The 57,671-nt window shown below is 60.4% G+C and carries 51 protein-coding genes and 1 pseudogene (2 of these 52 only partly in view); 35 read left to right on the plus strand and 17 right to left on the minus strand.

Going from position 1 to position 57,671, the window contains the following annotated elements; all coding sequences use genetic code 11:
- From obgE to modC, 8 genes are all read left to right on the plus strand, one after another.
- Window positions 1-39: the final stretch of a GTPase ObgE gene (gene obgE / locus RTCIAT899_RS18310; RefSeq protein WP_015341721.1), read on the plus strand. Its footprint begins 1,065 nt before the window's first position; only the last 39 of its 1,104 coding nucleotides appear in the window; its start codon lies beyond the left edge, outside the window; its stop codon occupies window positions 37-39.
- Window positions 36-1,205 carry a glutamate 5-kinase gene (gene proB, locus RTCIAT899_RS18315; RefSeq protein ID WP_015341722.1) on the plus strand — a complete coding sequence of 390 codons (1,170 nt, stop codon included), beginning with the start codon at window positions 36-38 and terminating at the stop codon, window positions 1,203-1,205. The genes obgE and proB overlap by 4 nt, the downstream gene beginning before the upstream one ends.
- The gene (locus RTCIAT899_RS18320; protein ID WP_015341723.1) at window positions 1,198-2,481 is read left to right on the plus strand and encodes a glutamate-5-semialdehyde dehydrogenase; all 1,284 of its coding nucleotides are present in this window, start codon (window positions 1,198-1,200) and stop codon (window positions 2,479-2,481) included. The genes proB and RTCIAT899_RS18320 overlap by 8 nt, the downstream gene beginning before the upstream one ends.
- Window positions 2,482-2,518: 37 nt before the next feature.
- Complete coding sequence (locus tag RTCIAT899_RS18325; protein WP_244441482.1) at window positions 2,519-3,100, plus strand: nicotinate-nucleotide adenylyltransferase; 582 nt, start codon at window positions 2,519-2,521, stop codon at window positions 3,098-3,100.
- Window positions 3,101-3,113: 13 nt separating this feature from the next.
- Window positions 3,114-3,398, plus strand: a complete 285-nt coding sequence (locus RTCIAT899_RS18330) for a hypothetical protein (protein ID WP_015341725.1) — start codon at window positions 3,114-3,116, stop codon at window positions 3,396-3,398.
- A gap of 263 nt (window positions 3,399-3,661) precedes the next feature.
- Window positions 3,662-4,459, plus strand: a complete 798-nt coding sequence (gene modA / locus RTCIAT899_RS18335) for a molybdate ABC transporter substrate-binding protein (RefSeq protein WP_015341726.1) — start codon at window positions 3,662-3,664, stop codon at window positions 4,457-4,459.
- Between the two features lie 84 nt (window positions 4,460-4,543).
- A complete protein-coding gene (modB, locus tag RTCIAT899_RS18340; RefSeq protein WP_041678026.1) occupies window positions 4,544-5,245 on the plus strand; it encodes a molybdate ABC transporter permease subunit in 702 nt (233 codons plus the stop codon).
- On the plus strand, window positions 5,242-6,315 hold the full coding sequence (gene modC / locus RTCIAT899_RS18345) for a molybdenum ABC transporter ATP-binding protein (RefSeq protein ID WP_015341728.1): 1,074 nt from the start codon (window positions 5,242-5,244) through the stop codon (window positions 6,313-6,315). Before modB ends, modC begins: the two co-directional genes overlap by 4 nt.
- Here modC and RTCIAT899_RS18350 read toward each other — a convergent pair whose 3' ends face one another.
- Window positions 6,316-6,699: a winged helix-turn-helix domain-containing protein gene (locus RTCIAT899_RS18350; protein ID WP_015341729.1), complete on the minus strand. Its 384-nt coding sequence runs from the start codon at window positions 6,697-6,699 to the stop codon at window positions 6,316-6,318.
- A gap of 171 nt (window positions 6,700-6,870) precedes the next feature.
- On the opposite strand from RTCIAT899_RS18350, the gene RTCIAT899_RS18355 reads away from it, so the two are divergent.
- The 7 genes and pseudogenes from RTCIAT899_RS18355 (at window position 6,871) to RTCIAT899_RS18385 (ending at window position 13,376) form a co-directional block, all read left to right on the plus strand.
- On the plus strand, window positions 6,871-7,170 hold the full coding sequence (locus RTCIAT899_RS18355; protein WP_015341730.1) for a DUF1330 domain-containing protein: 300 nt from the start codon (window positions 6,871-6,873) through the stop codon (window positions 7,168-7,170).
- Window positions 7,171-7,332: 162 nt separating this feature from the next.
- Window positions 7,333-7,775: pseudogene (gene rsfS / locus RTCIAT899_RS18360) on the plus strand (ribosome silencing factor).
- A gap of 115 nt (window positions 7,776-7,890) precedes the next feature.
- Complete coding sequence (gene rlmH, locus RTCIAT899_RS18365; protein ID WP_015341732.1) at window positions 7,891-8,373, plus strand: 23S rRNA (pseudouridine(1915)-N(3))-methyltransferase RlmH; 483 nt, start codon at window positions 7,891-7,893, stop codon at window positions 8,371-8,373.
- Between the two features lie 289 nt (window positions 8,374-8,662).
- Window positions 8,663-10,093 carry a murein hydrolase activator EnvC family protein gene (locus RTCIAT899_RS18370; protein ID WP_244441429.1) on the plus strand — a complete coding sequence of 477 codons (1,431 nt, stop codon included), beginning with the start codon at window positions 8,663-8,665 and terminating at the stop codon, window positions 10,091-10,093.
- A complete protein-coding gene (locus tag RTCIAT899_RS18375) occupies window positions 10,083-11,411 on the plus strand; it encodes a S41 family peptidase (protein WP_015341735.1) in 1,329 nt (442 codons plus the stop codon). Before RTCIAT899_RS18370 ends, RTCIAT899_RS18375 begins: the two co-directional genes overlap by 11 nt.
- Window positions 11,412-11,629: 218 nt before the next feature.
- Window positions 11,630-12,823: a divergent polysaccharide deacetylase family protein gene (locus tag RTCIAT899_RS18380; RefSeq protein WP_041677740.1), complete on the plus strand. Its 1,194-nt coding sequence runs from the start codon at window positions 11,630-11,632 to the stop codon at window positions 12,821-12,823.
- Between the two features lie 13 nt (window positions 12,824-12,836).
- The gene (locus RTCIAT899_RS18385; RefSeq protein ID WP_015341737.1) at window positions 12,837-13,376 is read left to right on the plus strand and encodes an RNA pyrophosphohydrolase; all 540 of its coding nucleotides are present in this window, start codon (window positions 12,837-12,839) and stop codon (window positions 13,374-13,376) included.
- Window positions 13,377-13,513: 137 nt separating this feature from the next.
- On the opposite strand, the gene bfr is transcribed toward RTCIAT899_RS18385, so the two are convergent.
- The 5 genes from bfr to RTCIAT899_RS34065 all read right to left on the minus strand — a co-directional run bounded on the left by bfr (window position 13,514) and on the right by RTCIAT899_RS34065 (window position 20,328).
- Window positions 13,514-13,999, minus strand: coding sequence for a bacterioferritin (bfr, locus tag RTCIAT899_RS18390; RefSeq protein WP_041678027.1), 486 nt, complete (start codon window positions 13,997-13,999; stop codon window positions 13,514-13,516).
- Window positions 13,965-14,276, minus strand: coding sequence for a (2Fe-2S)-binding protein (locus RTCIAT899_RS32005; RefSeq protein WP_081598395.1), 312 nt, complete (start codon window positions 14,274-14,276; stop codon window positions 13,965-13,967). The genes bfr and RTCIAT899_RS32005 overlap by 35 nt, the downstream gene beginning before the upstream one ends.
- Window positions 14,277-14,415: 139 nt before the next feature.
- The gene (locus tag RTCIAT899_RS18400) at window positions 14,416-17,883 is read right to left on the minus strand and encodes an error-prone DNA polymerase (protein ID WP_041677741.1); all 3,468 of its coding nucleotides are present in this window, start codon (window positions 17,881-17,883) and stop codon (window positions 14,416-14,418) included.
- A complete protein-coding gene (locus RTCIAT899_RS18405; protein WP_041678029.1) occupies window positions 17,880-19,307 on the minus strand; it encodes a Y-family DNA polymerase in 1,428 nt (475 codons plus the stop codon). The genes RTCIAT899_RS18400 and RTCIAT899_RS18405 overlap by 4 nt, the downstream gene beginning before the upstream one ends.
- 40 nt (window positions 19,308-19,347) lie before the next feature.
- Window positions 19,348-20,328 carry an ImuA family protein gene (locus RTCIAT899_RS34065; protein WP_015341741.1) on the minus strand — a complete coding sequence of 327 codons (981 nt, stop codon included), beginning with the start codon at window positions 20,326-20,328 and terminating at the stop codon, window positions 19,348-19,350.
- Between the two features lie 274 nt (window positions 20,329-20,602).
- On the opposite strand from RTCIAT899_RS34065, the gene RTCIAT899_RS18415 reads away from it, so the two are divergent.
- Window positions 20,603-21,040, plus strand: a complete 438-nt coding sequence (locus tag RTCIAT899_RS18415) for a metallopeptidase family protein (RefSeq protein ID WP_015341742.1) — start codon at window positions 20,603-20,605, stop codon at window positions 21,038-21,040.
- 423 nt (window positions 21,041-21,463) lie between these two features.
- Here the strand turns inward: RTCIAT899_RS18415 and RTCIAT899_RS18425 are convergent, their stop codons facing one another.
- Window positions 21,464-21,670 carry a DUF1737 domain-containing protein gene (locus RTCIAT899_RS18425; protein WP_015341743.1) on the minus strand — a complete coding sequence of 69 codons (207 nt, stop codon included), beginning with the start codon at window positions 21,668-21,670 and terminating at the stop codon, window positions 21,464-21,466.
- A 37-nt stretch (window positions 21,671-21,707) separates the two neighbouring features.
- Window positions 21,708-22,652: an HpcH/HpaI aldolase/citrate lyase family protein gene (locus RTCIAT899_RS18430; RefSeq protein ID WP_015341744.1), complete on the minus strand. Its 945-nt coding sequence runs from the start codon at window positions 22,650-22,652 to the stop codon at window positions 21,708-21,710.
- A gap of 111 nt (window positions 22,653-22,763) precedes the next feature.
- Between RTCIAT899_RS18430 and RTCIAT899_RS18435 the strand changes: the two genes are divergently transcribed.
- Window positions 22,764-23,000, plus strand: coding sequence for a hypothetical protein (locus tag RTCIAT899_RS18435; protein ID WP_041677743.1), 237 nt, complete (start codon window positions 22,764-22,766; stop codon window positions 22,998-23,000).
- A gap of 174 nt (window positions 23,001-23,174) precedes the next feature.
- Window positions 23,175-23,783, plus strand: a complete 609-nt coding sequence (gene leuD / locus RTCIAT899_RS18440) for a 3-isopropylmalate dehydratase small subunit (protein ID WP_015341746.1) — start codon at window positions 23,175-23,177, stop codon at window positions 23,781-23,783.
- A 95-nt stretch (window positions 23,784-23,878) separates the two neighbouring features.
- Here leuD and RTCIAT899_RS18445 read toward each other — a convergent pair whose 3' ends face one another.
- Window positions 23,879-24,949: an ISAs1 family transposase gene (locus RTCIAT899_RS18445; protein ID WP_015341663.1), complete on the minus strand. Its 1,071-nt coding sequence runs from the start codon at window positions 24,947-24,949 to the stop codon at window positions 23,879-23,881.
- Window positions 24,950-25,234: 285 nt separating this feature from the next.
- Here RTCIAT899_RS18445 and RTCIAT899_RS18450 point away from each other — a divergent pair, with 285 nt between their 5' ends.
- The 8 genes from RTCIAT899_RS18450 (at window position 25,235) to RTCIAT899_RS18485 (ending at window position 32,909) form a co-directional block, all read left to right on the plus strand.
- Window positions 25,235-26,053 (plus strand): sugar phosphate isomerase/epimerase family protein, encoded by an 819-nt coding sequence (locus RTCIAT899_RS18450; protein WP_015341747.1) that lies wholly within the window; start codon window positions 25,235-25,237, stop codon window positions 26,051-26,053.
- A 155-nt stretch (window positions 26,054-26,208) separates the two neighbouring features.
- Window positions 26,209-27,321, plus strand: coding sequence for a 3-isopropylmalate dehydrogenase (gene leuB, locus RTCIAT899_RS18455; protein ID WP_015341748.1), 1,113 nt, complete (start codon window positions 26,209-26,211; stop codon window positions 27,319-27,321).
- A 200-nt stretch (window positions 27,322-27,521) separates the two neighbouring features.
- Window positions 27,522-28,286 carry a lipid A 1-phosphatase LpxE gene (gene lpxE / locus RTCIAT899_RS18460; RefSeq protein ID WP_015341749.1) on the plus strand — a complete coding sequence of 255 codons (765 nt, stop codon included), beginning with the start codon at window positions 27,522-27,524 and terminating at the stop codon, window positions 28,284-28,286.
- Window positions 28,287-28,438: 152 nt separating this feature from the next.
- Entirely contained in the window at window positions 28,439-28,693 is a 255-nt protein-coding gene (locus RTCIAT899_RS18465) for an ArsR/SmtB family transcription factor (protein ID WP_081598396.1), read from the plus strand.
- Between the two features lie 150 nt (window positions 28,694-28,843).
- Complete coding sequence (locus RTCIAT899_RS18470) at window positions 28,844-29,593, plus strand: SDR family NAD(P)-dependent oxidoreductase (protein ID WP_015341751.1); 750 nt, start codon at window positions 28,844-28,846, stop codon at window positions 29,591-29,593.
- Window positions 29,594-29,890: 297 nt separating this feature from the next.
- Window positions 29,891-30,400, plus strand: coding sequence for a Dps family protein (locus tag RTCIAT899_RS18475; RefSeq protein WP_015341752.1), 510 nt, complete (start codon window positions 29,891-29,893; stop codon window positions 30,398-30,400).
- A gap of 369 nt (window positions 30,401-30,769) precedes the next feature.
- The gene (locus RTCIAT899_RS18480) at window positions 30,770-31,804 is read left to right on the plus strand and encodes an aspartate-semialdehyde dehydrogenase (RefSeq protein WP_015341753.1); all 1,035 of its coding nucleotides are present in this window, start codon (window positions 30,770-30,772) and stop codon (window positions 31,802-31,804) included.
- 283 nt (window positions 31,805-32,087) lie between these two features.
- The gene (locus RTCIAT899_RS18485; protein WP_041677745.1) at window positions 32,088-32,909 is read left to right on the plus strand and encodes a lytic murein transglycosylase; all 822 of its coding nucleotides are present in this window, start codon (window positions 32,088-32,090) and stop codon (window positions 32,907-32,909) included.
- Window positions 32,910-33,021: 112 nt separating this feature from the next.
- Here RTCIAT899_RS18485 and RTCIAT899_RS18490 read toward each other — a convergent pair whose 3' ends face one another.
- Together RTCIAT899_RS18490 and RTCIAT899_RS18495 are read right to left on the minus strand one after the other, a co-directional pair.
- A complete protein-coding gene (locus RTCIAT899_RS18490; RefSeq protein ID WP_015341755.1) occupies window positions 33,022-33,663 on the minus strand; it encodes a carbonic anhydrase in 642 nt (213 codons plus the stop codon).
- A gap of 97 nt (window positions 33,664-33,760) precedes the next feature.
- The gene (locus tag RTCIAT899_RS18495; RefSeq protein ID WP_015341756.1) at window positions 33,761-34,468 is read right to left on the minus strand and encodes a DUF1013 domain-containing protein; all 708 of its coding nucleotides are present in this window, start codon (window positions 34,466-34,468) and stop codon (window positions 33,761-33,763) included.
- Window positions 34,469-34,692: 224 nt separating this feature from the next.
- Between RTCIAT899_RS18495 and acs the strand changes: the two genes are divergently transcribed.
- Window positions 34,693-36,651: an acetate--CoA ligase gene (gene acs, locus RTCIAT899_RS18500; protein ID WP_015341757.1), complete on the plus strand. Its 1,959-nt coding sequence runs from the start codon at window positions 34,693-34,695 to the stop codon at window positions 36,649-36,651.
- 199 nt (window positions 36,652-36,850) lie between these two features.
- On the opposite strand, the gene RTCIAT899_RS18505 is transcribed toward acs, so the two are convergent.
- Window positions 36,851-37,069: a DUF1674 domain-containing protein gene (locus RTCIAT899_RS18505; RefSeq protein WP_015341758.1), complete on the minus strand. Its 219-nt coding sequence runs from the start codon at window positions 37,067-37,069 to the stop codon at window positions 36,851-36,853.
- 222 nt (window positions 37,070-37,291) lie between these two features.
- Between RTCIAT899_RS18505 and htpX the strand changes: the two genes are divergently transcribed.
- The 4 genes from htpX (at window position 37,292) to purH (ending at window position 43,282) form a co-directional block, all read left to right on the plus strand.
- Complete coding sequence (gene htpX, locus RTCIAT899_RS18510) at window positions 37,292-38,290, plus strand: zinc metalloprotease HtpX (protein WP_015341759.1); 999 nt, start codon at window positions 37,292-37,294, stop codon at window positions 38,288-38,290.
- Window positions 38,287-39,696, plus strand: coding sequence for an RsmB/NOP family class I SAM-dependent RNA methyltransferase (locus RTCIAT899_RS18515; RefSeq protein ID WP_015341760.1), 1,410 nt, complete (start codon window positions 38,287-38,289; stop codon window positions 39,694-39,696). The genes htpX and RTCIAT899_RS18515 overlap by 4 nt, the downstream gene beginning before the upstream one ends.
- A gap of 150 nt (window positions 39,697-39,846) precedes the next feature.
- Window positions 39,847-41,493, plus strand: coding sequence for a heparinase II/III family protein (locus RTCIAT899_RS18520; protein ID WP_041677746.1), 1,647 nt, complete (start codon window positions 39,847-39,849; stop codon window positions 41,491-41,493).
- Window positions 41,494-41,665: 172 nt separating this feature from the next.
- Window positions 41,666-43,282, plus strand: coding sequence for a bifunctional phosphoribosylaminoimidazolecarboxamide formyltransferase/IMP cyclohydrolase (gene purH, locus RTCIAT899_RS18525; protein WP_015341762.1), 1,617 nt, complete (start codon window positions 41,666-41,668; stop codon window positions 43,280-43,282).
- 156 nt (window positions 43,283-43,438) lie between these two features.
- Here the strand turns inward: purH and RTCIAT899_RS18530 are convergent, their stop codons facing one another.
- Window positions 43,439-44,827: an MFS transporter gene (locus RTCIAT899_RS18530; protein WP_041677747.1), complete on the minus strand. Its 1,389-nt coding sequence runs from the start codon at window positions 44,825-44,827 to the stop codon at window positions 43,439-43,441.
- 49 nt (window positions 44,828-44,876) lie between these two features.
- Window positions 44,877-49,667, minus strand: a complete 4,791-nt coding sequence (locus RTCIAT899_RS18535) for an NAD-glutamate dehydrogenase (RefSeq protein WP_015341764.1) — start codon at window positions 49,665-49,667, stop codon at window positions 44,877-44,879.
- A 293-nt stretch (window positions 49,668-49,960) separates the two neighbouring features.
- Between RTCIAT899_RS18535 and pdxY the strand changes: the two genes are divergently transcribed.
- Complete coding sequence (gene pdxY / locus RTCIAT899_RS18540; protein WP_015341765.1) at window positions 49,961-50,836, plus strand: pyridoxal kinase PdxY; 876 nt, start codon at window positions 49,961-49,963, stop codon at window positions 50,834-50,836.
- Window positions 50,837-50,955: 119 nt separating this feature from the next.
- Here the strand turns inward: pdxY and RTCIAT899_RS18545 are convergent, their stop codons facing one another.
- Entirely contained in the window at window positions 50,956-51,615 is a 660-nt protein-coding gene (locus tag RTCIAT899_RS18545; protein ID WP_015341766.1) for a YggS family pyridoxal phosphate-dependent enzyme, read from the minus strand.
- Window positions 51,616-51,814: 199 nt separating this feature from the next.
- Between RTCIAT899_RS18545 and leuS the strand changes: the two genes are divergently transcribed.
- From leuS to holA, 3 genes are read left to right on the plus strand one after another with little or no spacing between them, the layout of a single operon-like run.
- On the plus strand, window positions 51,815-54,445 hold the full coding sequence (leuS, locus tag RTCIAT899_RS18550) for a leucine--tRNA ligase (protein ID WP_015341767.1): 2,631 nt from the start codon (window positions 51,815-51,817) through the stop codon (window positions 54,443-54,445).
- On the plus strand, window positions 54,435-54,956 hold the full coding sequence (locus RTCIAT899_RS18555) for an LPS assembly lipoprotein LptE (protein WP_015341768.1): 522 nt from the start codon (window positions 54,435-54,437) through the stop codon (window positions 54,954-54,956). Before leuS ends, RTCIAT899_RS18555 begins: the two co-directional genes overlap by 11 nt.
- Before the next feature lie 14 nt (window positions 54,957-54,970).
- On the plus strand, window positions 54,971-56,008 hold the full coding sequence (gene holA, locus RTCIAT899_RS18560) for a DNA polymerase III subunit delta (protein ID WP_015341769.1): 1,038 nt from the start codon (window positions 54,971-54,973) through the stop codon (window positions 56,006-56,008).
- Window positions 56,009-56,092: 84 nt separating this feature from the next.
- On the opposite strand, the gene RTCIAT899_RS18565 is transcribed toward holA, so the two are convergent.
- Together RTCIAT899_RS18565 and RTCIAT899_RS18570 are read right to left on the minus strand one after the other, a co-directional pair.
- The gene (locus tag RTCIAT899_RS18565; RefSeq protein WP_015341770.1) at window positions 56,093-56,977 is read right to left on the minus strand and encodes a ParB/RepB/Spo0J family partition protein; all 885 of its coding nucleotides are present in this window, start codon (window positions 56,975-56,977) and stop codon (window positions 56,093-56,095) included.
- Between the two features lie 33 nt (window positions 56,978-57,010).
- Window positions 57,011-57,671, minus strand: partial view of a ParA family protein gene (locus tag RTCIAT899_RS18570; protein ID WP_015341771.1) — the 3' portion only. 137 nt of this gene lie beyond the right edge of the window; the window shows 661 of its 798 coding nt (coding positions 138-798); its start codon lies off the right edge, out of view; its stop codon occupies window positions 57,011-57,013.

A 57,671-nucleotide genomic window follows, 5' to 3' on the forward strand; every position in this document is an offset into this window, starting at 1 on the left:
GCTGACGAGCGTAGCGAAGACGGGGATCATCAGGGATGACTGCCCGCAAGCCGCTCGACCGCTACCGCCGCATCGTCATCAAGATCGGCTCCGCTCTCCTGGTCGATCGCAAGACCGGCTTGAAGAAATCCTGGCTCGACGGCATGTGCGCCGATATCGCCGCACTGAAGGCCAAGGGCATCGATATCCTGGTCGTCTCCTCGGGCGCAATCGCGCTTGGGCGCTCCGTGCTCGACCTGCCCTCCGGTGCGCTGAAGCTGGAAGAAAGCCAGGCTGCGGCGGCCGTCGGCCAGATCTCGCTGGCCCGCGCCTGGTCGGAAAGCCTGTCGCATGACAATATCGTCGCCGGCCAGATCCTGCTGACGCTCGGCGATACCGAAGAGCGCCGCCGTTACCTCAACGCCCGCGCCACCATCAACCAGCTCCTGAAGATCGGCGCCGTGCCGATTATCAACGAGAACGATACGGTCGCGACCAGCGAAATCCGCTATGGCGACAATGACCGCCTCGCGGCCCGCGTCGCAACCATGACCGGCGCCGACCTTCTGGTGCTGCTGTCGGATATCGACGGGCTCTATACAGCGCCGCCACATCTCGACCGCCAAGCGAAATTCCTCGATACGATCGCCGAAATCACGCCCGAGATCGAAGCCATGGCCGGCGGTGCCGCTTCCGAGCTGTCGCGTGGCGGCATGCGCACCAAGATCGATGCCGGGAAGATCGCAACCGGCGCCGGCTGTGCCATGATTATTGCATCCGGAAAGACCGACCGACCGCTGAAATCAATCGAAAGCGGCGCCCGCTCCTCCTGGTTTGCGCCATCGGGTACGCCCGTTACCGCCCGCAAGACCTGGATTGCCGGGCAGTTGCAGCCGGCCGGCGAATTGCATGTCGACGATGGCGCCGTGACGGCCCTTGGCGCCGGCAAGAGCCTGTTGCCCGCCGGTGTGCGCCGCGTCGTCGGCCATTTCGGCCGCGGTGACACAGTCGCCGTCATCGGCCCCTCCGGCCGGGAGATCGCCCGCGGCCTTGTCAGCTACGATGCCGAAGAGGCCCGCCAGATCACCGGCCGCAAATCGGCTGAGATCGAGGCGATCCTCGGCTATGCCGGCCGCGCCGCCATGGTGCATCGTGACGACCTTGTCATGACGTCATCCGTCAAGACGAAGGCCGAGAAATCGAAGAAGGATGAAGCTCATGCTTGATACAGTCGCACAAAGCCCCGACATCGACGCGCTGATGAACGATATCGGCCGCAAGGCCCGGGCTGCGTCGCGACCTCTGGCCTTTGCTTCGACTGAGAGCAAGAACAAGGCGTTGAATGCCATGGCGGATGCCATTTTGGCCCGCAATGATCATATTCTCGCTGAAAACGCTAAAGACCTGAAAGACGTCGAAGGCACCGATATGCTTGCCTCCTTCGTCGATCGCCTGACGCTGAACGACAAGCGCGTCGCCGAGATGGCCGAGGGCATTCGCGCCATCGCTGCCCTCGCCGATCCCGTCGGCGAAGTCATCGCCGCCTGGGATCGTCCGAACGGCCTGAAGATCGAGCGCGTCCGCACGCCGCTTGGCGTCATCGGCGTCATCTTCGAAAGCCGGCCAAACGTGACGGCCGATGCCGGCGCGCTGTGCCTGAAGGCCGGCAATGCCGTGATCCTGCGTTGCGGCAGTGATTCGCGCCGCTCCTCGCAGGCGATTCATGAATGCCTGGTCGAAGGGTTGAAAGCGGCAGGCCTGCCGGAACATGCTATCCAGCTCGTGCCTGTCAGCGATCGCGCTGCCGTCGGCGCCATGCTGCGCGGCCTCGAGGGCAATATCGACGTTATCGTGCCGCGCGGTGGCAAGAGTCTTGTAGGACGCGTCCAGACCGAAGCGCGCGTGCCGGTCTTTGCCCATCTTGAAGGCCTTTGCCACATCTATATCGATGCCTCGGCCAATCTGGAGATGGCGAAATCCATCGTCGTCAACGCCAAGATGCGCCGCACGGGCATCTGCGGCGCTGCCGAAACGCTGCTGGTCGACAAGAAGGTCGCCTCCACCCATCTGAAGCCACTGCTCGACGGACTTGCCGCGGCAGGCTGCGAAATTCGCGGTTCGGCCGATGTGCTGAAGCTTGCACCCGGCCTGAAGGCAGCAACGGAAGAAGACTGGACAACAGAATATCTGGCCGCGATCATCTCGGTGGCCTTGGTCGATGGCATTTCCGGCGCAATCGAGCATATCGGTAAATATTCGTCGAACCATACCGAGGCCGTGATTGCCGAGGACCCCGCTATCGTCGAGCGCTTCTTCACGGAGATCGACTCGGCGATCCTGCTGCACAATGCCTCGACGCAATTTGCCGATGGCGGCGAATTCGGCATGGGCGCGGAAATCGGCATCGCCACCGGCAAGATGCATGCGCGCGGGCCTGTTGGCGTCGAGCAGCTCACCTCATTCAAATATCGCGTTCGCGGCACCGGACAGATACGGCCCTGACGTGCTGAAAGAAGAGGTTGATCAACGCTATCTGCGCATGCCCCATGCCGAGCGCGGCATGGTGGTCGGTCTTTTCGGCGGCTCATTCAACCCGCCGCATGAAGGCCATGCACTCGTCGCCGAGATCGCCATCCGCCGGCTGGGCCTTGATCAGCTCTGGTGGATGGTAACGCCGGGCAACCCGTTGAAGAGCCGCAATCACCTGGCGCCGCTTGCCGAGCGTATCGCGCTCAGCGAGCAGATCCTCCACAATCCGCGTATCAAGGTGACAGCCTTCGAACAGACGCTGGGCATGAGCTACACGGCCAATACGCTGGCGCATGTGAAGGCGCGCAACCGCCATGTCCACTTCATCTGGATCATGGGCGCCGACAGCCTGAACACGTTCCATCGCTGGCAGAAGTGGCAGGAAATCGCGCAAACCTTCCCGATCGCCGTTATCGACCGGCCGGGATCGACGCTCTCCTACCTCTCGGCCAAGATGGCAAAGACCTTCCACTACGCACGCGTCGACGAAGATGATGCTCGCGTACTCTGGAAGAAGCGGGCGCCGGCCTGGACCTTCATCCACGGACCACGCTCAACGCTCAGCTCGACAGCGTTGCGAGCAGCACAATAATCTCGTCGATCTTTTGAAAAAGTCTGGAAAAATAAAAAGCCCGACGCGGGAGGAGGTGCGTCGGGCTTTTGAACCTGATCAGCAACTGGGAGGAGGAGAGTTGCTGATCCATATCGGACGGCATTGGGAGGAGGAGATCGCCGTCTCGATGATTATGTTTTACCAGATTTTGCCGATTGATAAATGGGCGATTGCGCAATGCAGCAATGCATATAACGCATGGCTACCGAAATTTTCTGCCCAAAAAACGCTTCTTTTGCAAATTGAGCGCCGCTTGATGTTCAGTGTCCGGACTTAATTCGGCGAAAGAATGACGCGAGATCCCACGGTTCGTAACGTTATGTCTCGCTTCGTGAGCGTTCGCCAATCCACTGGGCAAAGTCAGTCATGCATTTTTGTAATGCCCAAAGCCGTTCACATGCGCTGCGCTACGGAAAATCCATAGAATTCGTGGGGTTACGCGACCTTATCGCGATATATTTTTGCGAACATATCCCTAGCCAAGCTTCGTCCGTCGTTATATCTCTCGAAATATGTCGACATCTTTTGGGGAGAATTGAAATGACCGCCAGCCGACGCCAATGGATCAAGCTTGCAACCGCCGCAGCATCAGCTGCATGGCTCGGCCTTTCGGTCATTCCGACACCGGTGTTCGCCGCTGACAAAATCGTCGTCTTTGCCGCCGCCAGCATGAAGAACGCGCTCGACAACGCCGATGCCGCCTTCACCAGGGAAACCGGCAAAGAGGTTACCGTCTCCTATGCCGCGAGCGGTCCGCTTGCAAAACAGCTTGAGAACGGCGCGCCGGCCGATGTTTTCATCTCCGCCGACACCAACTGGATGGATTATGTCGCTGGCAAGAAGTTGATCAAGGACGACAGCCGCGTCAACCTGCTGGGTAACAAGCTCGTTCTCGTCGCCGCCAAGGACAAGGCGAAGCCGGTCGAGATCAAGCAGGGCTTCGATCTGGCTAGCCTGCTCGGCGACGGCCGCCTGGCGATGGGCCAGCCGGAATCGGTTCCGGCGGGCAAATACGGCAAGACGGCGCTGGAAAAGCTCGGTGTCTGGTCGTCGATCGAAAAGAAGGTTGCTGGCGCCGAAAGCGTGCGCGCGGCCCTTGCCTTGGTTTCGCGCGGCGAAGCGCCCTACGGCATCGTCTATCAGACCGATGTCTCCGCCGATCCGGGCGTTGCCGTCGTCGGCACCTTCCCCGCCGACAGCCATTCACCGATCGTCTACCCGATCGCCATCACCAGCGGCAGCAAGAACCCGGATGTACAAGCCTATTTCGATTTTCTGAAATCGGCTAAGGCTGTTCCCTTCTTCGAGCATGAGGGCTTCACCATCCTGAAGCCATGAGCGTCATTGCCGCTGATCGGCAAGGAAGGTTCAATCATCAGGCTCGCCGGTCGTGGCGGGCCTGAGATGTTTAAGGGGCGGGATTTGGACACATTGGGTTTGAGCAGCGACGAATGGACGGCCATAGAGCTAAGCCTGCGCGTTTCCATCGTCGCCATGCTGGTCAGCCTGCCCTTCGGCATCGGCGCAGCACTTCTGCTTGCGCGTGGCCGCTTTTGGGGCAAGTCGATCCTCAATGGCCTCATCCACCTGCCGCTGATCCTGCCGCCCGTCGTCACCGGCTTCATCCTTCTCATTCTCTTCGGCCGCAAAGGGCCGATCGGATCTTTGCTCGAGCAATACCTCGGCCTCGTCTTCTCCTTTCGCTGGACGGGTGCCGCACTTGCCTGCGGCGTCATGGGCTTTCCGCTCATGGTCCGAAGCATCCGCCTGTCGGTCGAGGCCGTCGACCGCAAGCTGGAGGAAGCCGCCGGCACATTGGGCGCCAGCCCCATCTGGACCTTCGTGACCGTGACGCTGCCGCTGATCCTGCCCGGCATCATCGCCGGCATGATCCTCTCCTTCGCCAAGGCCATGGGCGAATTCGGCGCCACCATCACCTTCGTCTCCAACATCCCCGGCGAGACACAGACGCTGTCCTCGGCGATCTATACCTTCACGCAGGTTCCAGGCGGCGATGCCGGCGCCATGCGGCTCACGATCGTCGCCATCGTCATTTCCATGGCGGCGCTACTTGCCTCGGAATTCCTTGCCTATCTCGCCGGCCGCAGGGTGGATTTCGAATGACGCTCTCGGTCGATATCCGCCACCGCCTCGGCGCCTTTTCGCTGGAGGCTGCATTCACCTCCGATGGCGGCGTGACAGCTCTTTTCGGCCGCTCCGGCTCGGGCAAGACGTCGATCGTCCGCATCATTGCCGGCCTGACGCACCCTGATCACGGCCATATCAGCTTTGACGATACCGTGCTTGCCGATACGACCACGCAGATCTTCGTGCCGCGTCACCGCCGCCGCTTCGGCTATGTCTTTCAAGAGGCACGCCTGTTTCCGCATCTATCCGTGCGGCAGAACCTCAATTACGGCCGCTGGTTCGCACCCAGGAGCGAGCGCGGCGAAAGCTTTGACGGGGTCGTCGATCTTCTCGGCATCGGCGCGTTGCTCGACCGCAGGCCGGCCAAACTTTCCGGCGGCGAGAAACAGCGCGTCGCGATCGGCCGCGCCCTGCTTTCTTCGCCGCGGCTCCTGCTGATGGACGAGCCGCTTGCGGCGCTCGATGAAGCCCGCAAGGCGGAAATTCTTCCCTATCTCGAACGGTTGCGCGACGAAACGAAGATACCGATCATCTATGTCAGCCACTCTATCGCCGAAGTGGCACGGCTTGCCAACCGCGTCGTCGTCATGCGCGACGGCAAGGTCGAGACGATCGGTGCTGCCGTCGAGATCTTCAGCCAGCTCTCCGGCCCGCTGGCAGCGGATCGCCGCGAAGCCGGCGTGCTGCTGGAAGGCCGCGTCGAGGCGATCGACGATCGCCATCATCTGACAGTCGTTGCTCTGAAGACGGCAAAGCTCTTTGTGCCGGGTCAGGCGGCGGCTGTCGGCAAGACCGTGCGCGTCCACATTCCAGCCCGTGACGTCATGCTGGCGACGGCGCGACCAGAAGGCCTGAGCGCCTTGAATATTCTCGATGGCAAAGTACTAGGGATCGATAAGGACGCAGACAGAACGGCGGAGATCAAGGTCGATTGCGGCGGCGACATCGTCACTGCCCGCATCACGCAATTCTCAGCCGAGAGACTGGGGCTGCGGATCGGGCTGTCGATCCATGCGGTCATCAAGACCGTGGCGCTCGAACATTAGTCAGGATTTCTTCGCAGAAGCGTCCGCCGAGCTCCGATTGGCTTCGAGCCAGTTCAGGTCATCGGCTATTGCCGCTCGCAGCGTCATTTCCATACCGCGAAAGCGCCTCAACAACTCCTCGCCGAATGGCGTCAGGGCAGCGCCGCCACCCTTTTGACCACCACGCTGCGATTCCACGACCGGTTCGCGAAACATGTGATTGAGTTCGCTGATGAGCAGCCAGGCCCGGCGGTAGGACATATCCATGGCACGGCCGGCGGCCGAGATCGAGCCGGTCTCCTGAATATGCTCGAGAAGCTCCATCTTGCCGCGCCCAAGCCGATCCTGGCCCGAAAAGCTGACGCGGAGAATGGGCTTCAACGGTGGCTGCGGAGCATCTGTCATGTTGTCTGTAAGCAGTTGATATCTGCATAATCTATACGTGGCCTTCGTCCGGCTGTACATGCCGACGGAAATGGACAAGCGGTTGTACCGGCCTATCTGATCTTCACGAAAAAACGCATTGGCGCGCGAGCACGGACCGCGCCAGCCTTGAGGTTTGAGAGGAGGAAACCGATGCCGGCCTATATCATTTCCGATGTCACCGTCAGGGATAGCGAAGCCTTCCAGACCTACCGGACCCGCGCGGCCGCCTCCATAGGCCTTTATGGCGGCCACTATCTGGTCCGTGGCGGCCCGATCGAACGGCTGGAGGGCGGCTGGTCGCCGCAAGCGATCGTGATCGTGGAATTTCCGGATGTGGAACGAGCGAGAGCCTGGTACGGCTCGCCGGAATATGCGCATGCTCTTGAGGTCCGCGATCAGGCCCTCAGCCGCAACCTTATTCTCGTCGATGGAGTACGCCAGGAAGGCTGATTTTCGTCTTCGGCACGAATATTCGCCCATATCTGGTGCGAAAGCGCACTATTCAGACACAAATCCTTGTCCTGAATGGACGAAGTTGCCGGCCTGCGTCTTGAAACCTTAATGCTTTGATGCCTATCTTTGTAACGTGATCGACTCAGATCATTCACGTGCATGTTCTGTTACTCAAGGAAGGAAGAGCACTGACAACAGTACACGCCAAGGGAAGAACGCCTGTCGTTATCCCGAAGAGCTCGGAACGTGGCGCCGATGCCGCTGCCCGCGCCCTGCAAGCCGTCCTCGTAAGCCTCGAGGACTCCAAGGCCGAAAATATCGTCACCATCGACATTGCTGGCAAGTCTGCGCTTGGAGACTACATGGTCGTCGTCTCCGGCCGATCGAGCCGCCATGTCCTGGCGATTGCCGACCATCTCATGACCGATCTCAAGGACGAGGGCTTCGGCAATGCCCGCGTCGAGGGTCTCGATGGCGGCGACTGGGTGTTGATCGACACCGGCGACATCATCGTTCATGTCTTCAGACCCGAGATCCGCGAGTTCTACAACATCGAAAAGATGTGGGCAGCACCCGATCTCGACGAAGGCACGCTGCACTAACCGACGCCAGGAACGTTTTCCCGGCCCTGTACGCAGCCTTACATCGCCGGAGATGAGCCTCCGGCAAGAGTTTCGTTTTGTGCCGCCATGACGGCGGATGTGCTTGGGAGCGGGAATGCGGATAGGTCTTTTTGCGGTGGGACGGCTGAAAGCCGGCCCTGAAAAGGATCTTGCGGCTCGCTATCTCAACCGTTTCGCCAAGGCCGGGCCGGCCATCGGCCTGGAAATGGCGCGCATGACCGAGGTTGCCGAAAGCCGCGCCTCCAATAGCGAGACCCGCAAGCGCGAAGAGGCGGGCCTGCTGCAGAAGGCGCACCCCGAAGGCGGCGTCCTCATCCTTCTCGACGAACGCGGCAAGGCGCTCGACAGCGAAGCCTTCGCCGCCATGCTCGGGACATACCGCGATCAGGGCAAGCGCGACCTGACGATCGCCATTGGCGGCGCCGACGGCCTTGACCCCGCCCTCTACGACAAGGCCGACCTGACCATTTGCCTGGGCAAGCTGACCTGGCCGCACCAGCTCGTGCGCATCCTGATTGCCGAACAGCTCTACCGCGCCGTGACAATCCTCTCCGGGCACCCCTACCACCGGGTGTGATTGCTCCATCCGTTTTGAAAACAGTTTGGCTTTCGCCGATTTTGCGTTAACGAAACGCTCACACAGGCGTGTTTTGATTCCCGCCCTGAAAATGACGATGCTTCCTGGAGCATTTCCAGGAAAAGTGCGCAGCGGTTTTCCGTCCGGAATGCGTAGAGAAACAAGAACATAGAGCGTTTTCGCGATTCGAAGAAAAGCGGAAATGCTCTAGATGATCGCGGCAAATCAGCTTATTTTCGCGTGATCTGAGGGACCAGGCCGAACCGACTGGATGAGAAAAGCCCCGCCTATGCTTTCGCGTATCGTGCTGCCAGCTTTGGCGGCAACTCTGGGCATGGGCGTCTATATGGCAGGCCCTTTCTCTCAAGAGAACGTCGCCCTCGCCCAGGAAGCCGGTGCCATCGCTGCGCAAGCACCCGACGATCGCTCTTCTACACCGCCGTCCGCGCAGGAGGCGCCTGACCCGGCGGCGGATCTTGCCCGCAAGCGCGACGAAACCCGCGCACAGCTCGATGCGCTTTCCAAGACAATCGGACTTTCGTCCGGCAAGACGAAGGAACTGGAAGACAGCATCGCCTCCCTCGACAAGAGCACTGCCAGCCTGCGCCAGGCGCTGATCGACAGCGCCGCCCGCCGTAAGGACCTGGATCGCAAGATCCAGCAGAGCGAGAAGACGCTGACGAACCTTGCCGTCAAGGAGGATAAGATCCGCGCCTCCCTGCACGAGCGTCGCGCCCTGCTGGCCGAAGTGCTGGGGGCTCTCGAACGCATGGGCCGCAACCCGCCGCCGGCATTGCTGGTAACGCCGGACGATGCGCTCGCCTCGGTGCGCAGCGCCATTCTTCTCGGCGCCGTCGTGCCCGGAATGCGCAAGGAGACGGACAAGCTCATCGCCGATCTGACCGATCTCGGCAAGTTGCAGGCCGACACCGCCGCCGAAAAGGCCAGCTTCACCGCCACCGTGACCAATAGTCTGGAGGAGGAACGGCGCATGGATCTGCTGATTGCGGAGAACGACAAGCACAACAAGGAAAATACGGCCCAGCTCGATGCGGAACGCAAGCGCGCGGAAGAGCTGGCGGGCCAGGCAACCAGCCTGGAAGGGCTTGTGGCCTCGCTGGAAAGTCAGATCGGCTCCGTACGCGACGCTGCCGCTGCTGCCCGCGCGGAAGAGGCGCGACGAGCGCAGATGAGCGAACAGCAGCGCGAGCAGGCGAAGGCCCTTGCCGAGAACGGCGTGCCCGATAAAAACCGCATTACGCCCGCATATCCCTTCTCGGACCTGAAGAAAAAGTTGGAGTTGCCCGTGGCGGGCGATATTCTCCGCCAATTCGGCGACGACGATGGCACCGGCCACACCGCGATGGGACTGACCGTTGCGACCGGCCCGGAAGCACTCGTCACGGCTCCCGCCGACGGCACGGTCGTCTATGCCGGCGCGTTTCGCAGCTACGGACAGATGATCATCCTGGATACGGGCGACGGCTATCACATGGTGCTGTCCGGCATGGACGCGATCAAGACGCGCCCGGGCAGATTCGTCTTCGCTGGCGAACCGCTTGCCACCATGGGCCAAAAAAGAGTCGCGAGCGCGACCGCATTGGCGCTGGAAACGGATCGGCCAACGCTTTACATTGAATTCCGAAAAGATGGAAAACCAGTCGATTCTCGGCCCTGGTGGACCTCCAAAGACACTGGAAAGGCACGCAATGATACGTAGGGCTTCTCTTGTTCTCGTCGGCGCATTGATGGGTGCGACCGCGATGGGCGTTATCTACTCGGCGGTAGCGCCGGCGGAAGCCGCTGGCACTTCCACCTACAAGGAGTTGTCGATTTTCGGCGACGTCTTTGAGCGCGTCCGCGCGCAGTATGTGACCCCTCCCCAGGAAGACAAGCTCGTCGAAGCCGCCATCAACGGCATGCTGTCTTCGCTGGACCCGCATTCGAGCTACATGAACGCCAAGGATGCGGAAGACATGCGCACCCAGACCAAGGGTGAATTCGGCGGTCTCGGCATCGAAGTGACGATGGACAACGATCTCGTCAAGGTCATCACCCCGATCGACGATACGCCTGCCGCCAAGGCCGGCGTCCTAGCCGGCGACTATATCACCGCCATCGACGGCCAGTCCGTCCGCGGCCTGAAGCTGGAAGACGCCGTCGAAAAGATGCGCGGCCCGGTCAAGACGCCGATCAAGCTGACGCTGCTGCGCAAGGGCGCCGACAAGCCGATCGAGCTCACCGTCATCCGTGACGTGATTGCCGTTGCCGCCGTCAAGTCGCGCGAGGAAGGCGGCGATGTCGGCTATATCCGCATCATCTCCTTCACCGAAAAGACCACGCCGGACCTCGAAGCCGCGATCGCCAAGATCAAGAAGGATATCCCGGCCGACAAGCTGAAGGGCTACGTCCTCGACCTGCGCCTCAATCCGGGCGGCCTGCTCGATCAGGCAATCAACGTTGCCGACGACGTGCTCGAGCGCGGCGAGATCGTTTCGACCCGCGGCCGCAACCCGGACGAAACTCGACGCTTCAACGCCACCCCAGGCGACCTGACCGACGGCAAGCCGATCATCGTGCTCACCAACGGCGGCTCGGCCTCCGCTTCGGAAATCGTCGCAGGCGCCTTGCAGGATCTGCGTCGCGCCACCGTGCTCGGCACACAGTCATTCGGCAAGGGCTCCGTCCAGACGATCATCCCGCTCGGCGACGGCAACGGCGCGCTGCGCCTGACGACGGCGCTCTACTACACGCCGTCGGGCCGCTCGATCCAGGGCACCGGCATCACGCCTGACATCAAGGTCGACCAGCCGCTTCCCGACGATCTGAAGGGCAAGCTGACGACGGAAGGCGAATCCAGCCTGCCGGGCCACATCAAGGGCCAGAGCGAGACCGACAAGGGCTCCGGCTCCTCGGCCTACGTGCCGCCGGATCCGAAGGACGATATCCAGCTCAACTATGCGCTCGACCTGCTGCGTGGCGCGAAGACGGATCCAGCCTTCCCGCCGAACCCCGAAAAGGCGGTTTCCTCCAAGTAAGGATTGGCGCCGGGCTGGAAACAGACCCGGCGCTTTCATGATGAGGGAGCGGGGCGAGGGGTATTGTCCCGCCCTTCTCGGTCAGCCTCTGAATCCGACGTCGCTCGGAACAGTCTTGTTCATGTTTTAGCACTTTGAGTGCCGCGGGCATTTTTCCGCTTCGCCGTGAGCGATATGCTCGAGGCCAATAGAGTTTTCCGCTTGGGGTGGATTGAAGCTTGGGAACGGATTTGCATGCACCGTTGGGACAGAATCGCGGCCCCGGCCGCCAGCGGCGCTCCATCCCCTTTGGACGCATTCTCGGCGGCTTCTGTCTGATCGCGATCGCCGGCTTTTCGCTCTATTCGGCGCTGATGCGCGATCCCCTGCAAAAGACTCAGCCGGCCGAAACGGCAAAGAAGGAAGATCCGGCACCTGCAGCCGAAACCAAGCCGGGGAGCACCGAGCAAACCGGTCAGGCCGGATTGACCCAAGTCGATCCGCAATCCGGCGCCAATACCACGCGCGTGGTGACCGGCGACGGTTCGGTCGTCACCATGTTCAGCCCCAGCAATCGCGATGGCAGCGGCCCGGTCTTGATCAACGCCAATCAGGTGGGGCAGGATCCGCGCATGGCGGCAACGCCGAATGACAGCCTGCTGGAAGATTCGCCCTTCGGCAGGCTGCCGATCACCTCGCCAAGCGGTCTGCGGCCGATGGATCAATATGCGCGGCCCTGGTCCGGCGCGCGGGGCACCCGTATCGCTATCGTCGTCAGCGGCCTTGGGCTGAGCCAGACTGGCACGCAGCGCGCCATCGAGAAGCTGCCGGAGGAAATCACCCTTGCCTTTGCCGCGAGCGGCAATAGCCTGCAGCGCTGGATGCAGGAAGCAAGACGCGGCGGCCACGAGATCCTCATCCAGGTGCCGTTCGAGCCCTTCGACTATCCCGGCAACAATCCCGGACCGGATACTCTGCTGACCTCGCTGCCATCAGCCAAGAACATCGAAAATTTGCATAAAGCGATGGGCAAAATCACCAATTATACCGGCGTCATGAACTATCTCGGCGGCCGCTTCCTTGCCAATTCCGGCGCCATGGAACCCGTGCTGCGCGACATCGGCAAGCGCGGCCTGCTGTTCCTCGACGACGGCTCATCCGCCCAATCGAAGTCCGGAATGCTTTCGAAAACGCTTGAAGTGCCGCACGCTTTTGCCGATATCCAGCTCGACGGAGAGCTGCAGCAGGACGCGATCCTCAGGAAACTCGACGAGCTCGAGCGCATCGCCCGCCGTAACGGCTCTGCGATCGGCGTCGCTTCCGCCTTCGATGAAAGTGTCGACGCCATCAGCAAATGGAGCGAGGAGGCCGCCATGCGCGGTATCGAAGTCGTCGCGGTCTCGGCGCTTGCCGAGGATCCCAAACACCCCTGACCTGGAGAAAAAGATGAGCACGCCCCACGCCTCCGTGAGAGCCGAAGACCTGCCCTACCGTCCCTGTGTCGGCATCATGATCCTGAACCGGGAAGGCCTGGTCTGGGCCGGACACCGCATTCCGGTCGGCAATTCCGAATATGACGGCTCGCCGCAGCTCTGGCAGATGCCGCAGGGCGGCATAGACGAGGGCGAAGACCCGCTGAAAGCGGCCTATCGCGAACTATACGAAGAAACGGGCATGAAAACCGTGACCCTGCTGGCGGAAGCCAGGGACTGGATCAATTACGATCTTCCGCCGCAGCTGATCGGCATCGGCCTCAAGGGGAAATTCCGCGGCCAGACGCAGCGCTGGTTTGCCTTCCGCTTCGACGGCGACGAAGGGGAGATTGCCATCAATCCGCCGCCGGGCGGCCACGAACCGGAATTCGATGCATGGGAATGGAAGCCCATGGCGGTACTTCCCGACCTGATCGTTCCCTTCAAACGCTCGGTCTACGAGCAGGTGGTTTCGGAATTCAGTCACCTGGCCAATCTGAAAGCCGAAGACTGAAAAAGAAGGCCAGCCGCGGAAGGGCCGATTCATAAAGCAATTCCAGGAAAAGCTTTCGCGCTCTTCCTGGAATTGGGTGAAAGCAAAGATATGGAGCGGTTCAGAGATTTAAAAACTGAGCCACTCCAGTATGTCGCTTATTCCGCGGAATCGGCGGAGTCGGCATTAAGCTGGCCGTATTTGGCTTCGCCGATCTTGTCGAGCAGTTCGAGCTGGGTCTCGAGGAAGTCGATATGGCCTTCCTCATCCGCCAGAAGCTCTTCGAACAGCTTCATGGACACGTAGTCGCCGGCATCGTGACAGATGTCGCGGGATTTCTTGTAGGCCGTGCGCGCATCATATTCGCCGGCGAGATCGGCTTCCAGCACTTCCTTGACGTTCTGACCGATGCGCAGCGGCGCCAGCGTCTGCAGGTTCGGATGACCTTCGAGGAAGATGATGCGGGCGACGAGGCGATCGGCGTGCTGCATTTCCTCGATGGATTCCGCGCGCTCCTTTTTGGCGAGCTTCGTGTAGCCCCAATCCTCAAGAAGTCGATAGTGAACCCAATACTGATTGACTGCGCCAAGCTCGAGAAACAGCGCCTCGTTAAGCCGCTCGATGACTTTTTTGTCGCCTTTCAATGTCCGCTCTCCTGTTGTCTTCATGGAATTTTTTCAGGCGGGACATGAAATCAAATATTTCGGCTTCCGTCGAGTGGCGACGGGCATGATAATCCTGGGTTGTCTGTATAATGATATCAACGACATTCGGGAAGCAGCCGCAGCAACGACCGCGCTTTTCCATCGCGTGATAAACCTTGGCGGGAACAATGAGCTGCCAACAGTCCTGATCAAGGAACTCGTTGATAACGTCCCGGATTTCTTTGTCGGTGATGTAATTACAACTGCAAACCAGCATTCTTCGCTCAGTCCGTCAAACATGACATCCGCTGTCTTGTTATCTGCTAAAGAAGACGCTCTTTGTCAAGAAAGAAACGATTCGAATCTCGTCCGCGAGCCGAGTTCCGAAGCTTTTGCCCGATACGAAGGTCGCAATCTCAATGGAAATTGCGGCCTCGCGGCATAACTTTCGCCGTTTCGGCCCCATGGCTGCGACCCTCCGCCGCTGCCCCCGCACCAGAAGAGGGCGCCAGAAAGACAGACTTCCGCTTCTCCCTGTGATCCATGGTCGGCCGCAAGGTCTCATCCGCCCGATCGCTGACGCCGAAACGCCTCGCCTCCCGCTGCAGGATCCCGAGCGCCGGTGTCATATCCTCGATATGATCGACCACCACATGGATAACGCCGCTTTCGCTCTGCAGCCGGCCGCGGATCTTGACCAGCCGCGCGCCCATGACGATGGCACGGTACTTCTCGAACTTCTTCGGCCAGACGATCGCATTGGCGACACCGGTTTCGTCCTCCAGCGTCATGAAGATCACCCCCTTGGCCGAACCCGGCCGCTGGCGCACCAGCACCAAGCCTGCGATCGTCACCATGCGGCCGCTGGCGATACCGGGCAAATCCCGGCTTTGCACGATTCCCTGGCGGGCGAAATCGGTACGCAGGAAGGAAACCGGATGCGCCTTCAAGGATAGCGACAGATAGCGATAATCCTCGATGACCTGCTCGCCAGGCAGCATTTCCGGCAGCGTAACCGCCGGCTCGATCTGCAGCTCCCCATGATCGCCGAGATCGAAGAGGGGAAGCGTTTCGGCGGCACTGCCGGCATCAAGCGCCCGCACAGCCCAAAGCGCCTCACGACGGCTGAGGCCGATGGAGCCGAACGCATCCGCATCCGCAAGGCGCTCGATCTGCGCCTTGGCAAGCCCGGAACGCAGCCAGAGATCGCGCACGGACCGATAGCCATCGCCCCGGTGCTCGACGAGCTGCTTCATCTCCTCCTCGGACAGACCCTTGACCTGCCGGAAACCGAGGCGGACGGCACATTGCGTCTTGATATCGTCGCGCATCGACGCATGGCGCCGCTCGATCGCGCCCGGATCGAAACGCGCCTTCTCCAGCAGGCAATCCCAGCTGGAGCGATTGATATCCACCGGCCGCACCTCGACGCCATGCTCGCGCGCATCGCGCACAAGCTGCGCCGGCGCATAGAAGCCCATCGGCTGGGCATTGAGGATCGCCGCACAGAAGACATCCGGATAATAGGTCTTGAGCCAGGAAGAGGCATAGACGAGCAGAGCGAAGGACGCCGCATGGCTTTCAGGGAAACCATATTCGCCGAAGCCTTCGATCTGGCTGAAACAGCGTTCGGCAAAGTCCTGAGGATAGCCATTCGCGACCATGCCCGAAACCAGATCCTTTTTGAATTCATCGACCCTCCCCGTTCGCTTGAACGTCGCCATGGACCGGCGCAGCCGATCGGCCTTGGCGGGCGAAAATCCAGCCGCAGTGATGGCGATCTGCATCGCCTGTTCCTGAAATAGCGGAACCCCCAAAGTTCGCTCCAGAACAGCCTTCAACTCCGGACGATGATATTCGATCGGGCGCTTGTGAAGAACGTCATCCCGCCGCTTGAGGTAAGGATGCACCATATTGCCCTGGATGGGACCGGGTCGGACGATCGCCACCTCTATGACCAGATCATAAAATCTGCGAGGACGGAGACGCGGCAGCATGCTCATCTGCGCCCGGCTTTCGATCTGAAAGACGCCGATCGTATCGGCGCGGCAGATCATGTCATAAACCGGCCTGCCATCCGGATATTCCTTGCTCCCAAGGTCGGCGAGCGCCTTCTTCACATCGTAATGCAGCAACAGCAGATCGAAGGCTTTGGCGAGACAGGTCAACATGCCGAGCGCAAGCACATCGATCTTCAAGATGTTGAGATTGTCGAGATCGTCCTTGTTCCACTCGATCATGTAGCGATCGTCCATCGCCGTATGCATGATCGGCACGACCTCATCCAGCCGATCCCGGGTGATGACGAAGCCGCCGACATGCTGGGTCAGGTGCCGCGGAAACCCCATCAGCGTCGAGGCATAGGAAAGGACGTTGCGGGTCGTCCTGTCCTTGAGATCGAGGCCGGCAATCTTTGCCTCACGTTCCGACAGCTCCTCAGTCGACCAGCCCCAGACGCCGCTTGCAAGGGCCGACTGAACATCCTCCGACAGACCGAAGGCTTTCGCCACTTCACGGCCGGCCGAGCGCGCCCGATAGGTGGTGACCGCCGCCGTCAGCCCGGCATGCTCCTTATGGTAATGCCTGTAGATGAACTGGATGACCTCTTCCCGCTTCTCATGCTCGAAGTCGACATCGATATCAGGCGGCTCCTCCCGCTCCGTCGAGATGAAGCGCTCGAAAAGCAGGCTTGTTAATTCGGGATTGACCTCGGTAATCCGAAGGCAATAACAGACCGTCGAATTGGCCGCCGATCCACGCCCCTGACACAGGATATTCGCACTGCGGGCAAACTCCATGATGCGGTGCACCGTCAGGAAATAAGGCTCATATTGCCGCTCTCGGATGAGCTTAAGCTCATGCTCGATCTGCATCGAGACCTTCGGCGGGATCCCTTCGGGAAAGCGCCATCTGGCACCCTCCCACGTCAGCCGCTTCAGCGTCTCCGCAACAGGCTCGCCGTCATTGCTTTCGTCGGGATAATTGTGTTTCAGCTCGTCCAGTGAAAAAGACAGCCGGCTAAAAAACTTCTGCGTATTGGCTATAGCCTTCGGATAATCCCTAAAGAGTCGTGCCATCTCGGCAGCGTCTTTCATATAGCGTTCGGCATTCGCCGCCAGCCTGAAGCCGGCCTCGGCGATCGGCACATGCTCGCGGATCGAAACGACGATATCGGCAAGCGGCTTGCGCTCGGTCGCATGATAGAGCGGCTGATTGCTGGCGATGAGCCGCACGCCATTGCGCTGCGCCAGGATGGAAAGCGTGGCGAAGACCATCCGGTCCCTCCCGTCATAGGCCGGCGACAGGACCATGTGGAACTTCCGGCCGAAGCGCATCCATAACCGCTTGAGGCATTGCTCCAGCTTTTCCTGCCCCTCCTGCGTCTCGACGCTTGTCGCATCGGGAATAAGCGCCAGCATCATCTCGTCGCCCCATTCCACGAGGTCGCTTTCATTGAGGATGCAGGTGCCCTTCTCGCCGCGCAGATTGCCAGCACTCAGCAGCCGACAGAGATGCGCCCAGCCCTTGCGGTTTTCCGGATAGGCAAGAATGTCAGGTGTACCGTCCGAAAACACGAGGCGCGCGCCAGGCTGGAAAGGGGCCGGCTTCAGAAGCGGCTTTTCTGGCTTGCCCTTCGCCTGAAGCTCCAGGTTCTTCTCAATGCCCTCCTTGTACTTCTCCCGGAGAAGCTTGGTATGCGCATGCGCCTTGACGACGCCGGCAACCGAATTGCGGTCGGCAATCCCAAATCCGGAAAGTTTCAGGATGGCGGCCTGCGCCACGATTTCCTCCGGATGCGAGGCACCTTCGAGAAAGGAGAAATTCGTTCTCACCCCGATCTCAAAGAAGGGTACGGGTTCGTGGAAACTCGGGCGCGCGTTCATGCGAAGACCCCGTGCATGTACCAATCCGGCGTCGTGCCGCCTCGGCCATAGAGCCCCTTGCGGAACAGCCAGAAACGATGGCCTTCCTCATCCTCGACCTGGAAATAATCGCGGGCAGGCTCTTCCTTTTCCTCGACCCACCATTCCACCGAAAGCCGCTCCGGCCCTTCGGCCCGGCTGACCCGATGCATGACACGTCGCCAGCGGAACTGCCGGGGAGGGCCGTCAGGCACTTCGGCAGCAATGGTTTCGACCAGCTCCGGCATGCGAAACAGCCGCAGCGGCCGCTCGCCGCGGAAGAAGCCGTGGCCGGCATCCTCCCCACTCGTGTGCCGCTTCGAGGCGAGGATAGTCATGGCCGGTAGCGGCCGCACGGCTCGTTCGGGGATATGGCTCTGCCGCAGCTCGAACCCTTGCAGACAGTCCGGCCCCAGCCGGGCGGCCACACGATCCACAAAGGCGGCAAGAGATCCTTCCTGGCGGTCTTCTCCGACAAAATCGCCTTGCATGGCATCGAAGGGCGCATGCTGAAGCACATTGAGGCGGATGATTTCGAAACCATAGCCGACATCGAGATCGTCATGAATGGCGCCGAAGCGCTCCGTGAACAGGCTGGCGATCCGGTTCGGCTCCCGCAGCGGCTGCGACGCGCCGGCGGCGATGCGGAAAACCGCCCCATCCACCCGGAAAAGCAGGAGTTCGAAGGAGCGGCCGCCGACGCCGCGCGCCTCCAGCCCCGGCTTCAGGGTTTCGGCAAGCTGGCGGGCAAGCTGAAGAATATCCTCTTCCGCCTGCACCGGCTCGGCGAGCCGGCGCTCGGCCGACAATTGCGCGACCGGGCGACGCGGCGAAATCGGTTCCTCGACGAGGCCGACGGCCTGATCGAGCCGCAACATTAGCTGCGCACCGAAACGGCGGGCAAGCGGCGCACGCGGTGCTGCCAGAAGGTCGCCGACCTGCTTCAATCCCAGTTTCTGCAACGCAGCGATGGTCTCTTCGCCGAGCCTCAGAGACGCCACGGGCAGCGGCGCCAGGGCCTCTTCCATGGCTTCCGAAGGAACGACGCGGTTTTCTTCGAAACGAGCAACCGCCCAGGATAGGCCTGGCGCGGAGGAAATGGCACCACGCACATCGAGCCCTAGCCGGGAAATCCGGATCAGGATGTCCTCGAGCAGCGCCTCTTCGCCGCCGAAGAGATGGGCGCAGCCGGTAATATCGAGAAAAAGGCCATCCTTGCCGTCGATCGCCACCAGCGGCGTATAGCGGTCGCACCAGTCGGCGATCGCTTCCAAAAGCTTGCGATCCGCGACCGGATCCTCCTCGACGACATCGAGATCAGGACAGATCGCCTTTGCCTCAGCCACGCCCTGACCCTGCTTCAGGCCGATCATTTCAGCCCGTTCATTGATGGCGGTCAGCCGCATGGCATTGTTCAGCTTGCCGGCACAGGCAAGCGGCGGCGCTTCAAGCCTGCCTGTCGAACGCCAGGATAGACCCCAGCGCTTGCGCGCGATCCGGTCGGTCGGCAGATGCGGGAAGGTCAGCGCCAGAATGCGCTGCGTGTTCGCCGGGAAAGGCAGGGTACTGAACATCGGAGACAGGGGCAAAGCGGCGGTCATGGGCATTCCACTCCAGGGTTATGGAAAGGGGCGCCGGGTTTCGGCTCTTTTCCAAGGTCAGACGAAAAGCCGGGTGACCGATGCTGCCGCCAAGCACCGATCCATCCGGCAGCGGCCGCGCCTGCGCCGGCGCGGGTTCGACGGAAAAGCGGAAGAGGGCGCTGCTTGCTTCCTCCTCGCCTCCCTGTCGCAACAGAAACAAGGGCCGGCCCGCCGCCTTGGCCCTCAGCGCCAGCCGCCGGCTCTCGGTCAGACCGAAACGGGCGGGATTGCCGCGCACTTCCAGAATGACGACGGCAAAGGCAGCACTGCCAAGGGCTGCTTCCGCCACCCAGAGCGCATCGTCGAGCTTGCGCGGCGACGCCTGCAGGAGAGCCTGAGGCTCCAGCCCGAAATCGCCGATGCCGACGGCATAGGGCAGGCCTGCCTCCATCGTTGCCACCGTATCGCCGATCCATAGGACCGGAGACCTGGCCGCGGTCTTATCCGATGCTCGCGCATGCAGTCTCGCCGCAAGCGCAAGGGCAAAGCCGCTGGCCGCCCCGGCATCGCGCAGGCCGAGCGAGCGGATTTCCGTCAGCGCATCGAGCGGCAAACCGCCTTGCAGAGCCGCATCGAGCTCATCGACGCCGATCGGAAGGAGCGACTGTTCAAGCGTGGACTCAGTAGGCAGGGATTTCGCAATACCCATCACCTCTCTCACCGGCTTGTCTGCCAAAGCCTCATGCGCCGAGGCTGCCAGTGCCGGGATCGGCCTGCCTTCCAGTCGGGCAATGGTTTCACGCAGGGCAAAAAGCGTTTCCCGCGCCACGGCAGCCTCGGCCATGACGTTCACTCCAGATCAATAATGTTCCTGTTATGTTCTTATGGATTCCAGAGCTTGGAGAAAGAGTCAACACCATTTCATAAGAAAATATTCCTGTGAACCAAGCCAGATGATTTCGGTCTGTCGCCCGAAAATCCGAATCCGCTCTAGAATCAAAAAAGTAGAGCATGATGTCGATCGAAAACCGCTCAAACACTTTTCGGTATCACGCTCTATTCCGCTCTCGTAAAAGCAGCGCAAAGTCTCTATATGACCAGCCAAGGAAGGAATATTCATGGCTCGCGTTGACCAGAGCGAAGATTGGCGGGATCGCCATTCTCCCTCCATCAGCACATTTGAATCCCTGGCAATGGAGGCTTACAGCCACTTGCCGGAAGAATTCCGCTCGCTCACCGGCAACCTCGTCATTCTCATCGAGGATTTCCCGGATGACGAAGTGTTCGAGGATATGGCGCTGGAAACACCCTTCGACCTGCTCGGCCTTTTCGAAGGTCGCGGCATCTCGGAGCGCTTTACCGCCCAGACGGGAGACATGCCCAACAAGATCCGCCTTTATCGCCGGCCGATCATCGACTATTGGGCCGAGAACGACGAAACCCTCGGCGACATCATCACCCATGTTCTGATCCACGAGATCGGCCACCATTTCGGCCTGAGCGACGAGGATATGGAGCGCATCGAGGAAAGCGCCGAAGAAGCGACGGATCGGTAATATCTTTCGTCAATAAAGTCTACTATTATCCAATGTATTATAGGCTCACTCGCAACGGATAGGATAAAGTGACTTTAAGGATAAGCCTATTATTTAGCGCTTCATTCCTTCTCCTATTGATAATAGGAGATTACTTTAAGATTGGCGCACCGGATTTTAATGAAAATCCTGTCACAAACTTCGCCAAACTCATATATTTTATTGGCATCTTCAGCTCCTTCACCTTTGGCTTAGGGAGCAGCATTCTGAGCATGTCCTTACGCTCATCCCTTAGAAAGGGCGAGGACATCACGTATGTAAAAGAAAATCCGATAATCTGGCTTTTGACATGGCGTGAAGTAAAAGACGAGATCAAACGCATTTAGGGCGATTTAGGCTCCAATGGCAGCCATGCTCGTTGAAGCCCGTTCGCTCATCAACTTATTACTGCTCCGAAAGCTTCATCTCCGGATCGTAATCCTTGCCGGCAACTTCCTTGACGACGGCCTGGCCGCACTCCATACGCCCGCTTGCAGAATTGAACCCATAGGTCGGCGAGCCGTATAGCTCCCAGCCCTTGTTCAGCGCTGCACTGACCTTGTGGCAGAAGGAAGCGTCATCGGGACCGGTGAGGAAGCGGTAGAGTTTCATCAAGGCATCTTTCGTATTTGGCCGGGCAATTCGAAGGTCAGACCTCAGTGCGGGGCGCCGCTGCCATGTCCGAGGAGCGCTGCGCGATCAGACGAGCTTTATGGACGAGTCTCTCCGCCTGGACAAGGTGCAGCCGCTCCACCATCCGCCCGCCAAGGTTCACGACATTGAGAGTGGCGACATCCGGTGCGGCGAAGGCGGCGATAATGGCTTGGGCCTCGGCGATGGCAGCCTCAGCCGGGCCGAAATGCCGGTTGGCTGCCTCGATCTGGCTCGGATGGATCAGCATCTTGCCGGCAAAGCCCATAGCAATCCCTTGGCCGCATTCTGCCTCGAATTCTTCGGCATTCCTGAAATCGTTGAAGACACTGTCGATCGCCTCAAGGCCGTAAGCGCTGACGGCCAATATCACCTGCATCAGCCAGGGCACGAGATAGGGGCGACCGGGCTGTGGCAGGACGCCCGTTTCCTTCCTGAGGTCGTTGAGACCGACGACGAAACAATCGAGCCGACTTCCTGCCGTGCGCCCGGCCTCGGCGATCGCGGCCGCATTCAGGATGCCGCGCGGCGTCTCGATCATGGCCCAGATACGCAAGTCTTCCGGTGCATCGGCTTCCGCAAGCCGGTCACTGACATCGCTTACGTCCTGCGGCTCGTCCACCTTCGGCAGCAACACCGCATCCGGCTCCAGCTCCGTAACCAGCGCCAGGTCATCGGCACCGAAATTGGAGGAGAGCGCATTGATGCGGATGATCCGCTCCTTGCCCGGCAGCGGCGAGGCCGAAAAGAAGGCCCGCAGATTCTCCCGCGCCTCGGCCTTTTTCTCCGGCGAAACCGAATCCTCGAGATCGAAGATGACGGCGTCGCATTCGAGGCTCGAAAGCTTGTCCAGCGCGCGTCGGTTGATAGCGGGAACGCTCAACACCGACCGGCGCAGACAGACGGGACGGGACGAGGGGCTTTGGCTCGCAGATTGGCTCATTGTGCCGTTTTGCCGCGCTTTTAATCGGCAGGCAAGTCAACAAAAAGCCATGCTCCTCTTGCAGATGACAGTGATGAGGGCCACATTGCTTGATGTAGAGAGGTCTTGACCATGCAGAATATCCGTTCCCTGTTCATCGCGCTTGCCGGTATCACCGTGTTTGCGGCCATGGCGCTGTTTACCGTTTCGGTCACGCTCGCCGTCGGCGCTATCCTCACCGTGCTGATGGCAGCCCGCGCGATTTCGCTGCGCATGAAACCGGCCCCGGTGCACGCCAAGGCGAAGACGAACGGCCAGCGTGAAATGCGCATCTGGAACGACGGTCGCGGCACCATCATCGATCTCTAGGATTGAAAGCGGGCAGGGCGGTCTATCCGCCGGCCGATATGCCCGATTCAGGCCATGCCCTGAAGGGCAGGGCGCTGCATTTTAGGGCATTTCCAAGATTCTCCTTCATTTCGGGCCGGATTTGCTCTATTGGCAGGATAATTCGTGCTTAGACGAGAATGAAGGCAGGACCCTATGGACAAGTTCGTGAAGTTGACCGGTGTCGCAGCACCCCTCCCGGTCGTCAATGTCGATACCGACATGATCATCCCGAAGGATTATCTGAAGACCATCAAGCGCACGGGTCTCGGCAAGGGGCTCTTCGCTGAAGCCCGCTACAATGAAGACGGTTCTCCGAACCCGGATTTCGTGCTCAACAAGCCGGCCTATCAGAACGCCAAGATCCTCGTCGCCGGCGACAATTTCGGCTGCGGCTCCTCGCGTGAGCATGCTCCCTGGGCGCTTCTCGATTTCGGCATCCGCTGCGTCATTTCGACCAGCTTCGCTGACATCTTCTACAACAACTGCTTCAAGAACGGCATTCTGCCGATCAAGGTCAGCCAGGAAGAGCTCGACAAGCTGATGGACGACGCCTCGCGCGGCTCCAACGCCATTCTGACGGTCGATCTCGAAAACCTCGAGATCACCGGCCCTGACGGCGGCTCGCTGAAGTTCGAACTCGACGAGTTCAAGCGCCACTGCCTGCTGAACGGCCTCGACGATATCGGCTTGACGCTGGAAAAATCCTCCGCGATCAGCGATTTCGAAAAGACGAACGCTGCATCGCGCCCCTGGGCTGCCTGATCGGTCTTCCATTATCGCGTGTTTCGAAGCCGGGCCTTGCGCCCGGCTTTTTTATGCCGGGCATATTAGACTCCCTCTCCCCGCCTGCGGCAGGGCTATCGCATATGGGCGATGGCGGCGATGAGGTAGTCGTCATTCCATGCACATTTGCGGATGCGGTGGCTGATGGGAACTTTGTCGTTATCCGCGTGTTGGAGGATGTTCCTGGCGATGCGATTGACCAGCGCGATGTTGGCGGGAGCGTTGTCTTTTCGGGCTCGGTTCTGATCCTCGCCCAAATGTACGTCGAGCATCCAATGCAGGCCATTTTCGATCTGCCAGTGAGCCCTGGTGAGCTCGAGGGCCTGATGAGGCGACAGCATTGTGGAGGCCATGAACAGGCGTGTTTTGGGCTTGGCGTCATCGCGCTTGCTGGTGATACGGATGAAGGCTTTGTGGCCATCCATCAGGGCTTCGTCCGCGGCCATAACTTCGGCCTGGCGCCATTCATGGCGGCCATGGCTGGTCTCTTTGCATTCGGCGCTGACAGGTGCCGTGGCGGCCAACAATTGCTTGGCGCGCCGATGCCAGGCATGGCGATTTCCCTTGAGGGCAAGAAGATAGTTGCCGCCCCGACTGGTAATTGCTGTTGCCATGCGGGTGTGGCAGTGAAGTGCATCGGCTGTGATCAATCTATCAGTCAGATCAATCAGTTCGATCACTTTGAGAGCGGTCGTGATCTCGTTGTCATCGGCCTTGGGTGTGGCGGCGGCCAGACAGAGCCGAGTGCCGGAGGCAAACGCCGACACCGTCAGCGGCGGAGCATTGGCAAGCCCGGTCTCATAGGCGCGCCGCAAAGCTTTGCCGTCAAGCGCCACCACCTCCTGGACGCCCTGGCGGGCTTGCGAGAAGCCTGCGGCAAAGGCGGCAAAGGCGCGCCCGAAGGCGTCGGGATCGAGGAGCCGCAACAGCCGCGAGAAGGTATCGTGGCTGGGTGCCACATCGTAGTCGATCAGCCGGGACAGCACCTGCCTGCGCTCCTGCGCGAAAAGCGCGAACTCGGTTGCCGAATTGGCACCACACAGGCTCGCGGCGATCATCATCACGATCAGATCGCCGAGCCGATGGCAGGCATTGGCCGCACGGGGATCTGGCACCGCACCGAAATATCCTTCAAGGCACGACATGGCAGTTTCCTTCCGAAAAACTGCCACCTCAAAGAATCCCTTTCACCACACTTCGCAACTCAAAAATCGCCATATGCGATTCCCCTGCCGCCTGCGGGGAGAGGGAACTATCCCGCAATATCACAGCCCAGGATCGGAGACCGCAAATCCCACGAAAACTGCTTGGACGCCGTCTTTCCCGGCCGCTGTAATATGATCGACAAGAAGGAGGTCCATACAGACCGCCGAGATCCTTCGGGCCGTCTCTCCCACCCTTTAATTTTCTCCATGCAATGGAGCCCCTTCATGACCTCCCTTCCCATTGTCGGCGCCGCCATGACGCTCGACGACGTCGAAATCCATCGTAACTGGTTGCTCGAAAAGCCGCGCGATCTGGAGCTGCAGAGCTTTGTCGAAGCCGAAATCCTCAACGGTGATTGGCAGCCGCTTGCTGAGCGTGCCCGCAAGCTGCTCGACGGCCATCAGGGCCGGCTTGGCATCCATGGCCCGTTCTGGGGCTTTGTCATCGCTTCACAGGACCCGGACGTTCGCGCCGTCGTCTCCAAGCGCCTGATGCAGGCGCTCGACGTCTGCGCCAAGATCGGCGCCACGCAGATGGTCATCCATAGCCCCTATACGTCGTGGTCCTACAACAACCTCGACAACAACAAGGGCGAGCGCGAAAAGATCATCGAATACACGCATCTGACGCTGAAAGAAGCCGTCAAGCGCGCCGAAGACATCGGGCTCACCATGGTCATCGAGAACATCGAGGACAAGGATCCCCATATCCGCGTCGGCCTCGCCGACAGCTTCAATTCGCCCGCCGTCGCCGTTTCGATCGACACCGGTCATGCCCATTACGCCCATGGCTATACGGACGCTCCTCCTGTTGACTACTACGTCCATGCCGCCGGCAACCGCCTGCAGCATGTCCACCTGCAGGACGCCGACGGCTATGCCGACCGCCACTGGAGCCTCGGCGAAGGCAACATCCACTGGCGCGCCGTCTTTGCCGCCCTTGCCAAGCTCAACAGCAATCCGCGTCTGATCATCGAGATCAAGGACAAGTCGAAGATCCCGGCATCATCAGCCTATCTCGCTTCGCTCGGGCTGGCTGAGTAAGGGTAAGCACGCAAACCACCCGCCCTCGTGGTTCAAGGGCGGGTGCCTGGTCTCAAAAGCCCGAAAACCGTACCGTTTCGGCCTCTTCCTCGCTTGAAAAGCCGCATTTGGAAGTCTAAAAACCCCGCAACTTTTTCTTTCGCGGAGGCTTCCTCATGACAGTTCGCAATCTTTTCCTCCTGCCGGGCGACGGCATCGGCCCCGAAGCCATGGGTGAAGTTCGCAAGATCATCGCCTACATGAACGAGGCCAAGAACGCCGGCTTCGTCACCGATGAGGGCCTTGTCGGCGGCAGCGCCTATGATGCGCATGGCGCGGCGATCTCCGATGCCGATATGGCAAAGGCAATGGCGGCTGACGCCGTGCTCTTCGGCGCTGTTGGCGGCCCGAAGTGGGACAGCGTTCCCTATGAAGTACGTCCGGAAGCCGGCCTGCTGCGCCTGCGCAAGGATCTGCAGTTGTTCGCCAACCTGCGTCCGGCCATCTGCTATCCGGCGCTGGCATCGGCCTCTTCGCTGAAGCCGGAGCTGGTCGACGGCCTCGATATCCTCATCATCCGCGAACTCACCGGCGGCGTCTATTTCGGCGAGCCGAAGGAAATCATCGACCTCGGCAACGGCCAGAAGCGCGGCATCGACACCCAGGTCTACGACACCTACGAGATCGAACGCATTGCCGGCGTCGCTTTTGAGCTGGCACGCACCCGCAACAACCGCGTCTGCTCGATGGAAAAGCGCAACGTCATGAAGTCTGGCGTGCTCTGGAACCAGGTCGTCACCGCGACGCATAAGGAAAAATATTCCGACGTGCAGCTCGAGCATATGCTGGCCGATGCCGGCGGCATGCAGCTCGTGCGCCAGCCGAAGCAGTTCGACGTCATCGTCACCGACAACCTGTTCGGTGATATGCTCTCCGACGTCGCCGCCATGCTGACCGGTTCGCTCGGCATGCTGCCGTCGGCTTCGCTCGGCGCGCCCGATGCCAAGACCGGCAAGCGCAAGGCGCTCTACGAACCCGTGCACGGCTCGGCCCCCGATATCGCCGGCAAGGGCATTGCCAACCCGATCGCCATGATCGCCTCCTTCGCCATGTGCCTGCGCTACTCCTTCGGCCTGGTTACCGAAGCCGATGCGCTGGAAAAGGCGATCGCCAACGTGCTCGACAGCGGCATCCGCACCGGCGACATCATGTCGCCCGGCAGCCGCCAGGTCGGCACCACCGAAATGGGCGATGCCATCCTGGCCGAATTCAAGGCCCTCTCGGCATAATCTCCGGCATAAGTCGCCTGATATATTTCACGTGAAACACGAAAGCCCCGTTCTGCGAAGAACGGGGTTTTTCTTGTGAACGGGATAGGCCCGTCTCAGCTCGAGACCGCCGCGCCGGCCCCCGTCACCGATTTTTAGAAAAACTGTAACAACACTCTGCTATCTGTCGGACCGATTGGAAATCGACATAGGCACTGATTATGCAGGCGATCTTGACGTCTCTCGACAGGCGTTGGCGGCGAAGCGATGCAGCTTTTGCACCATCCCATTGGAAACTCTGCCTTTTTGTGACGGCCAATATCGTCCTTCTTTCCGCTCTCCTGTTCGATGGGCCTGTCGGCGCAACCCTTAAAAGCCTATCGCCCTCCATTCGCTTCGTCGGTGGAATGCTGACCGATTTCGGCGATTCCGGATGGATCCTTCTCATCAGCGCCTTTCTGTTTTTCGAAGGTTGGGCAGGCAGCAAGCTACTGCATTCGCAGCGCTGTCGCTGCCAGGCACTGCGCATCTGTCAGATCGGCGGTTATCTCCTGACGACCGTGGCGCTTTCAGGCATCCTCGCCAATTTGCTGAAGCGCGCCATCGGCCGCGCCCGCCCGACGCATTTTGCCGATTGGGGGCCTTTTGGCTTCTCGCCTTTTAATGGCCGCGCCAGCTTCGAAAGCTTCCCCTCCGGCCATGCGACCACCATCGGCGCCCTGTTCGTGGCGCTTGCCTTCCTGTTTCCGCGCTATCGCTATATCTTCGCTGCTTGCGCCCTATGGCTGGCGATTACCCGTGTCATCGTCGGCGCGCATTATCCGAGCGACGTCATGGCCGGCCTGGCGCTCGGCGGCTGGTTTTCCTTCATGATAGCCATTGTCTATTCACGCTACGGCCTGCTCTTCCGCATCGACGCCGCCGGTTGGCCGATGCCGCGCTTGCCGCTCTTCAAAAGCAGCAGGCTGCGCCAGACCGATTCCTGAGCCCGCCGCGGCGGCATCGCAAAGGTTGCCAAGGCTCTTGCGCATTCATATATCTGGCAGGATGGGGATGATCGAAGGCGGTCAACCCGATTTCGTTTTCGTTTGCGATGAACACCATGGATGCCGGGCCAATACGTTTAAGCGAAAGGCAGATGGGATTGATCTCCCGGGCACTTGCCGAACCGCGACGTGTGCAGATCCTGAAGGAGATCGGCACGCGCAGCGAACCCACGCCCTGCAGCATCCTGAACGAATGCCACACTGTCAGCGCCGCGACGATGTCCCATCACGTCAAGGAGCTTGAAAATGCCGGCCTCATCGAGATCCAGCGAGACGGCAAATTCGCAAACCTTGTGCTGCGCCGCGACACGTTGAACGCCTATATGGCGGAACTTTCCAAGATCTGACAATTCCAGCCAACGCAATTTTTCCTGTCACTCTTGTATCAATTAGATGATTATCTAAATATCAAAGTGACGATGCGATCGATTTTCGGGTCGCACGCGCCAATGATTCGATGATTATGAAACTGTCTAAGTTTTTCGAAGGAACATGACATGAGCAAACTGACAGGCAAGGTCGCGATCGTGACCGGAGCATCCAAGGGCATCGGTGCCGGCATCGCCAAGGCAATGAGCGAGGCGGGTGCGGCCGTCGTCGTCAACTACGCCTCGAGCCGCGAAGGCGCCGACAGGGTGGTTGCGGAAATCACCGCCAAGGGCGGCAAGGCGCTCGCCGTCCATGGCGACGTTTCCAAATCCGAAGACGTCAAGCGCCTCTTCGCCGAAACCAAGCAGGCCTTCGGCCGCGTCGATATCCTCGTCAACAATGCCGGCGTCTATCAATTCGCCCCGATCGAGGAATTCACCGAGCAGGAATTCCATCGCCAGTTTAATATCAACGTGCTGGGCACGTTGCTGACCACGCAAGAGGCAGTAAAACATTTCGGCACCGAGGGCGGCAATATCATCAATATCGCTTCAGTCGCCGTCACGTCGAGCCCTCCGCAGTCTGCGATCTATACCGCAACCAAGGCAGCGGTTACCTCGATCACCAAAGTACTCGCCAAGGAGCTCGGCCCGCGCAATATTCGCGTCAACACGCTATCGCCCGGAGGCGTCGAGACTGAAGGTGTCGTCTCGGCCGGTATCCTCGGCAGCGATTTTGAAAAGCAGTTGATCGCCCAGACCCCGCTCGGTCGCTTTGGCCAACCCACCGACATCGCGCCGGTTGCCGTCTTCCTCGCTTCGCAGGATGCCGGCTGGGTGACAGGCGAAACCATCTATGTCGGCGGTGGCCTGAAGTAGCCGCTCATTCCCATGCCGCCTCCGAGAAGAGGCGGTATCGGCGGCGCGGCAGAACGGCACGCCGCGCCGATACATTAGCAAGCAATTGCCAAACCGGCTCATTTCCCTATTTAGTAGAGGCGTTCGGGTTTTCCGCCTAAGCATCGCAGCTGACCATGCCACGAAGCGACATTTCGGCTGTGACATTTCAAAACAACCCTGTCTTCAATGCGATCCCACGCAGCAAGCTGATGTCATCGAACTCCCCTAAGATCCGCCGGCGATCGCTGTCGTGAACAACAAACGGAGGACGTCTTTATGAATAGCGCCAATACCAAGTCGAAATTGGGCACTCGCACCAATCTCAGCGAAGACGCGACACGCGATATTTCCGCGGCGCTGACTGCCTTGCTGGCGGATGTCTTTGCTCTCTATCTGAAGACCAAGAATTTTCACTGGCACATGAGCGGACCGCATTTCCGCGACTATCATCTGCTACTCGACGAACAGGGCGAGCAGATTTTTGCAATGACCGATCCGATGGCCGAGCGCTGCCGGAAGATCGGCGGAACCACCCTCCACTCGATCGGCCAGATCGCCAAGCTGCAGCGCATCCCCGACAATGATTCCGAATATGTCGATCCGCAAGACATGCTTGCCGAACTGGCGGACGATAATCTGAAGCTCTCCGCCGAGATGCGCGCCGTTCACGACGTTTGCGACGAATATGGCGATGTCGCCACAGCCAGCCTTCTGGAAAACTGGATTGACGAGACCGAGCGCCGCACCTGGTTCCTGTTTGAAACCACACGCCAGTCCAACCGCTGATACTGAAACGGCGCGCCTTCGAACATAATGAAGGCCGGTTTCGACGCCTCCGATTTCCTCGCTCCGGCAACGATGCAAGCGAGGAAATCCTTGACTCCTGTGGAAAACATCTTAGAACCGGCGACGGAAAAGGAAGACTTCCATGGTTCGCTTCGAACAGCTCGATAGCTTCAGTCACCTGGCGCAATGTGCTGGGCGGGATGTCTATTTTCCGGTTTCTTCCAAAACCAAGGCCAAAACGACGACGAAAACCGTCTGACGTCTCTGGCCTGCCGCTCTCTCCCCGGCCCGGCCGGGGACAGGACCCGTCGCCGATGGCAGCGGTTCCCCCCTCGCCCAAGAGGAGAGAAGAGAAAGAGAGCTTGAGAAATGGGTTTCAAAGTTGCAGTAGCGGGCGCGACCGGGAATGTCGGCCGTGAAATGCTCAATATCCTCGCCGAACGCGGCTTTCCGGCCGATGAGGTCGTGGCACTCGCATCGGCCCGCTCGCAGGGAACCGAAGTCTCCTTCGGTGACCGGACGCTGAAGGTTTCCAACCTGGAGAATTACGATTTCTCCGATACCGACATCTGCCTGATGTCGGCCGGCGGCGACGTTTCCAAGAGGGTCTCGCCGAAGATCGGCGCACAGGGCTGCGTCGTCATCGACAATTCCTCCGCCTGGCGATACGACGCCGACGTGCCACTCATCGTTCCGGAAGTAAACCCGGATGCCGTCACGCAGTTCACCAAGCGCAACATCATCGCCAATCCGAATTGCTCGACCGCGCAACTCGTCGTCGCCCTGAAGCCGCTGCATGACTTCGCCAAGATCAAGCGCGTCGTCGTTTCGACCTACCAGTCGGTTTCCGGCGCTGGCAAGGACGGCATGGACGAGCTCTTCAACCAGACCCGCGCCGTCTTCGTCGCCGATCCGATCGAGAACAAGAAGTTCACCAAGCGCATAGCCTTCAACGTCATCCCGCACATCGATGTGTTCATGGAAGACGGCTACACCAAGGAAGAGTGGAAGGTACTGGCCGAAACCAAGAAGATGCTCGACCCGAAGATCAAGGTCACCTGCACGGCTGTCCGCGTCCCGGTCTTCATCGGCCATTCGGAATCGGTCAACATCGAGTTCGAGAACGAGATCACTGCCGATCAGGCCCGTGACATCCTTCGCGAAGCTCCGGGCTGCCTCGTCATCGACAAGCATGAGAACGGTGGCTACATCACGCCTTACGAATCCGCCGGCGAAGATGCGACCTATATTTCGCGCATCCGTGAAGACGCGACCGTCGAAAACGGCCTCAACCTGTGGGTCGTCTCCGACAACCTGCGCAAGGGCGCCGCGCTCAACGCCATTCAGATCGCCGAATTGCTCGTCAACCGTGGGCTGATCAAGCCGCGCAAGCAGGCTGCATAAGGATCCGTAAACCAATTTACGGTTTATCAACCCTCATTGGGTAAGCAGGACAGAACGGAAGCCTCGCCATTTCGATAAACGGCGGGGCTTTTTTGAACGATTTTAGCGGCGATGCTTCACATGCAACGAAAACATCACTCGCTAAAATATGATGACATGATGGCCGGATGCTGGCATGGTCCGGTGACGACTAAACGCGCGTGATCCCTTGGCTTCCAAGGGTTTGCGCGCCATTGAAAACGGTTACCGCGTTCGCATCGCGGTAAGAATTCGGGGACACTGAATGCGCTTCACAAAATCTGGAATGGCAGCTCTCGTGGCGGGCGGGTTGCTGCTCGGAATGCCGCTTGCGGCAAATGCCGCCTCTTGCGGTAACACTTCCGCCGGATTCGAGAACTGGGTGCAGGAATTCAAGCGGGAAGCGCAGGGACAGGGCGTCAGCCCCTCGACCCTCGACAGGGCCTTCGCCGACGTTCATTACAACCAGCCCACCATCCGTGCCGACCGCGGCCAGAAGAGCTTCAAGCTTTCCTTCGAGGAATTCATGAAGAAGCGCGGCGGGCAGACGATCATCAATCGTGGCAAGAGCATGAAGCAGGCCAATGCTGCACTGTTTGCCAAGATCGAGAAGCGTTTCGGCGTTCCCCCAGGCCCGATCATCGCGATCTGGGGCATGGAAACCGGCTTCGGCAGCTATATGGGCGACCAGCATACGCTTTCGGCGGTCTCAACCCTTGCGTATGATTGCCGTCGTTCCGCATTCTTTACCGAGCAGCTCTACGCCGCCCTGAAGCTCGTCGGCGAAGGCTATCTCAGCCCATCAGCCCGAGGCGCCGCCCATGGCGAAATCGGCCAGACGCAGTTCATGCCGAAGAACGTGGTCCTCTACGGCGTCGATGAAGATGGCAACGGCAGGGTCGATCTTGTGGGATCGCGAGCAGACGCACTCGCCTCGACCGCCAATTTCCTGCGCGGCCATGGCTGGCAGCCGGGTGCCGGTTACCAACCTGGCGAGTCGAATTTCTCCGCTATCGCCGGCTGGAACGACGCAAAGGTCTATCAGCAGGCAATCGCCTATATCGGCCAGCAGATCGACGGCAAGTAAGTCTGATCTCATGAATCAAAAAAGGCGCTGCGACCAGATGGTCCGCAGCGCCTTTTTCGTTTGATCCACCTGCTGCCCTGCCGGGCGGCCAGCCCCTTAAACCTCGAGCCCCTTAAATCTCGGGGCGGATGAAATCGCGCGTCGCCGGGTCCATGACCCAGAGTTCACCGGTCGAAATATCAAACCAGGCACCGTGCAGATTAAGCTTGCCTTCTTCCTCGCGCGCCCTGATCTCCGGAAAACTGCGGAGATTGTCGAGCGAATTGCGGATCGAAATGCGCTCCAGAGCAGTCTGACGCTCGGTCTGCGTCATGATGTCGTTGCTCTGGATCTGTTCGGCCGCCGGCTTCAGCAATCCCATCCATCGGCCGATAAAATCGCCCGGCGACAGTGGTTCGGCATTGGGGTCGAGCGCAGCGCGGATACCCCCGCAGCGGCCGTGACCCATGACGACGATATCCGACACTTTCAGCGACAAAACCGCGAATTCGAGCGCTGCCGAAGTCGCATGGAAATTGCTGTCCGGCTCGTAGGGCGGCACCATATTGGCGACGTTACGGATGACGAAGAGCTCGCCAGGCCCTGCGTCGAAGATGATCTCCGGCGCCGAGCGGGAGTCACTGCAGGCAATCACGAGGGTCGATGGGTTTTGGCCGAGCTCGGCGAGAGTGCGGTAGCGTTCGCGCTCATCGACGTAACGCCCGCTCATGAAGTTGCGATAACCGTTCAGAAGGGTGTCGGGAAAGCTGCTCATGATATTGGATTACAGCGCGCTTTTACCAATGGCAACCGTTGCGCTGCAAAAAGCCCCGGTCGAAGCCGGGGCTTTGCAACAATCCGATCATGGGATCTTAGAACTGGTCGTCTTCGTCGTCGTCGCGGCTGGTCGACTTCAGCGACTTCAGCTTGGCAAAAACGGCGTCGGCGTCGATTTCCTTTTCCTTCTCTTCTTCACGCTCATAGCTGAAGCCGAGCTTTTCGGTTTCCTGAGCCGGCTGCAGGGTTGCGCCGAGCTCGGCGGCGGTCGGCAGCGGACGCCCCTTCGAGGCCTTTTCGACTTCCATGTCGAGATCGATCTGGCTGCAGAGGCCGAGCGTGACCGGGTCCATCGGTGTCAGATTGGCTGCGTTCCAGTGCGTGCGGTCGCGGATCTGCTCGATGGTCGACTTGGTGGTGCCGACCAGACGGGAAATCTGCGCATCCTTCAGTTCCGGATGGTTGCGCACCAGCCACAGGATGGCGTTCGGACGGTCCTGACGCTTGGAGACCGGCGTGTAACGCGGGCCGCGGCGCTTGGATTCCGGCACGCGGACCTTCGGCTCGGAAAGCTTCAGCTTGTGGTTCGGGTTGGCTTCGGCGCGGGCGATTTCATCGCGGGTCAGCTGGCCGGTCGAGATCGGGTCGAGGCCCTTGATGCCCTGCGCTGCTTCGCCATCGGCAATGGCCTTCACTTCGAGCGGATGCAGCTTGCAGAACTGCGCGATCTGGTCGAATGACAAGGCCGTATTGTCGACAAGCCAGATGGCAGTTGCCTTCGGCATGAGCAATTGTTGAGCCATGGATATAGTCCTTCTGTCAGTCCGCGCCGGTGTCGCGGTCCGGGGTGTAACACCACATTGTCCGGGAAATACGGCCCTATATAGCGATAGTGTCGCGTAATTGCAATTCTTTGCGCATGAAATGCACTTTGTCCAATTGCTGTCGTAGTTTGACCTGCTATTTATTGCGCGGAAAGAGCACTCACAACGACAAATCGGAGTGCAAGGGAGTTGAGGAGGAAAGTATGTCGGAGAAGGTTCATCCTGTGACGAAGGCGGCCAAGGCGCATGCTTTGATCGACAAGGCGAAGTACCAGAAATGGTATGAGCAGAGTGTTCAGGATCCCGACAAGTTCTGGGGCAAGCACGGCAAGCGGATCGACTGGTTCAAGCCCTTCACCAAGGTGAAGAACACGTCGTTCACCGGCAAGGTCTCGATCAAATGGTTCGAGGATGGCGTCACCAACGTCTCTTATAATTGCATCGACCGCCATCTGAAGAAGCATGGCGATCGCGTCGCCTTCATCTGGGAAGGCGACAATCCCTATATCGACAAGAAGATCACCTATAACGAGCTCTACGAGCAGGTTTGCCGGCTGGCGAATGTCTTGAAGAAGCACGGCGTCAAGAAGGGCGACCGCGTCACCATCTACATGCCGATGATCCCGGAAGCGGCCTATGCGATGCTCGCCTGCGCCCGCATCGGCGCGGTACATTCGGTCGTCTTCGGTGGCTTCTCGCCGGAAGCGCTTGCCGGTCGTATCGTCGATTGCGTCTCGACCGTCGTCATCACCTGCGATGAAGGTGTGCGTGGCGGAAAATCGATCCCGCTGAAGGAAAACACCGATAAGGCCGTTCAGATCGCGGCCAAGCAGCAGGTTGCGGTCAAGACCGTGATCGCCGTGCGTCGCACCGGCGGCAAGGTCGGCTGGGAGCCCGGCCGCGATGTCTGGTATCACGAGGAAATCGCCAAGGTGAAGGCGGATTGCCCGCCGGCGAAGATGAAGGCGGAAGATCCGCTGTTCATCCTCTATACCTCTGGCTCGACGGGCAAGCCGAAGGGCGTGCTGCACACGACGGCCGGCTATCTCGTCTATGCGGCAATGACGCACGAATATGTATTCGACTATCATCCCGGTGATATCTACTGGTGCACGGCCGATGTCGGCTGGGTGACCGGCCATTCCTACATCGTCTACGGGCCGCTTGCGAATGCCGCGACCTCGCTGATGTTCGAAGGCGTGCCGAACTATCCCGACCAGGGCCGCTTCTGGGATGTGATCGACAAGCACAAGGTCAATATCTTCTACACCGCGCCAACGGCGATCCGCTCGCTGATGGGCGCCGGCGATCATTTCGTCAAGCGCGCCTCGCGCTCCAGCCTGCGTATCCTCGGCACGGTCGGCGAACCCATCAATCCGGAAGCCTGGGAATGGTATTACAAGGTGGTCGGCGACAGCCGCTGCCCGATCGTCGATACCTGGTGGCAGACGGAAACCGGCGGCCACATGATCACGCCGCTTCCGGGCGCAACCGATCTCAAGGCTGGTTCGGCAACGCTGCCCTTCTTCGGCGTGCAGCCTGAGCTGGTCGACAATGAGGGCAATGTGCTGGAAGGGGCGGCCGACGGCAATCTCGTCATCGCGGACAGCTGGCCCGGCCAGATGCGCACCGTCTATGGCGACCATGAGCGCTTCATCCAGACCTACTTCTCCACCTATAAGGGCAAGTATTTCACCGGCGACGGCTGCCGCCGTGACGAGGACGGCTATTACTGGATCACCGGCCGCGTCGATGACGTGCTCAACGTCTCTGGCCACCGCCTCGGCACGGCCGAAGTGGAATCGGCGCTGGTGTCGCACAAACATGTCTCGGAAGCCGCCGTTGTCGGCTATCCGCATTCCATCAAAGGCCAGGGCATTTATTGCTATGTGACGCTGATGGTCGGGATGGAAGGCACCGAAGCGCTGCGGCAGGAGCTGGTGAAGCATGTCCGCGCCGAAATCGGCCCGATCGCCTCGCCGGACAAGATCCAGTTCACCCCCGGCCTGCCGAAAACCCGCTCCGGCAAGATCATGCGCCGCATCCTGCGCAAGATCGCCGAGGATGATTTCGGCGCGCTTGGCGATACCTCGACGCTCGCCGATCCGGCTGTCGTCGATGATCTGATCGCCAATAGGCAAAACAAGGCGGACGCGGCGTAAGTTGAGCCGTCGCTCTATCCCGCCCCCAACGGGCGGGATAGCAAAATCAGCATTTAGCCGGAAGGCTAGGTGCTAGATTTTGCAAGGGAGGGGGTAGGCAGGGACGCTCTGACTTTCGCAGCGCTATCTCAGCCAGAAACGACCCACGCTCTTGCAATCGCCGGCCCACTTCAGGCGCGGTAATTATCCAAGCGAGATCTCAAAAATCGATCGCCCGGCCGTTGATTTCCCAGTCGCCGAAGCGGGCGGGATCAGAGCCGCCGCGGCCGCCGATTTCGGGGGGAAGCTCGGCTTCTGCCTGAGCCTTGCGGCGCTCCTCGGCTTCGGCAAGGGCGCGCTTCGCAGCGGGCGAAAGCGGCTTGCGCGTGATTTCACCGGTTTCGGTGTCGAGTTTGTTGTCGTTATCGGCTGTCTGCATGATCTGATCGGCCCGGAACCGTTGAATTAAGCGGAGGAATAGCCAAATCATAGAGCATGATGCCGAAAAGTGTGAACGGTTTTCGGATAACATCATGCTCTGCTTTTTTTGATTCCGGAGCGGATTCAGATTTCAGGTCGAAGAGACCTGAAATCATCCGCCTCCGGCGTGTCCGGCCGCAAAGAAAAAGGTTTGGACGCCAGATGTGTTGGAGACCCCTCGATGAATCTCATGCGTACTGCCATGCTGCTTGCCTTCATGACCGCGCTCTTCATGGGCGTCGGCTTTCTGATCGGCGGTCAATCGGGCATGCTGATCGCATTTGTCGTCGCTGCCGGCATGAATTTCTTTTCCTACTGGAATTCCGACCGGATGGTCCTGTCAACCTATGGTGCGCAGGAGGTGGATGAGCGCAGCGCGCCGGAATTCTACCGCATCGTCCGCGATCTAGCCCGCAATGCCGGCCTGCCGATGCCGAAAGTCTATCTCTACGACAGCCCGCAGCCGAACGCCTTTGCCACGGGCCGTAATCCGGAAAATGCCGCCGTTGCCGCGTCCACCGGCCTGCTTCATGCGCTGACACCGGAGGAAGTGGCTGGCGTGATGGCGCACGAGCTTGCCCATGTGCAGAACCGCGACACACTGACCATGACGATCACCGCGACCCTCGCAGGCGCCATTTCCATGCTCGGCAATTTTGCCTTCTTCTTCGGCGGCCGCCGCGACAACAACAATCCGCTTGGGATGGTTGGCGTTCTCGTCGCCATGATTGTCGCCCCTCTGGCTGCCATGCTGGTGCAGATGGCGATCAGCCGCACGCGCGAATATTCGGCCGACCGCCGCGGCGCGGAAATCTGCGGCAATCCGTTGTGGCTCGCCTCGGCGCTCGGCAAGATCGCCCGCGGCGCGGCGCATATTCCGAACGAAGAGGCCGAAGGCCATCCGGCAACGGCGCATATGTTCATCATCAATCCGCTCTCCGGTGAGCGCATGGACAACCTGTTTTCCACCCATCCGAATACGGAAAACCGCATCGCCGCGCTGCATGAAATGGCCCGTTACGGCGGCGGTGGCGCCTCGCCGATGACGCCGTCTTCTGGCTCATCTTCCGGCTTTGGCTCGACGGGACCGTCCTTCACTGCTAATCCGGGGCGCAAATCGCGCTCCGTACCGAATACGGGTCGCGGTGGTTCGCAACCGCCGAAGGGTCCCTGGTCTTGAGTTCTGACACGAAAAATAACGCTTCCAACAGAGACGGAAAACGATCGGGCAAGCGGCCACAGCCAGCTCGACAACCTGATACGTCTCCGCCGAAGCCGGGCCTTGCGGCCCGCGCGGCTGCGTCGAAGATCCTGGGAGCCGTGCTCGACCGCAAGACCTCGCTCGACGGCATGCTTGATGTCGAAGGCGGGAGCGCCGCCTATACGACGCTCAGCGATGGCGACCGGGCGCTCGTGCGGGCTATCTTGAACAGCGCGCTGCGCCACCTGCCGCGCATCGAGGCGGCGATCTCGTCGCTGCTGGATTCTCCACTGCCGGAAGGCGCCCGCGCGCTACATCATGTGCTCGTCGTCGGCGCGACGCAGATCCTCTATCTCGACGTGCCGGATCATTCCGCCGTCGATCTTGCCGTTGAGCAGGCCAACCGCGATCCCCGCAATCGCCGTTTCGCCAAGCTGGTCAACGCCATACTCCGCCGCATCGGCCGCGAGAAGCAGGAGATTCTCGAGCAGATCGCGAAGGTGCCGGCCATGCCGGATTGGTTCCTGTCCCGCCTGAAAGCTGCTTATGGCACCCCTGCGGCGCTCAGGATCTCCGACACGCAGCTCGAGCCGGCGGCGATCGACCTTACGATCAAATCCGATCCTGAGGGTTGGGCAAAACGCCTGAATGGCGTAGTGCTGCCGACTGGCGGCGTGCGGCTTGCCGCGTTCGAAGGGTCCATTCCCTCGCTGGAAGGCTTCGAGGATGGCGAGTGGTGGGTTCAGGATGCTGCCGCCAGCATTCCGGCCAAACTTTTCGGTTCGCTGGCCGGCAAGCGGGTCGTGGACCTCTGTGCCGCGCCCGGCGGCAAGACGGCGCAGCTCATTCTCGCCGGCGCCAAGGTGACGGCTCTCGATCAATCCGCCAATCGCCTGAAGAGACTGTCCGGCAATCTGACGCGCCTCGGCTTCGAGGCCGAAACCGTCGTTGCCGATATGAGCAAATACCGGCCCGAAGAGCTTTTCGACGCCGCTCTGCTCGACGCTCCCTGCTCCTCGACAGGAACGACGCGCCGCCATCCGGACGTGCTCTGGACCAAGGGGCCGGAGGATATCGCCAAGCTCGCCGCCCTGCAGGAGCGCCTGCTTCGCCATGCCCTGACGCTTGTCAAACCGGGCGGCGTAGTCGTGTTTTCCAACTGCTCGCTCGATCCTGAAGAGGGAGAAGATCTGGTCGCGCGTCTGCTTGCCGACACGGAGAATGTCGAGCGCGTACCGATCGCTGCTGGCGACTGGCCGGGTCTGGAAACGGCGATTTCCCCGCTTGGGGCTTTCCGCACCACGCCGGACATGCTGCCGCTTTCCGACGGCTTTGCCTCCGGTCTCGACGGCTTCTTTGCCGTCGTGCTTCGCCGCAGCTATTAATCTCCACTTCGAATCGTTTTTACCGGGCGGTTAAAAAAACCGGCAAATGTGTCCTTAATTGATATATTTGTAACCTCTTTTTAACCACGGCTAATGAGAGTAAGCAGAAGCACATATGCAGATCTGCGGCAGGGTTTTGTGAGTTCATACATGCGGGAAGCATGGCGGCGGATGTCGCGCCGCGCGGCGTTGACGCGATTGCGTCTCACCCGCCACACGATGCGTGTGCCGGAACGCCTGATCGTGGCACCCACCGATCTGCGCAGCGTCGATCCCTTTTTCGTCGAAGAACTTCTGAATGGCCGCATCCTGCTGGCCGGACGGGTTCTGGAAACGCAGGGCGCATCGCCCTTCTCGCTCGAACTGCCATCGCTGGCCTTTGCCGCCCGGCTGCATAATTTCCGTTGGCTGCGGCATTTGCGAGCGGAAAAGAGCGATCAGGCCTCAGCCGCGGCGCGGTCGATCCTCACCGATTGGATTGCCGTTCACGGCCGCCGGCTGCATGGCCTTGCCTGGTCGCCCGATATAGCGGCGCAGCGGCTGATCGCGCTTTTGTCGCATTCGCCCGTGCTTTTGCAGGGCACGGATAGCGGTTTTTATCGCCGTTTCATGCGCATGCTGGTTTTCCACGTGCGCTTTCTGCGCCGGATCGTTGCGTCGTCACCGGATGGCATCACCCGGTTCCGGGTGCGCATTGCGCTTGCCATGGCCTCGGTCGCCATGCCGAGCAGTTCCCTCGCGCTGAAGCGGGCGGGGCAGGCGCTCGACCGGGAGATAGACCGGCAGATTCTGCAGGATGGGGGTCACATCTCCCGCAATCCGCGCGCATCGCTGGAGCTGCTGCTCGATCTGCTGCCGTTGCGCCAGACCTACGTCAATCTCGGCCATGACGTGCCGGTGCGGCTGATCCCCGGTATCGATCGCATGTATCCGGCACTGCGCTTCTTCCGCCACCAGGATGGCGATCTGGCGCTGTTCAACGGCGCGACATCGACACTCGCCAACGAGCTGATGTCGGTGCTGCGCTATGACGAGACGGCCGGTCAGGCCTTCAAGGCGCTGCCGCATACCAAGTATCACCGTTTGACGGCCGGTCAGGCCGTCGTCATCATCGATGCCGGGGCTGCAGCTTCGACCGATCTCAGCCGCACTGCGCATGCCGGCTGTCTCTCCTTCGAGATGTCGTCGGGCAAGACGCGCTTCATCATCAATTCCGGCGCGCCCGAATTCGCAGGCGATCGCTTCATGCAGGCGGCGCGGGCGACTGCGGCGCATTCCACCGTCACGCTCAATGACACCTCCTCCTGCCAGTTTTCCAAATCGAAATCGCTTGGGCCGATCATGGTCAGCGGCATCAAGAAGGTCATCGTCGAGCGGGCCGAGACCGAAGACGGGCGCGACTATGTGCGCGCCGCGCATGACGGCTATCTCTCCACCTTCGGCTATGTCCATGAGCGCGAAATCAGCCTCAATGCGTCAGGCACGATCGTCGCCGGCCGCGACCGGCTCTTCATGCCGGAGGGCAAGAAGAACAAGCCGAAGGGCGAAGGCATCGCCTCCGCACGCTTCCATATCCACCCCTCCATCAGCCTTTTGCAGACGGAAACGGATTCCGCGCTGCTGATCGCGCCGGACGGAGAGACCTGGGTCTTCTCCTCACCCGGCAACGAGGTGCTTGTGGCGGAGGATATCTTCTTTGCCGATCCCTCTGGCATGCGCTCTTCCGATCAGCTCGAGATCGTCTTCCGGATCACGGAAAAGCCGGAAATCCGCTGGTTTTTATCGCATCGGCCATAGGCTAAGCGCGTGAGCTATGCTAACGGGGCGGCATTATCCGTCCCGCGCCATTTACGCCGGACACCACATCTCCTCATTCCAGAGCGTTTTCGCTCTGTTTTTTGTTATCGCAACTCCGGACGGAAAACCGCCATACACTTTTCCTGGAGTTGCTCTAGACCGGAGAAAGCCCATGGCCGTCGTTTCCAAGAAAATTCCCGCTCCCGACAAGGTGAAGGTGAAAACCGCACTTCTGTCCGTTTTCGACAAGACCGGCATCGTCGAGCTAGCGCGTGCGCTCAGCGAACAGGGCGTGCGCCTGCTGTCGACCGGCGGCACGCACAAGGCGATTGCCGCGGCTGGCCTTGCCGTGACCGACGTGTCGGAGGTGACGAATTTTCCCGAGATCATGGACGGCCGCGTCAAGACGCTGCATCCAAAGGTGCATGGCGGCCTGCTGGCCATCCGTGACGATGCCGAGCATCAGGCTGCGATGAAGCAGCATGGCATCGAGGGCATCGATCTTGCCGTCATCAACCTCTACCCCTTCGAGGACGTTCGCAAGGCTGGCGGCGATTATCCGACGACGGTGGAGAATATCGACATCGGCGGCCCGGCGATGATCCGCGCTTCGGCCAAGAACCACGCCTATGTGACGACGCTCACCGATCCCGCCGATTATGCCGAGCTGCTGGCACAGCTTTCCGCCGACGCCGGCCAGACGACCTATGATTTCCGCAAGCGCATGGCCGCCAAGGCCTTTGCCCGCACGGCTGCCTATGATGCGATGATCTCCAACTGGTTTGCAGAAGCGCTCGATATCGCCACGCCGCGTCACCGCGTCATCGGCGGCGTTCTGCGCGAGGAGATGCGCTATGGCGAAAACCCGCACCAGAAGGCCGCTTTCTACCTGACCGGCGAAAACCGCCCCGGCGTTTCCACGGCAACGCTCATCCAGGGCAAGCAGCTTTCCTACAACAACATCAACGACACCGACGCGGCCTATGAGCTCGTTGCCGAGTTCCTGCCGGAAAAGGGTCCGGCCTGCGCGATCATCAAGCACGCCAATCCCTGCGGCGTCGCCACCGGCCCAAGCCTTGTCGAAGCCTATAAGCGCGCTCTCGCCTGCGATTCCACCTCGGCCTTCGGCGGCATCATCGCGCTGAATAGCCTGCTCGACGCCGCAACGGCGGAAGAGATCGTCAAGCTCTTCACCGAGGTCATTATTGCGCCTGACGTCACCGAGGAAGCCAAGGCGATCATCGCCCGCAAGCCGAATCTCCGCCTGCTCTCGGTCGGCGCCCTCCCCGATCCGCGCGCAGCTGGCCTTACCGCCAAGACCGTCTCCGGCGGCCTGCTCGTCCAGAGCCGTGACAACGCGCTGGTCGAGGACATGGAGCTCAAGGTCGTCACCAAGCGCGCGCCGACGGCGCAGGAGCTGGAAGACATGAAGTTCGCCTTCCGCGTCGCCAAGCACGTGAAGTCGAACGCCGTCGTCTATGCCAAGGACGGCCAGACGGCGGGTATCGGCGCGGGACAGATGAGCCGTGTCGATTCCGCCCGCATCGCCGCGATCAAGGCCGAGGAAGCCGCCAAGGCCATGGGGCTTGCCGAGCCGCTGACACGCGGCTCCGCCGTCGCTTCCGAAGCCTTCCTGCCCTTCGCCGATGGCCTGCTCTCGGCAATCGCTGCCGGCGCCACCGCCGTCATCCAGCCTGGCGGTTCGATGCGCGATCAGGAAGTGATCGACGCGGCCAACGAGCACAATGTCGCGATGGTCTTTACCGGCGTGCGCCATTTCCGCCATTGATAGGCAGCTGGTTCCACCCTCATCCTGAGCTTGTCGAAGGACGAGGTGGCCCGGAAGTAGCCACCCGCCCTCGTGGTTCGAGCCGGCCCTGTGGGCCTCCTCACCATGAGGGCTGGTCCTCCCGTCGTATATCCCCAATCTAGCCCGAGGATATCCCTACTTCGCCTTGTCGGCGGGATAGGGCGTCGGCAGCAGAAGCAGCAATCCGCCGGCGAGGAAGATGACGAGCGTTGCCATGCCGAGGCGGGCCGAGCCGCTCCAATAGGTCACCAGCGAGAAGAACAGCGTCGCCATGAAGCTGGTGGCGCGGCCGGAGAGCGCGTAGATGCCGAAATAGCGCCCCGCCTCCGAGAGACTGACGCTACGCGCCAGATAGGAGCGCGAGGAAGCCTGCACCGGCCCGAAAGCGATGCCGATCAGCAATCCATAGCCGATATAGGCCTTCTCCGCCGCCGTGCCGAACAGGCCGCCGGAACTGACGGTCGAGAGAGGCACGAGACCGAAGAGCGTGAAGCCGGGGCCTGTGGAGATGATACCGAAGGTGGCGACCAGCAGCAGCGTCAGACTGATGACGACCGTCACCTTCGAGCCCAGCCAGCGATCGACATAGCCGGCAGCAAAGCAGCCGAAGATGGCGATGACATTGAGGATGATGCCGTAGATACCGATCTCGATCGTCACCCAGCCGAACATGCCGGCCGCAAAGGTGCCGCCGAGGATAAGCAGTCCGTTGACGCCATCCTGGTAGATCATGCGGGCGATGAGGAAGAGACTGATGCCGCGCCGACGCTTCAGCTCGCCCAAGGTCGCCGATAGCTCACGCAGGCCCGAGCGAACGGCGGCGCGAAGCGGCAGGCCGCGGGCGGCATCGGGCGTGAAGAGGAACATCGGCAGGATGAAGATCAGATACCAGACGGCCGAAATCGGCCCAGTGATGCGCGCATCCTCGCCGAGCGTGGCATCGAGGCCAAAGAGCGGCGTCAGGCCGAGAATGGTCTTGCCGGTCTGCGGATTGCCGGCGAGCAGGGTCACGACCGTGATCAGCACGATCATGCCGCCGAGATAGCCGAGCCCCCAGGCGGCGTTCGACAGCCTGCCGACATCATCCTTGCCGACCAGCCGTGGCATCATCGAATCGTTGAAGACGATCGAGAATTCGGCCGAGATCGAAGCGAGGATCATGAAGATCATCGGATAGATGACGGGCGACCCGGGGGCTGCGCCCCAGAGACAGAAGAGACTTGCGATCTTGATGACGGCGAAGAAGGCGATCCAGGGCTTGCGGGCGCCGGATTGATCGGCGATCGAGCCGAGAACCGGCGAGAGGATGGCGATGATCACCGAGGAGATCGTCGCCATGTTGCTCCATGTCGTCTGCGCTGAGACGGGATCGGCCGTCAGCCGCGCGACGAAATAGGGGCCGAAGATGAAGGTGGTGACGACGGTGAAGAACGGCTGCGCCGCCCAGTCGAAGAACATCCAGCCCCAGATGCCGCGTGCCGGCACTTTTGCCGGCGCGTCATTGCTAACTTCGGTTGCCACCAAATCCTGCCCCTGATTCCGTTACCGCATCAAGCGGTCGGCGCGGACTGTGTCACCTTGCCCGACCGTTCGCAAGATCGCTGAGCAGGCCGGCGGCGACGGTGATGCGGGCGAGGTTTGGATCGCCGCTTTCGCTGAGGCCGCCGAGCTCTTCGGCGATGCGATTGATGCGAATACGGTCTTCCGCATGCCATGCCTGAACCGGCTGCTTGTCCTTCGGATGGTTGGACAATGCGGAGATGACGATATCCCGGCGGGCGCCGGCGATCTGATCGAGGCTGCGTGCCAAGGCGAGGCTCTCATAGTGATCGCCTGTCACGATCCGACTGCCGGCCAGCAGCAGGCGGCCGACGCGGAAGGTCTGTGAGACGGTGAAGTAGCTTTCGGCCGCCCGGTTCAGCGTGTCGCCCGTGCGCTCGGCGATCTGCATGATCTCAGGCACGAGGACGAGCGCGTAGATCGTCGCGATCTCCGAAGCCAGCTTCTCCGGCAGGCCGGCAGCCTGATATTCCGCTTCGCGCGCGGCGATCTCGGCCGCAAAATCCGCCGGAATATGCGTCAGGAAGACAGGTCGCAGTTTCTTCAGAGCTGCGCGAAGCCGGCTAACAGTCTCCTCGATGTCGCCCTTAGCGGCTCCTGTTTTCAACAGGAGGCGGGTCAGCACGGTATAGACCTCGGTGATTTCGCCATAGACGCGATTCTGCATCTGGCCGCCCACCTTGCCATCAAGCGCATCCGTCTCGTTCCAGAGCCGGTCGAGATCGAAGCCGTCACGGGCGATGACCGCGGCCTTGACGACTTCGGCAGCCGATGCCGCCGTCGCATCCATCATGCTGACGGCAAAGCCCGGGCCGCCGCGATTGATCGCTTCATTGGCAAGCGCCGTGCCGATGATTTCGCGGCGCAGGCGATGGCTTTCGATATCGGTGGCGTTCGAACGCTGCATCTTGGCTGGGAAATAGCGGCTGAGGGTGGCGGCGAAATAGGGGTCGTCAGGCAGATTGCTGGCGACAATCGCGTCGAAGAGAACGATCTTGGCGTAGGAGAGCAGGACGCCGATTTCGGCGCGGGTCAACGGGCGTCCGTTGGCATAACGCTCGGCGAAGGTCTGATCGTCGGGCAGGGTCTCGACCTTGCGATTGAGCTGCTTGGCCGCTTCCAGCACGCTCATGAAGCGGCTGAGTTCCAGGGCGTTGCCGGTGCCCTTGCGCTCGGTCAGCGAGATCGCCAGGGATTGCAGATAGTTGTTGCGCAGGACGAGCGAAGCCACCTCATCGGTCATGGAGGCAAGCAGCGTATCGCGCTTGGCGCGGGTCAGCCGGCCGTCATGCATGGCGTTGGCAAGCGCGATCTTGATGTTGACCTCGACGTCGGAGGTGTTGACGCCGGCGGAGTTGTCGATGGCGTCGGAGTTGCAGCGCCCGCCCTTTAGGCCATAGGCGATACGGCCCTTCTGGGTGACGCCGAGATTGGCGCCTTCGCCGATGACCCTGGCGCGGACTTCCTCGGCCGTGATGCGGATCGGATCGTTGGCACGGTCGCCGACTTCCGAATCGGTTTCGGACGGCGCCTTGACGTAGGTGCCGATGCCGCCGAACCACAGGAGGTCGACGGGTGCCTTGAGGATCGCCGTCATGATCTCGAAAGGCGTTGCGACCGACTTGTCGATGCCGATGGCTGCGACCGCCTCCGGCGTCAGCGTCACCGACTTTGCCGAACGGGAAATGATCATCGCGCCCTTCGACAGGACGGACTTGTCGAAATCCTGCCAGCTCGAGCGTGGCAGGTCGAACAGGCGCTGCCGCTCGGCGAGCGTCTTTGCCATGTCCGGATCGGGATCGATGAAGATGTCGCGATGGTCGAAGGCAGCGAGCAGACGGATCTTCGGAGACAGCAGCATACCGTTGCCGAAGACGTCACCAGACATGTCGCCAACGCCGACGACATTGAAGGGCGTCGTCTGGATGTCGATGTCCATTTCGCGGAAGTGGCGCTTCACGGTTTCCCAGGCGCCGCGGGCAGTGATGCCCATCTTCTTGTGGTCGTAGCCGGCCGAGCCGCCCGAAGCGAAGGCATCGTCGAGCCAGAAGCCGGCTTCCTGCGCCAGCGCATTGGCGGTGTCGGAGAAGGTAGCGGTGCCCTTGTCGGCGGCGACGACGAAATAGGGGTCATCGCCATCGAGCCGCACGGTGTCGGCAGGCGGGATGATATCGGCGCCGGAGATATTGTCGGTAATCGACAGCAGCGTGCGGATATAGGTCTTGTAGGCTTCGCGGCCGGCATTGAATATCTCGTCGCGGCTGCCGCCGACCGGGAGCTTCTTCGGATAGAAGCCGCCCTTGGCGCCGACGGGCACGATGACGGCGTTCTTGACCTGCTGCGCCTTCACGAGCCCCAGCACTTCGGTGCGATAGTCTTCAGCACGGTCAGACCAGCGCAGGCCGCCGCGCGCCACCTTGCCGAAGCGCAGGTGCACACCTTCCACCTCGACGCCGTAGACGAAGATTTCACGGAAGGGCCGGGGTTCGGGCAGACCGTCCAGCAGCTTCGGATCGAGCTTGAAGGCGAGCATGGCCTTAGGCGTGCCGTCCGCATTTTTCTGGAAGTAGTTGGTGCGCAGCGTCGCGTCGATGGCGTTGACGTAGCGGCGCAGGATGCGGTCGTCATCGAGACTCGGTACGTCGGCAAGCTTGGTTTCGATCGCAGCATGCAGTTCCGGGAGCTTCTTCGTGCGGCTCTTGTCGCTGAGCTTCGGATCGAGCGTGTCGTGAAACAGGCGGAAGAGCGAGGCGGCGATCCCGGGATATTTATCCAGGGTAGAGGCGATATAATCCTGCGAATAGGCAATACCGGCCTGGCGCAGATAGCGGGAATAGGCGCGCAATACGTTGGTTTCACGGGCTGAGAGATCGGCGGAGACGATTAGCCGGTTGAAAGCGTCATTGTCGATCGTGCCGCCGAAGGCGGCGAGGAAGGCTTCTTCAAGGGCGGCGCCGTGGCGAGCGAGATCGATCGTCATGCCGCTGCGGGTTTCGAGCTCCATGTCGTGGAGGACGACATGGCCGGTCGAGCCGTCTTTGGCCGTGACATAGATATCGAAAGTGCGCTCGCTGATGACGTTGAAACCAAGATTTTCGAGCAGCGGCACGCGGCGCGACAGCGCCAGGTTGCCGTCGCCATGGAAGATCTTCAGCGAGAGAATGTCACCCGCCTCGTCCTTGCGGATATAGAAGGCGATGCGGATCGGCTCGATGCCGGCCGTAGCCATGATGTCAGGAAGATCGGCAAAGGCGTCTTCCGGCGAGAAGGCTTCCTGGAAGGCCTGGCTGACGGAAATGTTCGGCGCCTTTGGACCGGCCAGCATGGCAAAGCGTTCGTCCCATCGGGCCGTTATGGCGCGGATTGCTTCTTCGAGCTTGGTTTGCGGAACATGCGGCGTCTTTCCCGCGCTGCGGCCGATGATGAAATGCACGCGCGCCACCCCGCCTTCCGGGAAAGCGGGGTAATAGGCGGAGACGCGGCCGTCATAGACCGACTTCAGGTAATTGCCGATCTTCTCACGCACGACGGAATCATATTCCTCGCGCGGGACATAGACGATGACGGAGACAAAGCGGTCGAAATGGTCGATGCGCGGCAATACGCGCACGCGCGGCCGATCAGTCAGGTCGTTGATCTGTTCGGCGAAATTTGCCAGCAACGAAGTGTCGATCTGGAAGAGATCGTCGCGGGGATAGGATTCCAGCGTGTTTTCGAGCGTGCGACCCGAGTGGCTTGTGGGATCGAAGCCGAAGTGATCCTTGACCTTCTGCACCTTCGAACGCAGCAACGGCACTTCGGTGGCAGCGCTCGTATAGGCCGTCGATGTGAAGAGGCCGACGATGCGCAGTTCGCCCGTGACATTGCCATCCGTGTCGAAGCGCTTGACGCCGACATAATCCATATAGGCACGGCGGTGGACGATCGATTTGACGTTGGCCTTGGTGACGATCAGGAAATCCGGGCCATTGAGGAAGGCGAGGATTTCCGGCGTCGTGGTGACGGCGTCCTTGCCTTGCCGGAGAACGCGGACGTCCGGATTGGAGAGAATGCCGAGGCCGGTGCCGCGATCCCGCTCAACCTTGGCGTTGGCGCCCTTGCCGGAATAGACATATTCGCGCATGCCGAGGAAGGTGAAATTGCCGTCGCGTAGCCAGGCAAGGAAGGCGAGCGCCTCGTCGCGATCATTCTTGCGGCGGCCGGCCGCCTCATAGGTTGATAGTTCCGAGATGACGGTATCGAGGCGTGACAGCATCGGCTTCCAGTCGGAAACGGTGAGATGCGTCTGGTCGAGCACGGTCTGGATCCGCTTGGTCAGATCGGTCGCCTGCGCTGTCGTCAGAGGCGAGAGATGAAGCTGTATATGGCTGACCCGATGGGCCGGATCGCTCGGACGATCGGCAGAATAAAGGCTCGGCTGCTTGCCCTTCTCGATGACCAGGATCGGATGCACCGCCATATAGAGATCGCGATAGCTGCTAGTCACTTCGCCCATGATCGATTCATAAAGGAAGGGCATGTTGTGGTCGGTGATCGAAAGGATCGAGACGGCAACGCCATCGGGTTCGATACCGCCGACCTGCTCGATGCTGACGCGGGGGGACGTGGCGCTCCAGGCTGCGAGTTCCTTGGCCGCATGCGCCGCGGCAAGTGCCAGCATCTCGGGGCTGTAAAGCTCCATGTCGTCATTGCTCGCCCGGCCAAACAGGATTTCGGGATCGAGATGTGCCTCGCCTGTCGCCGCCGCAATCTTGCGTGCCGCCTCGATCTGTTTTTCCCGTTTCGGATTAGTCTTGGGCGCCATGAATTTCCTCCCGATTTTCGAATTCTGACGACAGTAGCAGAAGGTTTAGCGAAAAAACTGGCAAAAAGAATGCGAATTTGGTTCGTTTCGGACTGATTTTGGTCGGTTTTTTCAAAAAACTTGCCGAAAACGGCGATGTTGATGAAAAACAGGCTTAATCGGCGAGAAATTGGCGGAATCGACTCGTCAACAGAGGTTTTCATGACTCTGTGAAGGGCGGTTGACAGAGTGCCGCGAAAGGGATCATCAACTTGCGCCATTGCAGTTTGAAGCCCTGAACTGAAAGCACAATCATGTCGCAAGTGTCGGCCGGCGCCGTTATCGTCATTTCCAGCCATGTCGTTCGAGGGTCCGTCGGCAATCGCGCTGCAGTCTTTGCGCTGGAAACACTCGGCCATCCGGTCTGGGCGCTGCCGACCATCGTTCTGCCATGGCACCCCGGCCATGGCCGCTCGACGCGCCTGACCTTCAACGAAGCCGATTTTGACCATGCGATTGACGATCTCATCGCCTCACCCTGGCTTTCCGAGGTCAAGGCGGTGCTATCGGGCTACTTCGGCAACGCCGCCCAGGCGCATGCCGTCGCCCGGCTGGTGACGGCTCTGCGGGAGAAAAACCCGGATATTCTCTATGCCTGCGATCCCGTCATCGGCGATGCCGGCGGGCTCTATGTGCCGCAGGCGACAGCGGAAGCGATCCGCGACCACCTGATCCCGCTGGCGTCACTCGCGACACCGAACCGCTATGAGCTTGCCTGGCTGGCGGGAGCGCCGCTCGAGGATAACAACGCCATCATGGAGGCGGCGCTCGCGCTTGGACCGTCGCGCATGCTGGTGACGTCCGCCGTTCCGATGATGGCCGGGGGTATCGGGAACCTCTATCTCAGCGGCCGAAACGCGCTGCTTGCCGAGCATCGCAGCGTCGAAGGCGCACCGAATGGGCTCGGCGATCTCCTGTCTGCCGTCTTCCTGTCGCGGCTGCTTTCGGGGATGGATGAGGAGCGGGCATTGCAGCTGACGACAGCCAGCGTCTTCGAGGTGCTGGCACGGGCCGTCAAACGCGGCAGCAACGAGCTGACACTGGCTGTCGATTCCGCAAGCCTATCGACACCGATGGCGATGGTGCAGCTACGCCACCTCGTCCATCCTGCACAACGTAAGAAAAAGTAACGGCCAGAGCTTTTTAGCCTGCAGCAGTTCCAGCAAAAGTGCGAAGCGTTTTGCGTCCGGAACTGCGTGAAAACAAGTAGATAGAGCGTTTTCGCGATTCGAAGAAAAGCGGAAACGTTTTATCGCGCGCCGAAAATCGCCGAGCCGACGCGAACACTGGTCGCGCCGAAGGCAACTGCAATTTCGTAATCGCTCGACATGCCCATCGAGAGCTTTTCGACGCCGGCCTGCTTGGCAAGCTTGGCAAGCAGAGCAAAATGCGGCCCCGGATTTTCGTCGGCCGGCGGGATGCACATCAGACCCTCTATGGAAAGCCCGAGCTCCTTACGGCAGAGATCGACGAAACTGGCCGTATCGTCGGGCGCGATACCTGCCTTTTGCGGCTCCAACCCGGTATTGACCTGCACGTAGAGCCGAATGGTCTTGCCCTGCCGCTTGATTTCATCGGCAATGGCCCGCGCGATCTTTTCCCGGTCAATGGTTTCGATCACGTCGAACAGCGCCACGGCGTCTGCGGCCTTGTTCGATTGCAGCGGCCCGATCAGATGTAGCTCGATCTCGGGCGTCTCGGCCTTCAGCTCCGGCCACTTGCCCTGGCTCTCCTGCACGCGGTTTTCGCCAAACACCCGTTGACCGGCCGAAATCGCCGGGCGGATTTGATCGGCATCGAAGGTCTTGGAAACAGCAACGAGCTGCACAGAGCCGGCAGCTCGGCCGGCCTGACGCTCGGCAGCCGCGATATGGGAACGGACTTCGTCCAAGCGCTCTTGAAGTTCCATCTTCTCGCCTCGATATTTGGCTTGCTTCTCAAACTTTGCAGTAATGAGGCTCGCAGGCTTTGCCAAGGGCGAATGCGTCCGAATCCGGCTTTGCATTGCAAGATAAGGCACTTGCTGCGGCTGCTAAACTTGACGCTTGGGTGGTTTCGTGGTGAAGGTCACGCCTTACTCCCCATGATTTTCCGGAATACAAGAACAGATGACTAGCGAACGTTATAATCCGCGCGATGCCGAGCCCCGCTGGCAGGAAAAATGGAACGAAGAGAAGGTCTTCGTGACAGACAATGCCGATCCGCGTGAGAAATATTACGTCCTAGAGATGTTTCCCTATCCGTCGGGCCGCATCCATATGGGCCATGTGCGTAACTACGCCATGGGCGATGTCGTTGCCCGCTACAAGCGTGCCCGCGGCTATAACGTGCTGCATCCGATGGGCTGGGACGCCTTCGGCATGCCGGCGGAAAACGCCGCACGCGACAATAAAGTGCACCCGAAGGAATGGACCTACCAGAACATCGCCTCCATGCGCACACAGCTGAAGGCCATGGGGCTGTCGCTCGACTGGAGCCGCGAGTTCGCGACCTGCGACGTCGATTATTATCACCGCCAGCAGATGCTCTTCATCGACATGATGGAGAAGGGCCTGGTTTACCGCAAGAAGTCCAAGGTCAACTGGGACCCGGTTGACAATACCGTTCTCGCCAACGAGCAGGTCATCGACGGCCGCGGCTGGCGCTCGGGCGCGCTGGTCGAGCAGCGCGAGCTGACGCAGTGGTTCTTCAAGATCACCGAGTTCAGCCAGGAACTGCTGGATGCTCTGGATACGCTGGACCATTGGCCGGAAAAAGTACGGTTGATGCAGAAGAACTGGATCGGCCGCTCCGAGGGCCTGACGGTTCGCTGGGAAATCGTTGCCGAAACCGCTCCCAACAGCGATCGCGAGATCACCGTTTACACGACCCGTCCGGATACGCTGTTCGGCGCCTCCTTCCTGGCGATCTCGGCCGACCATCCGCTCGCCAAGGAAGCGGCTGCCAAGGATCCGGCCATCGAGGCCTTCTGTGAGGAATGCCGCCGTGCCGGCACCTCGCTGGCAGCACTCGAAACGGCCGAGAAGAAGGGCATGGACACCGGCATCCGCGTCCACCATCCCTTCGACCCGTCCTGGGAGCTGCCCGTCTATATCGCCAATTTCGTGCTGATGGATTATGGCACGGGCGCTATCTTCGGCTGCCCGTCCGGCGACCAGCGCGACCTGGATTTCGCCCGCAAGTACGGCCTGCCGGTCGTTCCCGTCGTCATGCCCGCCGATGGCGATGCTGCAGGCTTTACCGTCAGCGACGTCGCCTATGACGGCGATGGCGTGATGATCAATTCGCGCTTCCTTGACGGCATGAGCACCGACGAAGCCTTCCAGACGGTGGCGACGAAGCTCTCTGAGACGAGCCTCGGCAACACGCCACAGGCGGAGCGCAAGGTGAATTTCCGCCTGCGCGACTGGGGCATCTCCCGCCAGCGTTACTGGGGCTGCCCGATCCCGGTCATCCATTGCGATGACTGCGGTGTGCTGCCGGTGCCGAAGAAGGATCTGCCGGTCAAGCTGCCCGACGACGTGACTTTCGACCAGCCGGGCAATCCGCTCGACCGGCACGCCAGCTGGCGGCATGTGGCCTGCCCGCAATGCGGCAAGGATGCCCGCCGTGAAACCGATACGATGGATACCTTCGTCGATTCGAGCTGGTATTACGCCCGCTTCACCGCTCCCTGGGAAAATCAGCCGACGGACCCGAAGGCCGCCAATCACTGGCTGCCTGTCGATCAGTATATCGGCGGTATCGAACACGCGATCCTGCACCTGCTCTATTCGCGCTTCTTTACCCGCGCCATGCGCGAGACCGGCCATCTCGATGTGAAGGAGCCCTTCAAGGGCCTGTTCACGCAAGGCATGGTCGTGCACGAAACCTATAGCCGCGGCAGCGGCCTGACGCGCGAATGGGTGTCGCCGGCCGATATCAGGATCGAGGAAGTCGACGGCCAGCGCCGCGCCACGCTGCTGTCATCAGGCGAAGACATCGCCATCGGTTCGATCGAGAAGATGTCGAAATCGAAGAAGAACGTCGTCGACCCCGACGATATCATCGCCTCCTATGGAGCCGACACGGCACGCTTCTTCGTGCTCTCCGATTCGCCGCCCGATCGCGACGTTATCTGGTCGGAAGCCGGCGTCGAGGGCGCACATCGTTTCACCCAGCGTATGTGGCGCCTGGTCTCCGAAGCCGCCGATGTCCTGAAGGCGGTCGAACCTGCGCCGGCTAAGGAAGGTGAAGCCCTGGCGATTTCGCAGATCGCACACCGCACGCTGAAGGCGGTTCAGGGTGATTACGACAAGCTCGCCTTCAACAAGGCCGTGGCGCGCATCTATGAATTCGTCAATGCGCTGGCGGCACCGCTCGGCAAGGTCGCCGCCGGCCAGGCCGATAGCGCCTATCGCGCTGCCGTTCGCGAAGCCGTGGAAATTCTGGTCGCGCTGGTCGCGCCGATCACGCCGCATCTGGCCGAGGAATGCTCCGCTGCGCTTGGCAACGTCAACATGGTCGCGACCAGCCCATGGCCCGTTTATGACGAGGCGCTCGTCATCGAGAACGAGATCGTTTATCCCGTTCAGATCAACGGCAAGAAGCGCGCCGAATTGACAATCGCGCGCGATGCAGACCAGAATGCCGTGCAACAGGCCGTGCTCGCCCTGGGCGCCGTTACAAGCGCATTGAACGGTCAGGCGCCAAAGAAGATCATCGTCGTTCCACAGAGGATCGTAAACATTGTCGTCTGATAGACTTTTCAAATTCGCCCGCATCGCCGGCGTTGCGTCTCTGGTGGCCGTTGCCGGCCTCTTGTCTGCATGTCAGGTTCGGCCGCTCTATGCCGTCAGCACGGGCGTGACGCAGAAGCTGTCGGAAGTTTCCTTCTCTGACGTCAACACGCGCGTGGGCCTCCAGGTGCGCAACCAGCTGATCTTCATCGCCGGGCGCGGTGCAGGGGAGACCAAGACGCCGAAATACAGTGTCGACCTGAGCGTCAGCTCCGGCACCGGCGGCGTGCTTTATCTGCCGTCTTCGAGTACGTCGGCCGCAGGCCGCACAACTGTGACCGCCTCCTTCACATTGAGGGAGATCACCACCGGCAAGGTCATCAAGTCCGGTAGCCGTTCAGTGACTTCGCTGGTCGACTTCCCGACGCAGGAATTTGCCAAGCAGCGCGCAATCCGTGATTCGGAAGACCGTGCCGCCCGCGAGGTTGCCGAGATAGTCGCAGCCGACATCGGCGCTGCGCTCAGCCGCTGATCAGAGAGCGCGGCATGGCAGAAATCAAGTCTCATGAATTTGACGGATTCCTGCAAAATGCCGCGCGCAATTACCGGATCTTCGTGATCTATGGTCCGGATCGCGGTCTCGTTTCCGAACGCGCCGCGCAGATTGCCGGCAAGACGGGCGTCGATCTCAACGACGCATTTTCCCTCATAAAGCTCGACGTTGGCGACCTGCAGAATGACGCCGGCCGCCTGCTTGACGAAGTCAACGCGATCGGTCTGTTCGGCGGCGAAAAGCTCGTCTGGATTCGCGGTGCCGCCAATGAGAAGGCGCTGGTCGATGCGCTGCAGATCATCGCGGACAATCCGCCCGATGCCAGCTTTGTCATCGTCGAGGCTGGCGATCTCAAGAAGGGATCCGGATTGCGCAAGGTGGCAGAGCCGGCTCGAACTGTCGCGACCATTCCCTGCTATGCCGATGACGCGAGAGCCCTCAACAATCTGATCGACACCGAATTGGCAAATGAAGGCCTGCGCATCTCATCTGCTGCCCGCCAGGCGCTGCTCGAACTTCTTGGTGGCGACCGCATCGCCTCGCGCAACGAAGTGCGCAAGCTCGCGCTCTACTGCCGCGGGCAGGGGACGATCGAAGAAGAGCACGTGATCGAAATTATCGGCGATGCCAGCGCCATTTCCACCGACGATGCCGTTGATGCCATCCTGAAAGGGGATTCTGGCGCCTTTCTGCATGCCATGCAGAAAATCGCCTCGTCCAAAACGCCGATGTTTCTCGTACTGCAAGGCTGTCTGAGGCAGTTTCAGATGCTTGATACGATGCGGGCCGAGATGGATGAAAAGCGCCTCGCACCCGCTCAGGTCATGCAGACGCATGGGCGCCATCTCCACTTCAGACGAAGGCCCGTGATCGAGCAGGCGCTGAAAAGCTGGAACGCTCCCGCCATTGCCCGCGAGATGAACAGGCTGCAAACGGCCATTCTGCAGACACGTCAGCGCGCCAGCCTCGAGGACACGATCGCGACGCAAACGCTGCTTGCGACCACTCTCCAATCAGCCCGTAAGGGCTGATGTTTCACGGGAATCACGCACACGCAAAGCGCGGCAAAAGCCAGAACTCTTCGCTAACTCATTGTTCTTACTGAGTTTTCTTTGTTAGCGGCGCTCCAGCAGCCGGCATATCTCTTCAAGCTGTTCCAGCGTCTTATAGCTGATCTTCACCTGGCCGCCATTGCCACGGTGATTGATCGAGACATCCAGCCCGAGCGTATCCGACAGTGTGCGCTCGAGTGCCAGCGTATCGGAATCCTTTTCATCCCTGCGCGCCCCGGCGGGGCGGGGGTCATTCTGAGCCTTAATGTCGTTCTGCGCGAGACGCTCGGCATCGCGAACCGACATGCCCTTTGAAACAACGGTTCTCGCAAGCCCCGTCGGATCGGAGGTCGAAACCAGGGCGCGGGCATGGCCGGCGGAAAGCGAACCCGCGGCAAGCATGTCGCGAACCGGATCGGGGAGCTTCAACAGACGCAGAGAGTTGGCGACATGGCTGCGGCTCTTGCCGATGATTTCGCCGAGATCGTTTTGCGTATAGCCGTGTTCGGCGATCAGCTGCTCGTAACCTAGCGCCTCTTCCAAAGGATTGAGATCCGCTCGCTGGACATTCTCGACGATCGCGATCTCAAGTGCGGTCTTATCATCGACATCCCGAACGATCACCGGGATTTCGATCAACCCGGCAAGCTGTGCCGCCCTCCAGCGTCGTTCACCGGCGATGATTTCGTACCGATCGGTGGAAACGGTGCGAACGACGACCGGCTGTACGATGCCATGTTGGCGAATGGAGCTGGCAAGATCATGCAACTCGGTCTCGTCGAAATAGCGGCGAGGATTGCGCGGGTTGCGGCTGATGAATTCGATTGGAACCAGGCGATCGGGATTGACCGCCGGTCGGCTTGTATCCACGGGCGTCGGCTGATCCATCTCCCCGATGAGAGCCGCCAGTCCGCGCCCAAGGCGCCGCTTCGAAAGATCATCATTCATTGCCGATACTCACCCTGAAACAAATACTAGATATCAGGCGGCAGCTTTCCGCTGCCGCTCTCTTTGAATGACTTCGGAAGCCAGTTGGAGATAGGCCTGACTGCCTGCGCACTTCAGATCATAAAGAATGGCCGGTTTGCCATAGGAAGGCGCCTCGGACACGCGCACGTTGCGCGGAATCAACGTGTGGTAGACCTTTTCACCCAAATGAGTCCGTACGTCGCTCACCACTTGCTGCGCCAGATTATTGCGGGAATCGAACATGGTTAGCACGATCCCCTGGATGTCCAGGGATGGATTGACCGTACGCCGAACCTGATCGACCGTCTCGAGCAATTGACTGAGGCCTTCCAGGGCGAAAAATTCGCATTGTAACGGCACCAAAACGGAATGCGCCGCAGCCATCGCATTCATCGTCAAGAGATTGAACGAGGGCGGGCAATCAACGAGAATATAGGAAAAGGAGAGGGCATCCGGCGTATTCAACGCGCGGCGCAACTTGAAGACGCGATCAGATTGCTGCGCAATCTCCATCTCGATCCCGAGCAGATCCATCGTCGACGGCACGATAAAGAGATTCGGCACGGCTGTTTCCTGCACCGTATCCATGATGCCGTGGCTACCGACCAGCAGATCATAGGACGACAATTTGCGATCGCGCCGTTCGATACCCAAACCCGTGCTGGCATTGCCC

Source organism: Rhizobium tropici CIAT 899, from assembly GCF_000330885.1.
Classification (GTDB): domain Bacteria; phylum Pseudomonadota; class Alphaproteobacteria; order Rhizobiales; family Rhizobiaceae; genus Rhizobium; species Rhizobium tropici.

Coding starts and splice junctions, on each gene's coding strand:
- htpX (WP_015341759.1), top strand. CDS start 37,292: ATGAATCTCATGCGTACTGCCATGCTGCTTGCCTTCATGACCGCGCTC.
- RTCIAT899_RS18350 (WP_015341729.1), bottom strand. CDS start 6,699: ATGACAGATGCTCCGCAGCCACCGTTGAAGCCCATTCTCCGCGTCAGC.
- RTCIAT899_RS18450 (WP_015341747.1), top strand. CDS start 25,235: ATGACCTCCCTTCCCATTGTCGGCGCCGCCATGACGCTCGACGACGTC.
- RTCIAT899_RS18470 (WP_015341751.1), top strand. CDS start 28,844: ATGAGCAAACTGACAGGCAAGGTCGCGATCGTGACCGGAGCATCCAAG.
- RTCIAT899_RS32005 (WP_081598395.1), bottom strand. CDS start 14,276: ATGCTGGTTTGCAGTTGTAATTACATCACCGACAAAGAAATCCGGGAC.
- RTCIAT899_RS18520 (WP_041677746.1), top strand. CDS start 39,847: ATGCGGGAAGCATGGCGGCGGATGTCGCGCCGCGCGGCGTTGACGCGA.
- RTCIAT899_RS34065 (WP_015341741.1), bottom strand. CDS start 20,328: ATGGCCGAGGCTGCCGTGGCGCGGGAAACGCTTTTTGCCCTGCGTGAA.
- purH (WP_015341762.1), top strand. CDS start 41,666: ATGGCCGTCGTTTCCAAGAAAATTCCCGCTCCCGACAAGGTGAAGGTG.
- RTCIAT899_RS18320 (WP_015341723.1), top strand. CDS start 1,198: ATGCTTGATACAGTCGCACAAAGCCCCGACATCGACGCGCTGATGAAC.
- RTCIAT899_RS18490 (WP_015341755.1), bottom strand. CDS start 33,663: ATGAGCAGCTTTCCCGACACCCTTCTGAACGGTTATCGCAACTTCATG.
- leuD (WP_015341746.1), top strand. CDS start 23,175: ATGGACAAGTTCGTGAAGTTGACCGGTGTCGCAGCACCCCTCCCGGTC.
- rlmH (WP_015341732.1), top strand. CDS start 7,891: ATGCGGATAGGTCTTTTTGCGGTGGGACGGCTGAAAGCCGGCCCTGAA.
- RTCIAT899_RS18445 (WP_015341663.1), bottom strand. CDS start 24,949: ATGTCGTGCCTTGAAGGATATTTCGGTGCGGTGCCAGATCCCCGTGCG.
- RTCIAT899_RS18465 (WP_081598396.1), top strand. CDS start 28,439: ATGGGATTGATCTCCCGGGCACTTGCCGAACCGCGACGTGTGCAGATC.
- modC (WP_015341728.1), top strand. CDS start 5,242: ATGACGCTCTCGGTCGATATCCGCCACCGCCTCGGCGCCTTTTCGCTG.
- RTCIAT899_RS18405 (WP_041678029.1), bottom strand. CDS start 19,307: ATGCGGCTGACCGCCATCAATGAACGGGCTGAAATGATCGGCCTGAAG.
- RTCIAT899_RS18415 (WP_015341742.1), top strand. CDS start 20,603: ATGGCTCGCGTTGACCAGAGCGAAGATTGGCGGGATCGCCATTCTCCC.
- RTCIAT899_RS18375 (WP_015341735.1), top strand. CDS start 10,083: ATGATACGTAGGGCTTCTCTTGTTCTCGTCGGCGCATTGATGGGTGCG.
- proB (WP_015341722.1), top strand. CDS start 36: ATGACTGCCCGCAAGCCGCTCGACCGCTACCGCCGCATCGTCATCAAG.
- RTCIAT899_RS18425 (WP_015341743.1), bottom strand. CDS start 21,670: ATGAAACTCTACCGCTTCCTCACCGGTCCCGATGACGCTTCCTTCTGC.
- leuB (WP_015341748.1), top strand. CDS start 26,209: ATGACAGTTCGCAATCTTTTCCTCCTGCCGGGCGACGGCATCGGCCCC.
- leuS (WP_015341767.1), top strand. CDS start 51,815: ATGACTAGCGAACGTTATAATCCGCGCGATGCCGAGCCCCGCTGGCAG.
- RTCIAT899_RS18480 (WP_015341753.1), top strand. CDS start 30,770: ATGGGTTTCAAAGTTGCAGTAGCGGGCGCGACCGGGAATGTCGGCCGT.
- RTCIAT899_RS18400 (WP_041677741.1), bottom strand. CDS start 17,883: ATGAACGCGCGCCCGAGTTTCCACGAACCCGTACCCTTCTTTGAGATC.
- RTCIAT899_RS18385 (WP_015341737.1), top strand. CDS start 12,837: ATGAGCACGCCCCACGCCTCCGTGAGAGCCGAAGACCTGCCCTACCGT.
- RTCIAT899_RS18505 (WP_015341758.1), bottom strand. CDS start 37,069: ATGCAGACAGCCGATAACGACAACAAACTCGACACCGAAACCGGTGAA.
- pdxY (WP_015341765.1), top strand. CDS start 49,961: ATGTCGCAAGTGTCGGCCGGCGCCGTTATCGTCATTTCCAGCCATGTC.
- RTCIAT899_RS18495 (WP_015341756.1), bottom strand. CDS start 34,468: ATGGCTCAACAATTGCTCATGCCGAAGGCAACTGCCATCTGGCTTGTC.
- RTCIAT899_RS18545 (WP_015341766.1), bottom strand. CDS start 51,615: ATGGAACTTCAAGAGCGCTTGGACGAAGTCCGTTCCCATATCGCGGCT.
- RTCIAT899_RS18355 (WP_015341730.1), top strand. CDS start 6,871: ATGCCGGCCTATATCATTTCCGATGTCACCGTCAGGGATAGCGAAGCC.
- holA (WP_015341769.1), top strand. CDS start 54,971: ATGGCAGAAATCAAGTCTCATGAATTTGACGGATTCCTGCAAAATGCC.
- RTCIAT899_RS18485 (WP_041677745.1), top strand. CDS start 32,088: ATGCGCTTCACAAAATCTGGAATGGCAGCTCTCGTGGCGGGCGGGTTG.
- RTCIAT899_RS18565 (WP_015341770.1), bottom strand. CDS start 56,977: ATGAATGATGATCTTTCGAAGCGGCGCCTTGGGCGCGGACTGGCGGCT.
- modA (WP_015341726.1), top strand. CDS start 3,662: ATGACCGCCAGCCGACGCCAATGGATCAAGCTTGCAACCGCCGCAGCA.
- RTCIAT899_RS18325 (WP_244441482.1), top strand. CDS start 2,519: ATGCCCCATGCCGAGCGCGGCATGGTGGTCGGTCTTTTCGGCGGCTCA.
- RTCIAT899_RS18475 (WP_015341752.1), top strand. CDS start 29,891: ATGAATAGCGCCAATACCAAGTCGAAATTGGGCACTCGCACCAATCTC.
- lpxE (WP_015341749.1), top strand. CDS start 27,522: ATGCAGGCGATCTTGACGTCTCTCGACAGGCGTTGGCGGCGAAGCGAT.
- RTCIAT899_RS18435 (WP_041677743.1), top strand. CDS start 22,764: ATGCAGAATATCCGTTCCCTGTTCATCGCGCTTGCCGGTATCACCGTG.
- RTCIAT899_RS18370 (WP_244441429.1), top strand. CDS start 8,663: ATGCTTTCGCGTATCGTGCTGCCAGCTTTGGCGGCAACTCTGGGCATG.
- acs (WP_015341757.1), top strand. CDS start 34,693: ATGTCGGAGAAGGTTCATCCTGTGACGAAGGCGGCCAAGGCGCATGCT.
- RTCIAT899_RS18430 (WP_015341744.1), bottom strand. CDS start 22,652: ATGAGCCAATCTGCGAGCCAAAGCCCCTCGTCCCGTCCCGTCTGTCTG.
- RTCIAT899_RS18535 (WP_015341764.1), bottom strand. CDS start 49,667: ATGGCGCCCAAGACTAATCCGAAACGGGAAAAACAGATCGAGGCGGCA.